Genomic DNA, 49,391 nt, shown 5'->3' with positions numbered 1-49,391 from the left:
CGCCTCAGCGTCAGTAATGAGCCAGTATGTCGCCTTCGCCACTGGTGTTCTTCCGAATATCTACGAATTTCACCTCTACACTCGGAGTTCCACATACCTCTCTCACACTCAAGACACCCAGTATCAAAGGCAGTTCCAGAGTTGAGCTCTGGGATTTCACCCCTGACTTAAATGTCCGCCTACGCGCCCTTTACGCCCAGTAATTCCGAGCAACGCTAGCCCCCTTCGTATTACCGCGGCTGCTGGCACGAAGTTAGCCGGGGCTTCTTCTCCGGGTACCGTCATTATCGTCCCCGGTGAAAGAATTTTACAATCCTAAGACCTTCATCATTCACGCGGCATGGCTGCGTCAGGCTTTCGCCCATTGCGCAAGATTCCCCACTGCTGCCTCCCGTAGGAGTTTGGGCCGTGTCTCAGTCCCAATGTGGCTGGTCATCCTCTCAGACCAGCTACTGATCGTAGCCTTGGTAGTCCATTACACTACCAACTAGCTAATCAGACGCGGGCCGCTCTAAAGGCGATAAATCTTTCCCCCGAAGGGCACATTCGGTATTAGACCCAGTTTCCCGGGCTTATTCCGAACCTAAAGGCACGTTCCCACGTGTTACTCACCCGTCCGCCACTAACTCCGAAGAGTCCGTTCGACTTGCATGTGTTAGGCCTGCCGCCAGCGTTCGCTCTGAGCCAGGATCAAACTCTCAGGTTGAGTTGACTTCTGACCTAAGCATTTCGGACCGAAATCCGATTTGGCTTTAGTTCTACGTATTCTTGACGAGATCCCACGTTCACCGATCCGAAGATCGGTTACATGGTATGTCTTTTCAAAAAGACCGCAGATGTCAGTGTCGACAATCGATTCCGAAGAACCGATCTTAGAACACCGCCGCCTGCGTTTCTCTTTCCAGATCAACGATTTCAAAGACCGTGAGCCACCGGAGTGGCCCGACCGTTTAGCGCCCGGCTGCGGCGGAGGCGGCGATGTAGTCGCCTCGGTGGTTGGTGTCAAGCGCCCCGAAGAGAACTTTTTCACCGGCCCGCCGTCAGAACCTCGAGAGGCCCGTGGGCGGCGGGAGCGGCGTCTCTAGAGAGGAGCCATTCCCGTGTCAACCGAACTTTCGGAGCTTTTTTCCGACCGTTTCAACCCTTTCGAGGTGATCCGGCCGCAAAGCGCCAGAGGGAGATGCAAACACCTCCCCGAGGCAGTCCGACGATTCGATCGAAGGCGCGGAACCTAACCGAAGACATTGAAGGAAGCAAGAACCAGAAGCTCTTTATTTCCACCTGGATCACTGTGCGCCGTGGCGCCCCGCGTTCCGTCGTCGGCCCGTTTCCGAGCGAGGCGGCGATATACGAGGCGCCCTTTCAGACCGCAACCCCGAAACCGCCTTTCATGACGATTTTCTGAAAGAGTCCGGATCGCCGAATTCCGGCATGTTTCGGGCCGACCCCGGCTCAGCCCGCCGCTATATAGGTTCTGAGGCTTTCGGCCTCGCGCGTGGCTTCCTCGATCTGGCATTTCACGACGTCGCCGATCGAGATGACGCCGATCAGCCGCTTGTCCCGCAGCACCGGCAAATGCCGGATCCGGCGGTCGGTCATGCGACTCATGAGCATGGCGACCGTGTCGGTCGGCTCGGCGAACACCACATCGGGCGTCATATAGACGGAGACAGCCTCGGACAGGGCTTCCGGGCCTGATGCGGACACGGCGCGCACGACATCCCGTTCAGACAGCACGCCCACGACCCGGTCGGAATCACAGACCATCACGGCCCCGATCCGGCGGGTCTGCATTTCACGACAGGCGTCGACCAGGGTCTTGTCCGGTGCGACCGAGAAGACAGCGTCGCCCTTGTCCTTGAGAATCTCGGTGACAAGCATACGGCGTTCCTCCCTCATGAGACTGAACGGCCGCGGACCGGGCCGCTCGTGCCCGCAGGATCGCTCAGTCCCCGCCCTTAAGCAAATCGCGCCGAATCACAGCTGCGTCAGCCGAACGCCGGTACCCATCGGCGCGACCACCGGAACAGGGGCCCGATCGCCAGATATCCCGCCACCATACCGACCGCGTGAGCTTCCCAGGCGATACGGGCGCCCTCTGCCCCGGGGGCATAGCCGATCAGCCCGATCACGGCATTGATGGCCAGCAGCACGCCCACCATGGTCAGGGCGCTGCGATCCTTCAGGGGTTTGGGCCCCGCCCAGGACGGACGCCCCATCAGGCGGATGGCCGCCCCCAGCAATCCCGACACCGCACCGGACGCCCCCACCATCGGGTCAGTGCTGGCCAGATGCAGCAGGCCATATCCCAGGGAGGCAATGATCCCGCACCCTATATAGAAGAGCGCGAACACGCCCGCCCCCCGCCATCCGGGCAGCATCCGCGCCACGGGCGGGGCAAAACACAGCGCGGTCACCGCATTCAGCGCCGCGTGGGTCCAGCTGCCGTGCAGCAGCATGGCCGTCACAATCCCCGGCCATCCGAGCGTCCGCCCGAGGTCGATGGGATAGAAGGCCCAGGTCATGCCCATGTCGGGCAGGCGGACCTGCAACCAGAACAGCAGCGGCATCGACACTGCGAGCACCAGGGCCGCAGGAGGCACCTTTACAATCGGTTCGCGGGCGGGCGGCGGCGGCGGATAGGCCGGGCCGGTGCCCCAGGGTTGGCTGTTCATGCCTCTGAGATGCGCGCGGCCGTTGCCGATCTCAAGCGCTTCTTAATAACCCTGCTCCATTTTGGCACGGAGCTTGCTGTATCAGGCCCGGACAAGACAGCGCGGGAGCGCCCTCATGCGACTGAAACTGGCGGCTGCGGCCGCGGCAACATTACTGGCCCTTCCGGCTGTGGCCCAGGCCCAATCCGCCGGCGGCTCCAGCACGGCACCGTTCCAGGCGGGCTATGGCGCGGCGCGCTATACGACAGCCCGGCCCCAGACCGGCTCGACCCGAGATCAGAACGGCAACCGCCTGATCGTCAACGGCCTGATCCAGACCGGCGCCTCGGCCTATTCACAGACCAGCGGCGGCGTCTCCAGCTGGGGGAACTGGGCAAACGGCAACGGCGGCAACACCATCGGCGGCGCCACGGCCATCGGCAACAATCTGAATGTGGTGGTCCAGGGCAACTGGAACACGGTCATCGTCAACTCGACCCAGACCAATACGGGTGACATCAACGCCGGAACGGCGCTGAACGGGACCATCGACCTGCCATGAGCCCCTCCCCGATTCTTCGCTGGCTCAAACCGGCCGGCGCGGCCTGCGCCGCAGCGGCCCTGCTGGGCGGCTGCATCGCTCCGGTAGCCAGCAATGCCGGTCTGTATGCCACGCCGATCGGCAATGCGCCGGTGACCGCCAATCCGACCCCCTATTCCACCGCCCTGTTCTGCCTCGCGGACTATGCGCGGACCTATGGCCTGCCCTCGCCCCGAATCGCCGTGGGCCAGATCGCCGACTATACGGGCACCATCTCGCCGGACGGCGGGCGTCAGATCACCGGCGGTGCCTCGCTGATGGCCACCTCGGCCCTGGCCAAGTCAGGGGCCGTGATGGTCGAGCGGTTCGACACCTCGGTGTCCGAGCTGGAACTGCGCTATGCCAACAACAAGCTGATCGGTGACGAGGGCACGGGCGACCCGGCTGACCCCGGCTATCGCCGCATCATCGCCGGTCAGGTGCCGGGCTCTGACTTCTATATCGTCGGCGGCATCACCGAGGTGAACTACAACATCCGCTCGGCCGGCTGGGACTTCGGCGGCGGCGAGGCCGACAGCGACACGCCCCTGTCAGGCGTCTTCCAGGGCCGTATGTATGTGATGAACGTCGCGCTGGACCTGCGCCTCGTGCAGACGACCTCGCTCGAGATCGTCGATGTGGTTTCGTATCAGAAGCAGATCATCGGTCGCGAAATCTCGGCGGGGGTGTTCGACTTCATGAACGGCAATGTCTTCGACATTTCCGCAGGCGAAGGCGGGTTCGAGCCGGTTCAGCTGGCCGTCCGCTCGCTGGTGGAGCGCGCCGTCATCGAGTTCATGGCCAATCTGTATGGCGCCCCCGGCCCGGAAATCTGCCTCGACACGCAGAACGAGCTGCTGCGCGACACCTATGGCCCCACCGGCAACTACTACCCCGCCTATCCCAATACGGAGACGAACAATGGCCAGACTCGTGCCGATCCGTCTCGCTGGCATGATCGCCGCGACGGTGACGTGCGCCGCAGTCGCTACTGAGGCTGCCGCGCAGGATCAGGACCCGTCGATTGTCCTGAACGAACAGATTCAGTTCGGTGATGTGTTCGCCGAACAGACGCTGGACGTGGTCGATTCGTCGGAACAGGTGACCGTCAGCAATTCCGCCACCGGCAACAGCCTGGCCGGCGGGGTCCAGGGCGGCGACATGAGCGTCACCTCGATCCAGTCCATGCAGGGCGATGTGCGCGCCGAGACCACCTTTGTGCTGGGCGGCGATACCGAGGGGGTGGTCAGCGGCGTCACCCAGGCCAACGGCAACTATCTGGGCCTCAGTGCCTATGACGCCAATCTGACGGTCGATTCGGCCCAGACGGTCAGCGACGTCGAGATCGTCGCCACCTCGACCATGGCCGAGGGCGATGAGCGCCTGCTGGGCGGGGCCTATGTGGATGCCTCGGCCATCGGCAACACCGCGGCCCTGGGCGGCGAGCGCAGCTATTTCGACGGCACGCTGGTGCAATGGTCGGATGCCAATGTCCGCGCCTCCAACTATGCCGGGACCCAGTACATCCCGGCCGAGGCCGAGTTCACCGCCCAGGCCGTGGCCAATGTGGTGTCCGTCACCGGCACTTCGGTTACCGGTCAGAACATGACCATCGACCAGCGCTCGACCGGCGGCATCATCGATTCCGGCGTCAGTGCCAATGCGGGCAATTCCTGGGATCTGGCCGGGCGCGCCAATGCCGGGGCCAACCGCGCGGTCCTGTCGAACCAGGGCGGGTCCGTGGTCGCCACCACCCGTCAGGACAACACCAGCCAGATCCAGTCGCAGGCGATTGTCACCTCCTATGACTATGGGGCGGCCAACTCCTATGCGCGCGGCGTCGCCAATGAGGTCTCGGTCGGCAACAACGACATCTATGTCGAGATCGACAATACCCAGATCAATACGGGCGGCGTGGCGGTCAACGCCCAGTTCGCGGGCACCCAGGGCTATGACGCCTATGTCGGCGCCGATGCGGCCGGCAATGTGGTCACCGGCTTCGCCTGCGCCGATTGCGCGGGCTATATCGATGCCACGAACAACCAGGCCAACAGCGGCAATGTCAGTGCTACGGCACAGACCACGATCAACGGCGCCAACCGCGCCGTGGTCACCGGCACCAATGCCGTCGGCAACGCCGCGACCTTCTATGTTTCGCGCAGCGGAAATTAACTCGCGTTAATATTCGCGCCCCAGTCGTTCAAACATTGCGTAACCTTCGTTAAGGTGCTCCCGACGGCCCGCCACCGGGCCTGTGAATTCGTCATGTGCCCGCTTTTCCTGTGGAATTTGTTTGGGGCGCGACCAAAGGAGCCACCCCATGCGATCTCCCCGCCGCCTTCTGCTTGTTGCCGCCTCCAGTCTGGCGGTCCTCGCCGGCGCAGGCCTGCCGTCCCTGGTCCAGGCCCAAGACGCCGCCGCCGTATCGGCCAACGCCATGCGACCGTCCGACCCCTGGGCACACGAGATCAGCGATATTCCGGTCGACAGCGCCGTCCGCTTCGGCCAGCTGCCCAACGGCCTGCGCTATGCCATCGTGCGTAACGCCACCCCGCCGGGTCAGGCCTCACTGCGCGTCCGTATCGACGCCGGCTCGCTGATGGAGAATGACGACCAGCTGGGTCTGGCCCACTTCATCGAGCACATGGCCTTCAACGGCTCGACCAACATCCCCGAAGGCGAGCTGACCCGGACGCTCGAGCGCCTCGGCCTGGCGTTCGGCGCCGACACCAATGCCTCCACCGGTTTTGACGAGACCGTCTACAAGCTGGACCTGCCGCGGACCGACGAGGAAACCGTCGACACCTCGCTGATGATCCTGCGTGACATGCTGGGCAATGCCACCCTGTCGGCCGACGCCATCGACCGCGAGCGCGGCATCGTCCTGTCGGAAGAGCGCACCCGCGCCGGGCCGGGCCTGCGCTCGGTCATCGCCCAGCTCGACTTCTTCCTCAAGGACCAGCTGGTCCCCGACCGTCTGCCGATCGGCTCGACCTCGGTGCTGGCCAATGCCCCGCGCGAGCGTTTCGTCGAATTCTACAGTGCCTATTACCGCCCGTCGCGGGCGACCGTCATCGCCGTCGGTGATTTCGACGTCGACGTCATGGAAGCCAAGATCATCGCCACCTTCGGCGACTGGCAGAACCCTGCGGCCGACGGCGCCGAGCCGGTTCTGGGAGAGGTCCAGCCGCGCGGCCTTGAGGCCGGCTCCTATATCGAGGCCGGCGTCCAGCCCTCGATCCAGATCACCTGGATCAATCCGCCCGACACCCGCCCCGACACCATGGCCATCCAGCGCGAGGGTCTGGTCGAAGGTCTGGGCCTGCGCGTGCTGAACCGCCGTCTGCAGCGCCTTGCCCGGGGTGAGAACCCGCCCTTCATCGGTGCGTCCGGCAGCCGTTCGGACCTGTTCGGCTCGGCCGAGGTGGCCACGGTCTCGGCCGTCTATCAGGACGGCAACTGGGACGGCGCCCTTGCCGCGATCGAGCAGGAGCAGCGTCGGATCGTCGAGTTCGGCATCACCCAGGAAGAGCTGGACCGCGAGATCACCGAGATCCGCACCGCGCTCGAGGAAAACGTTGCCGGGGCCGCGACGCGCCGCACGCCCAACCTGGCCAACAGCCTCGCCGCCTCGGTCAACAATGATGAGGTCTTCACCGCCCCCGAGACCGACCTGGCCATGTTCGAGGCCATCGTCGCCGATCTGACGCTGGATGAAGTCAATGACGTCCTGAACGGCACCTTCACCGGCCAGGGTCCGTTGATCTTCGTCACCGGCCCCGATGCCATCGAGGGCGGCGATGACGCCATCCTCGCGGCCTATGAAGCCTCGCAGCAGACCGAGGTCGCAGCCCTTGAGGCCGAGGCCCGCGTCGACTGGCCCTATACCCAGTTCGGCACCCCCGGCACGGTCGCCTCGACCGACATGATCGAGGACATCGGCACCACCTTCGTCACCTTCGACAACGGTGTGCGCCTGACCATCAAGCCGACCGACTTCACCGACGATCAGGTGCTGGTCTCGATCCGCACCGGCACGGGCTTCCTGTCCCTGCCGACCGATGAGCCGACGGCGGCGCTGGCTCTGGGTGCGGCCTTCAGTGAGGGCGGCCTGGGCCAACTGACGGCCGAGCAGCTGGAAACCGTGCTGTCGGGCCGGGTCTATTCGGCCTCCCTTTCGGCGGATGAAGAGTCCTATCGCCTGTCGGGCACGACCCGCCCCGAGGACCTGGACCTGCAAATGCAGGTGCTGACCGCCTATCTGACCGATGCCGGCTGGCGTCCCGAGCCGTTCGAGCGGGCGCGCGGCCAGTTCCGTCTGATCCTGCCGCAGCTGGATGCCACCACCGGCGGCGTGTTCGCGCGCGACGGATCGGGCCTGCTGCGCTCGGGCGATGCCCGCTGGACCATCCCGACGCTGGAACAGATCGCCGCCTGGTCGATCGATGACCTACGCAATCTGGTCAGCAGCGACCTGTCGCAAGGCCCGATCGAGGTCATCATCGTCGGCGACGTCGATGTCGATGCGGCCATCCAGTCGGTTGCCGCAACGGTCGGCGCCCTGCCGGCGCGCGGCCCCGCGGCCACGCCCTCGGCCGAGGCTCGCACCTCCACCTTCCCGGATGGCGTCACCGAGCCCGTCGAGCTGAAGCACGGCGGCCGCCCGGATCAGGCGCTGGGCTTTGTCGCCTGGCCGACCGGCGACAACTTCACCAATCCGCGGGAGGCCCGCATGGTCCGCCTGCTGGCCGATGTGCTGCGCCTGCGCCTGCTGGATGAACTGCGCGAAGGCCAGGCGGTCACCTATTCGCCGCAGGTGAGCACCAGCGCCTCGAGCACCTTCGAGGGCTATGGCTATATGTCGGCGGCCATCGACGCCCCGCCTGAAAAGCTGGCCGGCTTCTTCGCCGACGTCGATGCGATCGCCGCCGAGCTCGTGGCCAATCCGGTTACCCAGGACGAACTGGACCGCGCGCGCAACCCGCGGATCGAATCGATGCGCCGCAACCAGAACACCAACGGCTTCTGGATGTCGGAACTTCAGGACGCCCAGACCGATCCGGAGCGTCTGCCGGCCCTGCGCTCGGCGATCAGCGACTTCGAATCGGCCACGCCGGCGGACCTCCAGGCGGTGGCACGGAAGTATCTGGTGCCGTCGGAGGCCTATCGCATCCAGGTGACCCCGCGCGCCGAGGCCCCGGTCGACAGCGAATAAGAAAAAAGGCCCCGGAAGCGATTCCGGGGCCAGTTTCTCTCAGGAGAACCGACGGAGACGCCGATCGCCTCTAACTTGCAATTCCGCAGGTGAAGGGGGGCTGAACCCCGGCGTCACCCTGGCGATCAGTAGCCGCGCGACCCGACCCCGCCGTCCAGCATCAGGAACGAGCCCGACACGGCCAGACCTTCGCGCTCGACGATCTCCTCGCGATATTCGGTGTAGGTTTCCTCGCGATAGAGCGTCAGGATCTTCACCCCGGCGCCGTAGCGACGCAGCAGCGAACGCTCGTTGCAGTCGCGCTCGGGGCGCTGCGGACGGCACTCCATCCGGCTTTCGCGCCCGCCGTACCATAGGGCTTCACCCTTGCGGCAGACCATGGTCTCGCCGTGATCGGACCGGGTCTCGCCCTCGTATTCGGACATGGTGATCTGCAGCCAGCTGCCGGCGAGGCAGCGGTACAGTTCGCCCTCGTAGTCCTCGAAGATCTCGCGGTCGCCACGCACCTGTGAGGCCGGGTGCGGGACATTGCGGTCGTCGATACAGACCGCCTGGATCACCACCCGCTTCCGGAAGCGGCGCACCTCGGTATAGGGCACGCGAATCGTCTCGCGGATCAGGCCGCCCTCGACATTCAGGCCCTGGATGGTGGTCGGATAGCGCGGCGTCGAGCTGAAATAGGCCCCGCCTCCCCCGCCGACGACCACGGTCGAGCTGCCACGGGCATTGATGCGCGCCGAGGCCGAGGCGTTGGCGTTGGCATTGACATTGATGTTCACATTGACGTTGCCGCCTCCGCCACAGCACGGCGGCGCGGGCGGCTGCTCGCAGCACGGATTGGGCGGCGGCGGGGGTGGCGGCGGAGGCGGAGGCGGCTCGCAGCACGGCGGCGGCGGCGGCTGACAGCCTGAGTTGCACTGCGCCTGGGCCGTATCGGCAGCGGCCATGACGGCAAAAAAGCCCGCCATCGCCACCAGTCCCTGGATGATCCGCACCCGCATGCGCAGGTCTCCTTCAGTGATCAGTCGCCACGATTCCAGCAAGAACCGGGCCGTTCACCCTCAAGGATGGCGGCAAAACCCTTTCGTTTCCGTTGCATTTTGCCGTGGCCCCCGCCTTGCGACACCGTCGTCAGGAGCGTTCGGGATGTTTCATACTGAGACAACACGGCTGATCGAGACCTGGAGCCAGCTTCCGGGCGCCTCGCGTATTCCCGACCGGCAGGACCTCGACGCCCTGTCCCTGGGGCCGCTGGTGACCCGGCTGTTTCTGCTGGAGTATCGCCCCCGCGCCAGCCGCATCCGTCTCGCCGGAGACTGGATCGAGGCCCTGCACGGTCGGCCGCTCAGCGGCCACGCCTGGCGCGACCTGTGGGACCATGCCTCCTTGCCGCTGGTCGAATCGGCCCTCGCCCAATGCCTGCGCGAGATTCGGCCCGTCATTCTGACCGGGGACTGCCCACGCCTGCCCGGCGGCATCGAAATGCCTCTGGTCCCGCTGAGGGGGCCCAGCGGTCGCGCCGACCGCATCGTTGGCCTGTACCGCCCGCGGGGCTTCGGCCAGCCCGTCAGCCGTTCGCCCACGCGCCTGTCAGCTCACGCCAGTCTGGCCGTCGGAGAACCGCCCCGCGCCCGGCCCCAGCTGATCGCCCTGCAGGGCCGCCGGGTCGCCTAGGCGTCCGACAGATCGGTCGCGTAGCGCTTCCAATTGGCGACATAGTGGGCGGCCGAGGCCTTCAGCGCCTCGATCTGACCGGGCTCCAGCGTGCGGATCACCTTGCCCGGCTGGCCCATGACCAGCGAATTGTCCGGGATCTCCTTGCCCTCGGTGATCAGCGCATTGGCCCCGATCAGACAGTTCCGGCCGATCCTTGCGCGGCCCAGCACCACCGCGCCGATGCCGATCAGGCTGTTGTCGCCGATCTCGCAGCTGTGCAGCATCACCATATGACCGACCGTCACCCCGTCGCCGATGGTCAGCGGTTCGCCGGGGTCGGAATGCAGCACGCTGCCGTCCTGGATGTTGGTGTCTCGCCCGATCGTGATCGGGTCATTGTCGCCTCGCACCACCGCCCCGAACCAGACACTGGCCCCCGGCTTGAGAATCACGTCACCAATGACGGTGGCGTTCGGCGCGATCCAGTATTCCCCCTCCGGAGGAAGCTGAGGTTTCTTGTCGCCCAAGGTGTGAACACTCATCCGAACCCGTCCCTATATTCAGCAGATAGTGGCTTTAACACTCCTTAAACCACGTTAGCATCAGGATGTTGAGGCGATTCGAGATCAGATCGGTCTTGGCCTCGCCGTCGAGTGTTTCGCCCGGCGCAGTCGCTTTCGGAGGTGGCGCATGGTGTGCCGGGCTCGACGGGGTCACCCGTTGAACGACATCCCTCTCAAAGACAGGGCCGCGTCCCGCGGCTTCCGTCCCGACCCCGGTCGTTGCGTCGCCACCGGCGATGAATTCCTCCCCCAAGCCCTGTCAGGCGGTGCCGTTCCGGTATCGCCTTTTTTCATGCCCTGGAGTCGTCCATGACCAAGCGCTCAGCCCTCAAGCGTCAGACCCGCGAAGCCGCCCGCGAGTTCGGTGTCCTCGATACGCCGGAGTTCATTCAGGAGGCCAAGGTCCGACGTCTTCCGCCGCATGTGGGGCAGGGACGACCGAGACGCGGGGAGCAGGGCAATGGCTGGTCGCCCTATCCGTCCAATGACGACCGGGACCAGGCCTATCTGAAGACGCTCAAGCCCAAGTCGGACGGTCAGGCCGCCCTGATGGAGGCCATCGACGATCACAATATGGTCCTGGCCCTCGGCCCGGCCGGCACCGGCAAGACCTATCTGGCCGTGGCCAAGGCGGTCGAGGCGCTGGAGGCCGGCAAGGTCGGTCGTATCGTCCTCAGTCGCCCGGCGGTCGAGGCCGGCGAATCGATCGGCTTCCTGCCCGGCGACATGGAGGACAAGCTGGCCCCCTATCTGCGGCCGCTCTACGATGCCCTGTCCGACCGGCTCAGCATGAAGCGGGTCAAGGCGCTGATGGCCGAGGGCCTGATCGAGATCGCCCCCATCGGCTATATGCGCGGCCGCACGCTGAACAACGCCTTTGTGGTCGTCGACGAGGCCCAGAACTGCACCTACGTCCAGCTCAAGATGCTGCTGACCCGGCTGGGCTGGCATTCCACCATGGTCGTCACCGGCGATCCGCAACAATCCGACCTGCTGCCCGGCATCTCGGGCCTGTCCGACGTCGCCGAGCGCCTGCAGGCGGTACCCAATATCGCGGTCGTGAAACTGGCCGAGCGCGACATCGTCCGTCACCCGCTGGTCGCCTCGATGATCGGGGTGCTGTGATCGACACGGGGCCGGACTGATTTCCGACGATTCGGAACCCTCTCCGGCCCCGTCCCTTCCCTGCAGATGACCGATCTGCCGGATTTCCGATGACAGACATCGCCGCCGCATGGGCCGACGCCCTCGAGCGATTCGACTGGCTGCCGCTATGGGGCCAGACGCTGGTGCTGCTGGGCGGCGCCATCGGCATCGCCCTGCTGGTCCATGCGCTCGCCACGGCGCTGGTTCGCCGGGCGGTAAAGCAGAGCGACGTCTTCTGGCGCTCGCTGGTCAGTCGGACGCGCCGCCCGGCCCGGCTGGCGCTGGTGCTGCTGGCGATCAATGTGGTCTCGCCGCTCCTGCCGCTTCAGGAGGGCATGGCTGCCCTGCTGCGGCAGGGCCTGCACATCGGCATGGTCATCACGGCCGGCTGGGCCAGTCTGGCCGCCCTCGACATCGCCGCCGCGATCCACCTGCGCAAATACCGGATCGACGTCGCCGACAATCTGATTGCGCGCAAACACCTGACCCAGGTGCGGATCCTGCGCCGGGCAGCCGCGACCCTGATCATCGTCTTCACCCTCGCCTTCGCCCTGATGACCATCAGCGGCTTTCGCCAGTGGGGCGTCAGCCTGCTGGCCGCAGGCGGCGCCGCCGGGATCATCGTCGGTCTGGCCCTCCAGCCCCTGCTGACCAATCTGATCGCCGGCATCCAGATCGCCCTGACCCAGCCGATCCGCATCGACGACGCCATCATCGTCGAGACGGAGTTCGGCCATATCGAGGAGATCACCGCCACCTATGTCGTGGTGCGGCTCTGGGACCTGCGCCGCATGGTGCTGCCGCTGACCTGGTTCATTCAGAACCCTTTCCAGAACTGGACCCGCGACTCGGCGACCCTGATCGGCAGCGCCTTCTTCTATCTGGACTATGCCGCCCCCATCGAGGCCATGCGCACCAGGCTGGACGAGATCGTCCGGTCATCCCCCCTCTGGGACGGCGACACGATCGTGCTTCAGGTCACCGATCTGCGCGAACGGGTGATCGAGGTCCGCTGTCTGGCCAGCGCCCGCAACGGCGGCGATGCCTTCGAGCTGCGTTGCGCCATCCGCGAACAGATGATCGCCTGGCTGAAGGCCGAACACCCCGAGGCCCTGCCCCGGGATCGCATCACGGTCGCGGCGCCGTCGGCTCAGACGCCGTCACCGGACGCCCCCCGATCCGGTCGATCAGGGCAAAGACAAACGGGTTGAGCGTGATCGACAGCAGGGCCGCGGCCAGGATCAGGTCGTGGGTCTCACGGCTCATGGCGCCCAGATACATCGACAACGCCGCCAGGATGAAGCTGAACTCGCCGATCTGGGCGAGGCTGGCGGCGACCGTCAGACTGGTGGCCCGATCCAGCTTGAACGCCGTGGTGATCGCCAGCGCCGCCAGCGTCTTGCCGACGACGACAATCCCCAGCACCGCCAGGACCGCGAACGGCTTTTCGATCAGGATGGTCGGGTCGAACAGCATGCCGACCGAGACAAAGAACAGCACGGCAAAGGCGTCGCGCAGCGGCAGGGCCCGCTCGGCCGCATTATGGCCCAGCGGCGTCCCGTTCAGCACCAGTCCGGCGACAAAGGCCCCCAGCGCAAAACTGGCGCCGAAGACGGCATAGGCCAGCCAGGCGATCCCCAGCGCGATCGACAGCACCCCGAGCGTAAACAGCTCGCGCGACCGGGTATGGGCGATTCGTACCAGCAACCACGGCAGCACCCGACCACCGACCACCAGCATCAGGCCGACGAAGGCGATCACCTTGCCCAGCGTCCACACCAGATCGGCCCCCAGCGCCGCCGCATCCAGCACCTGACCGGCGGGCACCACCAGCAGCGGCACCATCACCAGCGCCAGCACGATCACCAGATCCTCGACGATCAGCCAGCCGACGGCGATGCGGCCCACATCCGACTTGACCTGTTTGCGCTCTTCCAGCGCCCGGAGCAGCACCACGGTCGAGGCCACCGACAGGGCAAAGCCCATCAGCACCGCTTCCAGATCGCCCATGCCCAGCGCGAACCGCCCCAGCAGCCAGCCCAGCCCCGAGGCCGAGGCGATCTGGAACAGCGCGCCCGGCACGGCGACCTTGCGCACCTTCATCAGGTCCCGGGGCGAGAAATGCAGCCCCACCCCGAACATCAGCAGGATGACGCCGATCTCGGCCAGCTGCGGCGCCAGCTCGGTATCGGCCACCCAGCCCGGCGTGAACGGCCCGACCGCGACGCCCGCCACCAGATAGCCGACCAGCGGCGACAGCTTCAGCCTGTGGGCGATCATGCCGAACACAAACGCCAGCACGAATCCCCCGACGAGGGTCAGAATCAGGCTGTCGGCGTGCGGCATCGGGCCTCCGTCGGTAGGTCAGGTCAGATTGTAGCGGTCCCGCACAGATGGGCAGGAAACGCGCGACGTGCAAGCCAGTGGTGCCGCCTTAGCGGTCCTTCTCGCGCTCGGTGCCGGAGCGGGCATCCAGCGCGGCTTGCGCGGCGGCAAGGCGGGCGATCGGCACGCGGTAGGGCGAGCAGCTGACGTAATCCAGCCCGGCGCCCTCGCAGAAGGCGATGGACGACGGGTCGCCACCGTGCTCGCCGCAGATGCCCAGCTTGACGTCCGCGCGCACGGCCCGGCCGCGCTCGGCCGCGATGCGGATCAGGTCGCCGACCCCTTCCTGATCCAGCCGGACGAAGGGATCGGTCTCGAAGATGCCCTTGTCCATATAGGCCTGCAGGAAGCGGCCCGAGTCGTCGCGCGAAATACCAAACGTGGTCTGCGTCAGATCGTTGGTCCCGAAGCTGAAGAACTGCGCATGTTCGGCCAGATCCCCGGCGCGCAGGGCGGCGCGGGGCAGCTCGATCATGGTGCCGACCAGATAGGCGATCGACTGGCCGGTCTCCTCAAACACCGCCTTTGCCGTCCGGTCGGTCAGCTCGCGCAGATATTTCATCTCCAGACCGAGGGCGACCAGCGGGTGCATGATCTCGGGCAGGGGCGCTTCGCCCGACGTGGCCTGCACCTCCAGCGCCGCCTCGAGGATGGCGCGCACCTGCATCTCGTAGATTTCGGGATAGGCGACGCCCAGCCGGCACCCGCGGTGGCCCAGCATGGGGTTGGTCTCGTGCAGCTCTTTCGCCCGCCGCTTCAGCTTGGCAGCGTCCAGCCCCTGGGTCTCGGCGAGGGCATCGATCTCGGCCTCGCTGTGCGGGATGAACTCGTGCAGCGGCGGGTCCAGCAGGCGGATGGTGACCGGCAGGCCCGCCATGATCTGGAACAGCTCGACGAAGTCCGACTTCTGGAACGGCGCGATCTTGGCGAGGGCCGCGCGACGGCCCGCCTCGTCATCGGCCAGGATCATCTCGCGCACGGCCGCGATCCGGGCATCGTCAAAGAACATATGCTCGGTCCGACACAGGCCGATGCCCTCGGCGCCAAAGCCGCGCGCGGTCTTGGCATCCAGCGGCGTCTCGGCATTGGCCCGCACCCGCAGGCGGCGCACCTTGTCGGCCCAGGCCATCAGCGTCTGGAAGTCGCCGGTCAGCTCGGGCTCGATCATCGGGACGGCGCCGTCCAGAACCTCGCCCTTGGAACCGTCGATGGTGATGATCTCGCCGGTCTTGAAGGTCCGGCCCCGGGCGGTGAAGGTCCCGGCCTTTTCATCGATATGGATTTCCCCGGCGCCCGAGACGCAAGGGCGCCCCATGCCGCGCGCCACCACCGCCGCGTGGCTGGTCATGCCGCCACGGGCCGTGACGATGCCGCGCGCCGCATGCATGCCGTGGATGTCCTCGGGCGAGGTCTCCTCGCGCACCAGAATGACGGCATCGCCCAGCTGGTTCATCCGCTCGGCCTCATCGGCGTCAAAGACGATCTTGCCGGTGGCCGCCCCGGGCGAGGCCGGCAGGCCCGCCGCCACCACATGGCGCTCGGCCTTGGGGTCCAGGGTCGGGTGCAGCAGTTGGTCCAGCGCCGAGGGCTCGACGCGGCTGACCGCCTCCTCCTCCGAGATCACGCCTTCAGAGGCCAGATCGACCGCGATCTTCAGCGCCGACTTGGCCGTGCGCTTGCCGTTGCGGGTCTGCAGCATCCACAACCGGCCCTGCTCGACCGTGAACTCGATGTCCTGCATGTCGCGGTAATGCGTCTCCAGACGCCCGACGACCTCGACAAACTGCCCGAACACTTCGGGCATGGCCTCTTCCATCGACGGCGCCGTCTCGCCCATCTCCTCGCGGCCGGCCCGGGTCAGCGACTGCGGCGTCCGGATGCCGGCGACGACGTCCTCGCCCTGGGCATTGATCAGGAACTCGCCGTACAGCTTCGCTTCGCCGGTCGAGGGGTTGCGCGTAAACGCCACCCCGGTCGCCGAGGTCTGGCCCATATTGCCGAACACCATCGACTGGATGTTGACCGCCGTGCCCCAGCTTTCGGGAATGTCGTGCATACGGCGATAGAATTTCGCCCGGTCGTTCATCCAGCTGTCGAACACGGCGCCGATCGCGCCCCACAACTGGGCGTGCGGGTCCTGCGGGAAGGGCTGGCCCAGCCGGTCCTCGACCACCGCCAGATAGTCGGCGATCACCGCCTGCCAGTGGTCGGCCTCAAGGTCCGTATCGATGGTGACGCCCAGACGGTCCTTGTGGTCGTCCAGCACCTCCTCGAAATCGTCGTGGCTCAGGCCGAGGACGACGTTGGAATACATGGTGATGAAGCGGCGATAGCTGTCCAGGGCGAACCGCCGGTCCCCCGACAGCGCCGCCAGCCCCTCGACCGTCTGGTCATTCAGGCCCAGGTTCAGCACCGTATCCATCATGCCGGGCATCGACGCCCGCGCGCCCGACCGCACCGACACCAGCAGCGGATTCTTCACATCGCCAAAGGTCTTGCCGGTGATCGCCTCGACCTTGGCCAGACCGGCCTTCACCTGATCGGCCAGGGCGTCGGGATAGGACTGCCCGTTCGAGAAATAGTGGACGCAGGCCTCGGTGGTGATGGTGAAGCCCGGCGGCACCGGCAGGCCCAGCGACGACATCTCGGCCAGATTGGCGCCCTTGCCGCCCAGCAGGTTCTTCATCGACGACTCACCGTCCGCCGATCCCCCGCCAAAGCCATACACCCACTGCGTCATCGTGCCTGTCCTCGCCTCACTGCTCCGGTTCTGACTAGCGCGCCGCACCCGCGAAGGCGAGGCCGCAGCCGTAACAATCCGTGAGTGCGTGTGACGTTGCGAATACCCTTCTCCCCTCGGGGGAGGAGGTGTCAGGCAAGGCCTGACGGATGAGGGGGCCGTTTCCCCATCTGCTCCGCCCGTCGCCGGATCGCTGCGATCAGCGTGTTCGGATTGCTCAGAAAGGCCTCATTGCCGACGCGGATTACATCAAAGCCCGCCGCCCGCAGCCGCTCGTCGCGCGCGGCGTCTTCGGCCTCCCGCAATGGGTGTATGCCGCCATCCAGTTCGATGACCAGCTTGAGCTCGGCGCAATAGAAATCGACCGTCAGTCCAGCGAGTGGCGCCTGTCGCCGGAACTTCAGCCCCTCCAGCTTGCGATCCCGCACCATCTGCCAGAAGCGCGTCTCGGCCAGCGACATGTCGGATCGCAGACGCCGCGCCCGGCGGGTTTTGTCCGGTGACTGATGCATCGCCCCTCCCCTTCTCCCCTCGGGGGAGAAGGTGTCGGCTGGAAGCCGACGGATGAGGGGGACGGTAGCGAAAAATCGACGACCGGACGAGTCGGGTCCGACCGCCCCCTCATCCGTCTCGCTCCGCGAGCCACCTTCTCCCCCGAGGGGAGAAGGATCTACCCCCCGACCTTTCCGAAGTCGGCCACGCGGCCCATGACGGTGCGGACTTGGCCCAGCAGCTTCAGGCGGTTGTCTCGCTCGGCGGGGACGTCGGCGTTGACCATCACGGCGGTGAAGAAGGCATCGACCGGCGCGCGCAGGGCGGCAAGCGCCGTCATGGCGGCGGCGAAGTCCTCGGTGGCGAGCGCGGCCTCGACCTCGGTCCCGGACTTCGCCACGGCGGCGATCAGGGCGGTTTCCTCAGGCGGCGCGCCGTCCAGCGCGACGGGGTCGCCCTCGGGCAGATCGCCCTTCTTGGCCTCGGCCCGCAGGATGTTCGACGCGCGCTTGTAGCCCGCCAGCAGGTTCTCGCCGTCCTCGGTCTCGAGGAAGGTCCCCAGCGCCTCCACCCGCCGCACGATGCGCACCAGATCGTCGTCGCCCAGCGCAAACACCGCATCCACCAGATCGTGCCGTTGGCCTTGGTCGCGGAGCAGGACCTTCAGCCGGTCGGCGAAGAAGGCGAGGAGGTCGGCGACGTTTCGAACATCATCCTCAACCGTGTGCCCTGAAGGATCGTTGCTTCGGATGTCAGCGGCCCTCAGCGAAGCAAGCTCGCTCGCGTCCGCCTGCGAAATCTGACCGTCCTCTTCATCCATCTCCAGGTCGACAAGCCGGGCGATACCGCGACCCCACACCTTGGTCGAAAGCAGCGCAAAGGCAGAGCCCAGGATATCTCGTAGCTGGAGACGTTTTTCATTCTCCAGCACCAGCCGGATCACACCCAGCGCGGCGCGGCGCAGCGCGAACGGGTCCTTCGAGCCCGTCGGCTTTTCGTCGATGGCGAAGAAGCCGACCAGGGTGTCGAGCTTGTCGGCCAGGGCGACGGCGACCGTCAGCGGCGCGGTGGGCACCGCATCGTTCGGCCCCTGCGGCTTGTAGTGGTCGCGGACGGCGTCGGCGATGGCATCGCCCCACCCGTCCGCTTCGCGGCCACCCTCCCCATCAGGGGGAGGGAGATTGGCGCCGTCTCCCTCCCCCGTGTGGGGAGGGTCCGCCCGGCGGGCGGGGGTGGGGGCAAGCCGCGCATAATATCCCCCCATGATCCCCTGCAGTTCGGGGAACTCCCCGACCATGCCAGAGGCCAGATCGCCCTTGGCGAGACGAGCGGCCTGTTCGGCCTGATCGGCTTCAGCGCCGACCAGCGGGGCGATCTCACGCGCCAGCGCGGCGATGCGGTCGACCCGCTCGGCCAGGGTGCCCAGCTTCGCGTGGAAGGTCACACCGTCCAGCTTCTTCGCCCAGACGTCGAAGCCGACCTTGCGGTCCTCGTCCCAGAAGAAGCGGGCGTCGTTCAGACGGGCGGACAGCACCCGGGCATTGCCGGCGGCCAGCGCCGTGCCGCCGTCGCTGGCCTCGACATTGGCCACCACGACGAAGTTCGGGGCGAGGCCGCCGGTCTTCGGGTCGCGCACGGCGAAATACTTCTGGTGCACCTTCATCGACAGGCGCACCACCTCGGGCGGCAGGTCGAGGAAGGCGGGGTCCATCTGACCCAGGATCGGCGTCGGCCATTCGGCCAGGCCGGACACCTCGTCCAGCAGGCCGTCGTCGTCGACCAGCTCCAGCCCGCGCGCCTGACACACGGCCCGCGCCGCCTCCAGAATCTTCAGCCGCCGGTCGGCGGCGTCCAGCAGCACATGCTCGCGCTCCAGCCGGGCGCGATAGTCGGCGAAATCCTTGACCGCGAACGGTCTGCCCGAGCCCATGAAGCGGTGGCCCTCGGTCGTATCGCCGCTCTCGATGCCGTCGATGGCGAACGGCACCACCGCCCCGTCGAACAGGCAGACGATCCGCTTCAGCGGCCGCACCCAGCGCAGGCTGCCGGTGCCCCAGCGCATCGACTTGGGCCAGGGGAAGTCGCGCACGATCCGCTCGACCAATTCGGGGATCAGGGTCGCGGTCGCCCGCCCCTTTTCCGAGATCACGGCAAACAGCACGCCGTCCCGCTCGACCAGCTGCTCGCGGGTCAGGCCGGTCTTGCGCAGAAAGCCCTCCAGCGCCTGTTCGGGCGCGCTGGTCTTCGGCCCCTTAATCTCTTCCTCGCGGTCGGGCGTCGCCGCCGGCAAGCCCTCGACCACCAGCGTCAGCCGCCGCGGCCCGGCAAAGGTCGTCAGCGCCTCCCACGTCAGGCCCGCAGCCTTCAGCCGGTCGGTCGCCATCCGCTCCAGATCACGCGCCGCCCCGGCCTGCATCCGGGCCGGGATCTCTTCGGAAAACAGTTCGATCAGAAGCTGGGGCATTACGCACGTCCCCTTTCCTGCTCGACCCATTCGGTGGCGCAGGCCTTACACAGATCCCGGATACGGCCGATGTAGCTCTGTCGTTCGGCGACCGCGATCGCCCCGCGCGCATCCATCAGGTTGAACAGGTGCGAGGCCTTCAGCACCTGATCATAGGCAGGCAGGACCAGGGCCTGACCCTGCGGGCCGGTCATCGCCAGGAAGCGTTCGACCTCGGCCACCATATCCTCGAACCGGCGCTTCAGCCCGTCGACGTCATAGCCGCGGAAATTCGCCTCGGACTGCTGCTTCTCGTTCTCGAGGAACACCTCGCCATAGGTCAGGCCGTCCTTGTTGAAGCGAAGGTCGTAAACATTATCAACGCCCTGGACGTACATGGCCAGACGCTCCAGCCCATAGGTCAGCTCGCCCGAGACGACATCGACCTCGATCCCGCCGACGCCCTGGAAATAGGTGAACTGCGTCACCTCCATGCCGTCGCACCAGACCTCCCAGCCCAGCCCCCAGGCCCCGACCGTCGGGTTCTCCCAGTCGTCCTCGACGAAGCGGATGTCGTGCAGTTTCGGATCGATGCCGATCGCCTCCAGCGACCCCAGATAGAGGGCCTGCAGGTCCTCCGGGTTCGGCTTCAGGATCACTTGATACTGATAATAGTGCTGTAATCTATTGGGATTTTCGCCATAGCGGCCATCGCCGGGGCGGCGGCTGGGCTGGACATAGGCGGCCTTCCACGGGCGCGGGCCGAGCGCGCGCAGCACGGTGGCCGGGTGCAGGGTGCCGGCCCCGACCTCGATGTCATAGGGCTGCAGGATCGCACACCCCTGATCGCCCCAGTATTTGTGGAGGGTCAGGATCAGGTCCTGAAACGAGAGAGGTTCGGTGGTCACGTCAGGCATTTCGTCCGGGGAAGAAGGCGGCGGACCCTAGACGCGCCGGGCCGTGGCGACAAGGCGACTGCACCGTTCCTTAAACGTCGCCGGGCAGGATGGCGCCATGAGACAGCTGGACCAATTCCGCAGGCGCGCCGCCCGCTATCTGGAGATCGAGCCGACGAACGTCGCGCCCGCGCGCGGCCTGTTCAGCCTCAGCTTCGACGACTTCCCGGAGAACGCCTGGAGCGTCGCCGGTCCGATCCTGGCCGACCACGGGGTTCTGGCTACCTATTACGTCTGCGGCGGGCTGGAGCGCGGCACCAATCTGGACCTGCCCCAGTTCACCACCGAACAGCTGCAGGCCCTGCATGCGGCGGGGCACGAGGTGGGCTGTCATACCTTTGGCCACGACAGCGTGCTCAGGCTGGACGGCCCGGCGCTGGCCGACAGTCTGGACCGCAACGCCCGCTGGGTGGCCGAACGGCTGGACGGCTATCGCATGCAGACCTTCGCCTACCCGTTCGGCGATGCTTCCCTTGGCGCCAAGCGCGCCCTGCGGCGCCGCTTCGATCTGGCGCGCGGCGTGCGCGAAGGTCTGAATGTCGGCCGCGAGGACCGCATGCTGATCAAGAGCTTCGGCATGGAGAGCCGCCGCCTGCCCGGCTATCACCTCGAGGCCATGATGGCCGAGGCGGCGGACAAGGCCGGCTGGCTGACCGCCTACGCCCATGATGTCTCGGACCACCCGACGCCCTATGGCTGCACGCCCGCCGACCTCGACCACGTGCTGACGCTGGCGAAACAGTCGGGCCTGACGATCCTGCCCGTCGGTCAGGCGTGGGGGGCGTCTGTGGGTGGGGCCCGCACGTTGAAGGCGGCGTAAGAAAGATCGTCTTTTCTGTTTCCTTCTCCCGATGGGAGAAGGTGGCGCGCGAGCGCCGGATGAGGGTCGGCGGTGTGTGTCGGCGACCGCCGTGGCAGGGCCGGTGCGACGGCTCACGCCGAAGGATGCGGAGAGCCCCTCACCCCCTGCCCCCTCTCAGGCTCCGCGCTGCCCTTCGGGTCCCACGGGAGAGGGGAAAGGTGAATCACGCCGCCTCGGCGACTCCCGCCGCCTTGCGCGCATCGGCCCAGCGGATCAGGGCGGCGCGCGGCCAGGCGACGATCCATGAGCGGGCCGTGTATTTGCCCTCCTCGATCAGGGCCTTGCGGGTCGGCGAGCTGGTGGCCGCGCGTTCGGTATGGATGTCGCCCGGGCCCTGGTGGATCATGAAGGCGCCGTGCTTCAGCGGATTGAGCCGCAGATAGGCCAGCCGCGGGCTGATCGTCTCCAGCGGCGGATCATAGAACCAGCTGGAGCCCAGCATCCCCGCCATATCCGGCCGGGTCTTGAGGATTTCGGCGGCCGTGGCCCAGGCCCGGTCCCAGCCGGCCTCGTTGAAATCGGACAGCTCGCGGCTTTCGGTATGGACCTCCAGCCACGGCTTCCACGACTGGGCGGCGGCATAGGCCGGGATCACTGACCAGCCCCAGCCCTCGCGCGCATGGCGCAGCACCTGTCCGGGACCCATGGGCGAGCTGAGGTCGAGCATCTGGGTGCGCGCCCCCGGCACGCTCAGCGCCAGCGACAGCCGCACATCCTTGGCCCAGAAGTCGCGGTCATAGGGGTCGGCGGCCGCGGTCAGGAAGTCCGCCATCCGACCGATCCACTCGGGATAGAGCTCCAGACTGGCCTGCGGCAGTCGCTCGGCCGCAATCCGCCCCGGCAGGTCCAGCGCATAGTGGGCGATCAGGGCGCGGCGGTGGTCATCCGTCAGTTTCGTCCCGAAGGCTGCACAGAGCGCCTCTTCCACCCGATGTCCCGGCTGGTCGAAATCCCAGTGCGGGGCCGATGCGGCGGCAGAAGCAGCCGCGTCATCGGCAAGGGCGGCCAGAAGGGCACGGTCCGCCTCCGGCACACGGGCACGGACGGCATCGAAGCGGGCGATCAGGTCGGGGCTGAGCGTTTTCATGGCCCCATCCTACGGGATCACCGGTTTGCGGGCCGTTAAGCGGCGCATAGACAAATGGCCCCGGCGCATGTCCGGGGCCATTCATCGATCCGACGGCGGGGCTTATTCCGGAGTCGTCGGCAGGGGGTCGTTCGGCCCCATCGCGTCCTCGGTCGGCTCTTCCGGCAAGGTCGGCGGCGTGGATTCGACGGCTACGGCCGCCTCCTCATCGCCCATGGCCGCCTGCGACGCCGCCGGGCTCAGCACGGTATCGATGGCGAAGACGGCGCCATTGGCGGTCTCGATGTCGGCCTCGACCACCGTCGCGGCATCGACGCGGATGGCGTCACCGGTGCCGTCGAACTGCACCTGGGCACCAGCCGCAGTCGGCACGCCACCGCGCAACCCCATGATCTGGTCAGAGGCCACATCGGCAGCGATCACATGGTACAGCAGCAGCGCGCGCAACTCGCCGAGATTGGCCGGATCCATCAGCCGGGTGCGCTCTTCCTCGGGCAGGGCCGCAAAGGCCTCATCGGTCGGGGCGAAGATCGACACGGCGGCCTGGTTCTCCAGCACGCTCGTCAGCTCCGCCTGCTCCAGTGCGGCCAGCAGGGTGGTGAAACGTCCATCGGCACGCAGTACTTCGGTCACCGAAGGGGCCTGAGAGGCCTCCTGCGGCGAGGCCGGCATGGTCTGCACGGGCGGGGTCGTGGGCGGGGTGGTTTCCTGGGCCAGGGCGGGCCCGGCGGCGATCAGGGCGACGGTGGCAACCGCCGACAACATGGCTGTCTTCAACATCGTAAACTCCATGGTTCGGTGACGCCGGGTCGGGGAAGGACCGGCGTGAGGTTCACAGGAGTGATCTCTCCAACATGACAATCCATTCATGTTCGGTGAAGTTTCAGCTTGACCGCAAATGCCCTGAAATGACCCCGGACGGGGCCAGGATGCGGCGAAAATCAGCCGAGGCGGGCTGGCCGCACCCACCAGTCGGGATGGGCACCCCCCAGCGCCTCGGCCGCTTGGGCCGCCGCGACCGCATCCTCGTAAAGGCCGAACACGGTGGCGCCCGAGCCGGACATCCGCACCAGCCACGCCTGCCCCTCGGCCCGCACCGCCTCCAGCGCCGTGCCGATGACCGGAGTATTCAACAGCGCCGGGGCTTCCAGATCATTCCTCTGGTCCGCCAGCCAGTCGATGACGGTCCCGACCTCCCAATCGGTCGGATCCGCCGGCCGCTCGGCCTGCCCCACGCCCAGCCGGTCATAGGCCCCATAGACCGCCCCCGTCGGCGACGGCACGCCCGGATTGACCAGCACGGCATGCAAGGTGGGTAGCCGTGGCTCGGGCGTCAGCACCTCGCCCCGCCCCTCGGCCCAGGCGGGCGTAGATGCCAGGCACATGGGACCGTCCGCTCCGAGCGCCCGGGCCACCTCGACCAGCACCGCATCGTCGAGGTCCGGCGCCAGATAGCGGGCGGCCAGCCTCAGCGCCGCCCCGGCATCCGCCGAGCCTCCGCCCAGGCCGGCGGCGACCGGCAACCGTTTGTCCAGCGTCAGCGACAGGGCGGAGGTCTCCAGACCGGTGGCCTCGTCCAGCGCCGCCAGCGCCCGCAGCACCAGATTGTCGGCTTGCGCAGCCGGCCCCCCTGTCAGCGCCTCGCCGAACGGCCCGACCACCGACAGGCCCGGTGGCCCGTCCGGGTCCAGCGCCAGCATGTCCCCGACGTCGGCGAACGCCACCAGACTGCACAGGGGGTGATAGCCGTCAGCCGCGACCGGCCCGACATGCAGGAAAAGATTGATCTTGGCCGGAGCCGCCTCGACCCATTGCATGGGGTGTCAGGACGCCCCGTTGGCCGAAACGGTCGGGGGCACGGGCAGGCCCGCGTCCAGCTTCTGCTCCACAGCGGTCCGAAGATCCGCGTCCGGCTCGAGCGTCAGCACGCGGTTCCACTGGAACACCGCCTCGCGCCGCCGCCCGACCTGCCAATAGGCGTCGCCCAGATGGTCATTGATCACGGCATTGGCCGGTTCGCCGTCGACCGCGCCCTCCAGAATGCCGACCGCCTGCTCATAGCGGCCCTGCTGGTAGCGGGCCCAGCCCAGCGAGTCCTGGATATTGGCATTGCCCGGATCGATCTCGGCCGCCCGGGCGATCAGCTCGGCGCCTTGGTCGATACGCCGCCCGCTGTCCACCCAGATATAGCCCAGATAGTTCAGAATGTTGGGATCATCGGGCCGCGCCTGCATGGCCGCCCAAAGCTCGGCTTCCGCCTCATCCAGTCGACCCAGGGCGTCATACAGCCCTGCCCTGAGGAAACGCACCGAGAAGTCCTGATCCGCCGTGTTCAGCAACGGCCCCTCGGCCAGCGCCAGCGCCTCCTCATAGCGTTCCAGATCGGCCAGCTGCCCGGCCAGCAGATAGGCGATCCGCGGATCCTTCGGAGCGGCGGCGAAGGCCCGGTTCAGCTCGGCGAGGGCGTCGTCCGGTCGGTCCTCCTGCTGATAGCTCAGCGCCGACTGGATCCGGGCCTCGACATAATAGCGACCGGCGTCCGGCCCAATGCGCGCAAACGTATTGCGGGCCGCCACCTCAAGATCGGCCTCGGCCAGGCTGACGCCGACGTTGAGCAGGGTTTCCGGGTCGGGCACCAGCGCATAGGCCAGCCGCAGATAGACGGCGGAAAACTCGTGCCCGCCCTCGATACTGGCCTGCAGGGCGGCATTCTCCAGTGCCAGGGCCGCGCCTTCGCGGAGCGTCAGCAGGGCCGGTGGCCGTCCCCGTCCCGCGGCGCGCGCCCGCGCGGCCTGAAGCGACGGATCGTCTCCGCCCTCTGCCCGGGTCGCGTCATAAAGAGCCACTGCATCGGCCCGGCGGCCCCGCCGCTCCAAAAACTCGCCATAGGCCAGGGTGAACAGCTGGCGCCCGCCCCGGCTGGCGATCAGCCGCTGATACTCGGCCTCCGCCTCGACGTGATCCCCGCGGAGTTCAAGCAGGTGCGCCCGGTGCGATCGCTGGAACAGGCTGTTGATGTCATTGGCCCGGGTCTGAACCGGTGCCAGGGCCCGCTCCCAATCGCCGGCAGACGCCGCGATAAAGGGGGTGACATAGGTCCCCGGTCGCGCATGCGGACGTCCGATCGGCTGGGTGGCGACCACCGCATAGGCGGCCGCCGCGTCCCCGCGCAGCAGATGCTGCACCGCCTCGACCAGTCGCCCGGCCTCGGACAGCACCGGCGGCACCGTCTCCCCCTCGGGGGACAGTCGCCCCGCATAGGCCAGATCGCCGCCGATCAGCGACGAGGTAAAGGCCTGCAGCTGAAGGGTCTCGACGTCCGGCGCCAGAACCTGGGCCCGGCGCAGATAGTCGGCTCCGATGCCCGCCTCGCCCTCGGTCGCCGCCAGCCGTCCGACCAGGAACAGGCCATAGACCGACCGCCCCTCATCATCGACCGGCACCGGCGCCCAGACCTCGGGCATGGGCGTGGGCGGTGGGACCTCGGCCTCGCCTGTCGGCAGAGGCGGGACCTCTTGCGCCAGGGCGGGCGCGGACATCACCCCCAGCCCGAGAGCAAGGACAGAACAGGCGGCGAGGGAGGAGAGACGCTTCATGCGATCAAGCCTTCACGGTTTGCGGACCGTCCGCAAGAGCCCCCGCCCCACACGCGAACCTACATATTGGGATAGTTCGGCCCCCCGCCCCCCTGCGGCGTCGTCCAGACGATGTTCTGCGACGGGTCCTTGATGTCGCAGGTTTTGCAGTGGACGCAGTTCTGGGCGTTGATCTGGAAGCGCGGATTGGATTTTCCGTCCTCGTCGTACAGCACCTCATAGACCCCGGCCGGGCAATACAGCCGCGCCGGTTCGCCGTACTTCGGCAGGTTGACCTGGATCGGCACCGAGGGGTCCAGCAACTTCAGGTGCGCCGGCTGGTCCTCGTCGTGGTTGGTGTTCGACACGAACACCGAGCTCAGTTTGTCAAAACTCAGCTTCCCGTCCGGCTTGGGATACGTGATCGGCTTGTGCATGGATGCCGGCTCGGTCGAGGCCGCATCCGTCTTGCCGTGGCCGAGCGTCCCGAACGGCGACCAGCCGCGGAACAGGCTGGTGATCTGCATGTCGATCCCGCCCAGCAGGGTGCCGAAGAAGGCGCCGTATTTGGACAGCAGCGGCTTGACGTTCCGCACCAGCTTCAGCTCGCGGGCGATGTCGGACGCCTCATAGGCCGTCTGGTATTCGACCAGCTCGTCGCCTGAACGTCCGGCCTTCAGCGCGTCGAAAGCCGCGTCGGCGGCGAGGATGCCCGAGCGCACGGCATTGTGGCTGCCCTTGATGCGCGGCACGTTCACAAAGCCCGCCGAACAGCCGATCAGCACACCCCCGGGGAAGGCCAGCTTCGGCACCGACTGATAGCCGCCCTCCGTGATGGCGCGCGCGCCATAGGAAATGCGCTCGCCGCCCTCCAGATGCTCGGCGATGGCCGGGTGATGCTTGAAGCGCTGGAACTCGTCGAACGGCGACAGGAACGGGTTCTTGTAGTTCAGGTGCACCACGAACCCGACCGACACATAGCGGTCGCCGAAGTGGTACAGGAACGAGCCGCCGCCGGTCTTGTCGTCCAGCGGCCAGCCCAGGGTGTGCTGCACCAGGCCCGGCTGATGCCTGTCAGCCGGCACCTGCCACAGCTCCTTGATGCCGATGCCGTATTTCTGCGGCTCGGCCGTGTCGCACAGGTTGTGGCGGGCCATGATGGTCTTGGCCAGCGAGCCGCGCACGCCTTCACCGATGAAGACATATTTGCCGCGCACCTCGATGCCGGGCTCGAAGTCGTCAGTCGGCTTGCCTTCGCGGTCCAGACCGAACACGCCGGCGATCACGCCCGCGACGCGGCCTGACGGCTCGTCCCACACCACATGGCTGGCGGCCATGCCGGGATAGACCTCGACGCCCAGCGCCTCGGCCTGTTCGGCCATCCAGCGGGTCAGATTGGCCAGCGAACCGACATAACAGCCGTGGTTCTTCATATAGGCTGGCTGCGGCAGCAGGGTGATGTCCAGCTGCCCCTGCGGGCCCAGCACCAGGAATTTGTCCTTCGTGACGGCGGTCTCGAGCGGGGCGCCCTTCTCCTTCCAGTCGGGGAAAAGCTCGCTCAGACCCGTCGGGTCGATCACGGCGCCCGACAGGATGTGCGCCCCGACTTCCGAGCCCTTTTCCAGCACGGCGACCGAGACCTCATGGCCTTCGGCGGCGGCCTTCTGCTTCAGGCGGATGGCGGCGGCCAGACCGGCCGGGCCGGCGCCGACGATGACGACATCATATTCCATGGCCTCGCGCTCGGCCCCGGTCAGGGCCTCCACCGCAGGCAGGCGGTCGATAACGGCTTCCTGCCAGGCGTTCTTGGCTCCGCCTTCGGTGGCATCCTTGGCCATGTGGTTGGCTCCCCTTGCAAACTTTGTCCGAACCCGGTTCGGTCCGCTGTTGATCCCTTATCAGAAGGTGACGTGGGGGTGGTCAAGGCTTACACCCCCATCATCAACCCTGTGACCCGGCCTGCATGAACGCTTCACCCGCCGCTTCGGATGCCCTGACCGCGCTTCTGGCCTTCTGGCACGATGCGGGCGTCGAGGACTGTTTCGGCGATGCGCCGGTCGACCGTACCCGCGAGGCGCCACCACCGCCGCCCGCAAAGACGGCCCGCACGCCTGCCCCCGACCAGCCCGGCACGGTCACGCCGCTCCGGGCTCCTGTGGCTTCGGCCAAGGTCCCGACCGACACGGTCGCCGAAGCGGTGGCCCTCGCGCGAACCGCAGCGAAGGCGGCGGATTCGCTCGAATCCCTGGCCGAGGCGATTCGCGGCTTCGAGGCCTGCCCCCTCAGCGGTATGGGTGCGCGCCAGGCGGTGGTCTGGCGCGGCGAGGCCACCGCCCCCGTGATGATCGTCGGCGAAGGCCCCGGCGCCGAGGAAGATGCCCAGGGCCTGCCCTTCGTCGGCAAGGCCGGGCGCCTGCTGGACCGCATGCTCAAGGCTGCGCAGCTTGAGGGAAAGGTGATCATCACCAACACCGTCTTCTGGCGTCCGCCCGGCAACCGCACCCCCTCGCCCGAGGAACAGGCGATTTGCGCCCCCTTCGTCGCGCGCGCCTTCGAACTGGTGAAGCCGAAACTGGTGCTGACCGTCGGCGCCGCCGCCGCCCGCGCCATCCTGCACAGCAACGAGGGCATCACCCGCCTGCGCGGCAACTGGGGCGACTGGCATCTGGCCGAGGGCGGCACCTCTGCCCCCGTCATGCCGACGCTCCATCCAGCCTTCCTGCTGCGCCAGCCCCAGGCCAAGGCCATGGTCTGGTCCGATCTGCTGGCGCTCGCAGCCCGTCTCGACACCCCGTCTCAGGCGCCTGACTCAAAATCGCCCCATTGAGGCGACAGCTATCGACCCCCGTCCAAGGGGGCAATGCAGGCTGGCATCGCCCTTGCCCCTTTTTCGAAATCCGGCAGTCACCTGACCGGATACGGGACACGGGGAGTAAGAACGATCCAAAGGGGCGGCATGATCACGGGCACAGTCACACGGCCATGGCACACGGTTCTGGCAGGGTTGCTGCTGGCGCTGGCGGTGGCCCTGCCGGGCCTGGCCATGGCCCAGCCGCGCGTGCTCAGCAACTCGGACCGGCTCAGCTACACCACCGCCTATGATGCCCTGCGACGCGGCGACCTCGAGACCGCCCGCGCCTCGGCCCGTCAGGCCGACGACCGCGTCCTTCTGGGCCAGGTCGAATTCGAACGCCTGTTCCACCCCGACTATGTGTCCAGCTTCGAGGAACTCAGCGCCTGGCTTGAGGACTATGCCGACCTGCCCGAGGCCCCGCGCGTCTATGCCCTCGCGCTCCGGCGCCGCCCGGATGGCGCCCCGGAACCGCGCCGCCCCCGGCGGGTCGATGGCCGCACCTGGGAAAGCCTGACCGAGGCCGAGGGCGCCAAGGCCGCCCGCATCGCCCTCAATGCCGACAACCTCGCCGACGCCCGCGCCACCGGTATGGCCATCGGCGACTGGTGGGTGGTGGGCCTGGCCGCCTGGCGGATGGGCGACTTCCCCGCCTCCTTCACCGCCTTCGAGCGCGTGGCCTGGGACCCGACCGAGGACGCCTGGGTCCGCGCCGGCGCCGCCTTCTGGGCCGCGCGCGCCGCCGCCCAGTCCGGCCAGCTGGAGCAGATCGAACCCCTGCTGCGCCTGTCGGCCTCCTGGCCCGCGACCTTCTACGGCCAGATCGCCCTCTATCAGCTCGACATCGAACCCACCCTCATCAACTGGGGCCCCCAGGCCTATTCGGCGACCCAGGACGAGGGCCTGCGCGCCATCGCCTTCACCCCCGACATCCGCATCGACGACGAGAGCCTGATCGCCTTCATCGAGCGCGATCCGCAGGCCCGACGCGTGGTCGCCTGGATCGAGGTCGGCCGGCTGGACGACGCCCGCGAGCAGTTCCGCCTCGGGCTCCGTTCGGCCACGACCGAGGAGGACCGCAAGCTGTGGTCGGCGCTCGGCCGGGCCTTCTCGCGCCAGCTGACGCCCCGCGCCCGCGATGCCGAGGTTATCGACGCCGCCCGCTATCCGATGCCGCTGCTCGAGCCCGAGGGTGGCTTCGTCATCGAGCGGTCGCTGGTCTACGCCATCGCGCGCAAGGAGACCGACTTCAATCCGCGTGTCCGCTCGGGCGCCGGCGCCTATGGCCTGATGCAGGTGATGCCGACCACCGCCGCAGAACTCAGCGGTGACCGCAGTTTCGTCTCGGATCCCGAACGCCTCTATCAACCGGGCGTGAACATGCGGCTGGGCCAGGCCTATGTGATCAAGATGCTGGGCCTGTCCGCGTTCAACGGCGACGTCCTGCGCACCGTGGCCTCTTACAACGCCGGACCCGGCCCGATGCTGGGCGCGCTGCGCAAGCTGGGGCCCGATCCCGATCCCCTGCTGCTGATCGAGACCATCGATGTGCCCCAGGCCCGCGACTATGTCGAAAAGGTCATGGCTGCCTATTGGATCTACCAGCGCCTGCAGGGCCGGCCGTTGAACACGCTCAAGGCCCTGGCCACGGGCCAGTCCGGCATTTCCATCTATCTGGATTTCGTGCCGCCGCCGCCGCCCGCCCCTGAGGGTCAGGCTCCGGAGGCCGCACCGTCAGATCAGGCTACTGAGCAGTAGGGCGCACAGGCTGCAGGCCACCACAATACTCACCACCACGCTGACCCAGCCGGGCTGGGCGGCGTTGACGGGTCCGGGGGCGACAGGCGAGGGCATCGGGAACTCGGGGGTTCGAGGGCGCGTTCTTCGTCGAACGTGCCTGACCCTGCCACTGTTCCCCTAAAAAGCGGTGTTGGGTGACGGTTAACCGCCCCCTATCAGGCCCGTTCCTTCAGACCGGCCTCGCTCCACTCCAGAAAATCGGCCTGGGACAGCAGGGTCCGGCAATATTCGGCCGCCGTCCCGTCATCGCCATGGGCATCCAGGTCGATGCGGAAATGGCGGAACCGCGCCGCCACCGGCGTGAAGAACGCGTCGGCGATCGACCAGTCCCCGAACAGATATGGCCCGCCCTCGCCGAAGCGCCCCTTGGCGTCCTTCCACATCGCGACCATGCGGCGGATGTCGGCGGACAGGGCCTCGGACGGCACATGCGCCTCACCCGGCTCACCCACCATCGGATGGTCCGGCCCCATGCCCAGATCATTGCGCAGGGTGCCGAACGCCGAATGCATCTCGCACACCACCGACCGCGCCACCCACCGCGCGGGCGGGTCGACCGGCCACAGCCGCGCATGGGGATAGTGTTCCTCGGCCCACAGGGCGATGGCCAGACTGTCCCAGATGGTCACCCCCTCCACCTCCAGCGCCGGCACCTTGCCGGCCGGTGCATGACGGGCGATCTGGTCGGCCGTATCGGGCCGGTTCAGGGCGACCATCACCTCGTCAAACTCGGCCCCGCACCGCTTCAGGATCAGCCACGGCCTCAGCGACCATGTGGAATAGGCCTTGTCTCCGAGGATCAGCTTCATCGTGGGGCTCCCTTGCTGTCAGCGACTGCATGGACCCGGCCCGGATTCGCCGCAACCTTGACTCACCCGCCGTGCCGACCCAAACGCCAGCCCATGATCACGCGCTATTCCCGCCCCGCCGCCACAGACATCTGGTCGCAAGAGACCAAATACCGGATCTGGTTCGAGATCGAGGCCCATGCCGCCACGAAGATGGCCGAGCTGGGCACCATCCCGGCCAGCGCCGCCGAGGCCATCTGGGCCAAGGGCAAGGACGTGACCTTCGATGCCGACCGCATCGACGAGATCGAGCGCACGACGAAGCATGACGTCATCGCCTTCCTGACCCATGTGGCCGAGATCGTCGGTGAGGAAGCCCGCTTCCTGCACCAGGGCATGACCTCGTCCGACGTGCTGGACACCTGTTTCTCGGTCCAGCTGGCGCGGGCCTCGGACCTGCTGATCGAGGGCGTCGACCGGGTCCTCGCCGCGCTGGAAACCCGGGCGAAGGAGCACAAATTCACGCCCTGCGTCGGCCGCAGCCACGGCATCCATGCCGAGCCGGTGACCTTCGGCCTCAAGCTGGCCGGCTATCATGCCGAGTTCCAGCGCGCCCGCCGCCGTCTGGTCACGGCGCGCGAAGAGATCGCCACCTGCGCCATTTCGGGCGCGGTCGGCACCTTTGCCAACGTCGATCCGGCGGTCGAAGCCTATGTCGCCGACAAGATGGGCCTGTCCGTCGAGCCGGTCTCGACCCAGGTGATCCCGCGCGACCGTCACGCGGCCTTCTTCGCCGCGCTGGGCGTGGTGGCCTCCTCCGTCGAGCGTCTGGCCGTCGAGATCCGCCACCTGCAGCGCACCGAGGTGCTCGAGGCCGAGGAATTCTTCGACAAGGGGCAGAAGGGCTCGTCGGCCATGCCGCACAAGCGCAATCCGATCCTGACCGAGAACTTGACCGGCCTGGCCCGTCTGGTCCGCTCGGCCGTCACCCCCGCCATGGAAAACGTCGCCCTCTGGCACGAGCGCGACATCAGCCATTCCTCGGTCGAGCGCGGCATCGGCCCGGACGCCACCATCCACCTCGACTTTGCCCTGCACCGGCTGGCCGGCGTGGTCGAGCGACTGAACGTCTATCCGGCCAATATGGAAAAGAACCTCAACCTGCTGGGCGGCCTCGTCCATTCGCAGCGGGTCATGCTGGCCCTCACCCAGGCCGGCGTGTCGCGCGAGGACGCCTATGCCGCGGTTCAGGAGAACGCCATGAAGGTCTGGCGCGGCGAGGGCCGCTTCCTCGACTTCCTGAAGGCCGACGACCGGGTCATCCTGTCGCAGGCAGAGCTCGAGGCCCTGTTCGACATCGGCTACCACACCAAGCACGTGGACACTGTTTTCGCACGTGTTTTCGGGAACAGCTAAGGCCGGTCGCGGACATGTGATCCGGTCACCCCATTTCTGACCGACGCATCCTTTTCGGGTCTCAACAGTATCTCCCTGACTGCCGCCCTGTGCGGTTCGTCTCAGGAGAAGCAAAAATGAAATTTACCCGCATCCGCGTCATGACTGCCGTATCGGCCGTCGCCATCCTCGGCCTGGCCGCCTGCAACAGCGAGCCGGAAGCCCCCGCCACCGACGCCATGGAACCGGCCGCGACCGACACCATGGCCCCTGCTGCTGACGGCACCGTTGTCGCCGTCGCCCAGGGAACCCCGACTTCTCGACCCTGGTCAGCGCCGTCCAGTCGGCCGAGCTGGTGGATACCCTGAACGGTGCAGGCCCCTTCACCGTCTTCGCCCCGACCAACGCCGCCTTCGAGAAAATCCCGGCCGAGACGCGTAACGGCCTGATGCAGCCCGACCAGCGTGACGCCCTTACCGGCATCCTGACCTATCACGTGGTTCCGGGCCGGGTGGATGCTGCGGCCCTGACCCAGCAGATCGACGCGGGCGGCGGTTCGGCTACCCTGACGACCGTGCAGGGCGGCACCCTGACCGCCACCGTCGTTGACGGCACCGTCACCCTGACGGACGAAGCCGGCAACACCTCGAAAGTGGTGATGGCCGACGTCGCCGCCTCGAACGGCATCATCCACGCCATCGACACCGTGGTCATGCCGAACTGATCGAGCGACCTTCGTTCCCGCGCGGCCTCATCCTTCGTCGCGCGGGACCGAACCGGGTGATCCATGAAGTCACCCAAAACGAAATGGCCGCGTCCTCACGGGCGCGGCCATTGTCGTATCTGAATCTGGAATGCGACGACGATCAGACGTCGTTTCGGACCTGGTCGCGGGCGATGGAGGACAGTTCGTCCATCTTGCTGCGGATCTCGCCTTCCGAGGCGGTCAGGCCAGCGCCCTTGAAGTCACCGGCGATCTTGCGGAACACGTCCTCCTCGCCCGGCTGTTCGAAGTCGGCGCGGACCACGGCGGCGGCATACTGTTCGGCGCTTTCGGCGGACAGGCCCATCTTTTCAGCGGCCCAGAGACCCAGCAGCTTGTTGCGCCGGGCCATGACCTTGAACTCCTGCTCCTGATCGAGGGCGTATTTGGACTCGAACCCTTTTTCCCGATCGTCGAAGGTGGTCATGGGCGTCAAATGCTCCTGTCGCGGGCCCCGTGTTGGCGCGCAGGGCGGTCTATACCCCGCCCGTGACCGAACGCAACAAAAGTCGTTGTCGCAGGAGGCAGGATTGGCACCCGCCCAAGGTTTGTCACCCGGCCCGGCTTCCGCTAAGGAGGGCCACCATCCCTTCCCCCTCAACGGCCTGGCCTTGCCCTCAGTCTTTCGCCCCGGATATTCCCGGCCCGAACGGCGATTCCAGCCCGCGAGTTCCTTCGTCCCGCCGGTGATCCGGCCTTCGGAATGCACATGAACGCCAAGCGCAAGAAGCTCTATGAAGGCAAGGCCAAGATCCTCTACGAGGGGCCCGAGCCCGGCACCCTGATCCAGTATTTCAAGGACGACGCCACCGCCTTCAACGGCGAGAAAAAGGCCCAGCTTGAGGGCAAGGGCGTCCTCAACAACCGCATCAGCGAATTCGTCATGTCGCGCCTGAACGGCATCGGCGTGACCAACCACTTCATCAAGCGGCTGAACCTGCGCGAGCAGCTGATCCGCGAGGTCGAGATCATCCCGCTCGAGGTCGTGTGCCGCAACGTCGTGGCCGGCTCGATGAGCCAGCGCCTCGGCATCGAGGAGGGCACCCCCCTGCCCCGCTCGATCATCGAATTCTACTACAAGAAGGATGAGCTCAACGACCCCATGGTCACCGAAGAGCACATCACCGCCTTCAACTGGGCCACCACCCAGGAGCTGGACGACATCCTGGCCATGACCGTGCGGGTCAACGACTATCTGTCGGGCATGTTCGGCGCGGTCGGCATCACCTTGATCGACTTCAAGATCGAGTTCGGCCGTGTCTGGGAAAACGACTTCAGCCGCGTCATCCTCGCGGACGAGATCAGCCCCGACAGCTGCCGCCTGTGGGATTCCACCACCGGCGAAAAGCTGGACAAGGACCGCTTCCGCCGCGACCTGGGAAATGTCATCGAAAGCTATACCGAGGTGGCCCGCCGCCTCGGCATCATGAAGGATATGCCGACCGTGATTCAGGGGGGACTGCACTGATGGCCAAGGTCAAGGTTCACATCTTCCTCAAACCCGGCGTGCTGGACGTGCAGGGCAAGGCCGTCGAGGGCGCCCTCAATGGTCTGGGCTGGACCGGCGTCAGCGAGGCCCGCGTCGGCAAGCTGATCCAGTTCGACTACGCCGGTGACGACGTCGAGGCCGAGGTCAAGAAGATGTGCGACACCCTGCTCGCCAACACGGTCATCGAGAGCTACCGTATCGAGGTCGATTAGGGAGGTCGGGTCATGCACATCGAAGACGAGGCGACGTCGCCGACCCTTGCGCCGGTCGATCCTGCGCACAGTCCCGATCTGCTGCTGTATGACCTGTCCAAATATCTGCTGACCTTGTGTCTGCTGGTCCTCGGGGGCGTGCTGACCGTTACCGGGACGGCTGACGAGGCCCCTCCGCCGGCCACCCTGCTGGTGATCATCGCATCGCTGGCCATCAGCGGCTTTCTGTCGATCAGCTGCATCAGCACGATCGTGAAGGCGCGCTACGCCCTCCAGCCCGCGCCGCGCTACGTCCGGGCCGTCAACGGGCTCGCCCTCGCGTTTCTGGGGGCGGGCGTCGGTGCCTTTCTCGTCATCTGGGTCAATCGGCTGATCTGAGCCGTCGCGAACCCCGGGTCGAGAACATCCGCGCGCGCCACGCATTCCTCAGGGACAGACGCAAGAGGAACAGGAGCAACGCCATGACCTTCACCCTTACCTCCACGGACATCACCGACGGCGGAATCCTGCCCGACGCCCAGGTCCAGGCGAAGGGCAACACCTCGCCGCATCTGAAGTGGTCCGGCGCGCCGGAGGGCACAAAGTCCTACGCCATCACCGTCTTCGATCCCGATGCCCCGACCGGCTCGGGCTTCTGGCACTGGACGGTCGCCAACATCCCCGCCGATGTGACCGAGATCGCCGCCGGCGGTCCCCTGCCCTCCGGGGCGGTCGAGGGCCGCACCGATTTCGGTGAGCCGGGCTATGGTGGCGCTGCCCCGCCCCCCGGCCACGGCCCGCACCGCTATATCTTCACCGTCTTCGCCGTCGACACGGACCGTCTGGAGGTCACGCCCGAGGACTCCGGCGCCAAATACGGCTTCAACCTGCATTTCCACACGCTCGCCAAGGCGTCGATCACGGCGACCTACGAGAACGTTGGCTGAGGTTCATGCCCGCGCCCGCGCCGGCAGGAAGCGGCTGTTGCGCAGCAGGATGGCGCTGACGATCGACACCAGCAGTCCGACCGGAAATATCTCCGCAAAAGTCATCGGCAGGCGATAGAGGGGGGACTGGTAGGCCACGGCCATCTCGCGATAGCTGGCCTCCAGCTGGCGATAGGCCTCCCCTGACAGCCCCTCGGCGCGGCGCGCTTCCAGGGTGGCGGTGATGTACTGGTCCATGAAGGCATAGTCGGTCGCCGCCAGATAGATCTCCCAGACCAGCACATAGGCCAGCGAGGCCAGCAGGGCGATCGCCAGACCCACGCCCAGCGCCGGCAGGAAGCGGATCACTCCGCCGCGCTCATGGTCGCGGTAGCGCTTCACCCCCATGAACACCGCCGACATGCCCAGCAGCATGATCAGATAGCCCAGCCAGACATTGCCATGCGGCTGGTCGCCCGCAAGCGCGACCGTGCCGATGATCCCGGCGATGATGATCAGGCCGGCAACCAGCCCGTAGATGAAGATGATGCGCGCCATGACGGCCTCCCCGCTGATGTCAGCCCAACCCTGCGCCGGGATCGGGCCGGCGCCTATCACCCGAACGGGTGAATTCGACCGTTTCACCCGCTCAGGGGATCAGGCTGAGGTCGCGCGCCCGCCCCACCGCCTCGGTCCGCGTGCCCGCCTCCAGCTTGGCGAACAGATGGGCCAGATGAGTCTTCACCGTATTGGGCGACAGGCCGAGCGCGCGGGCGATGTCCTTGTTCGCACGTCCGGACGCCAGCTCCGCCAGCACCCGCATCTCCTGCCCGGTCAGACCCAGTGATCGAACGGCCGCCTCGTTGCGGATGAAATCGGGCCCGTGCCGACGCGTCGCAGTCTTCCACCCCAGCCAGATCCCGCCGACGGCGAACAGCGCCGCAACGATGGCGACGTAGACATCGGGCGCGATCACGCGCGTGGCCTTCTGCACCTCCAGCCAGGTGAGGACAAAGGCGCCGCCGGCCAGAACCAGCGCTGCAGTGGCGATCGTACGGATCATGGCGCCATGATGCGCGCGCCGCCCCGGCGGTCAATCCATCGGCCCTGCCACACACCCAATGTCAGATACCGTACACTGGAATTTCGATGGGCGGCTGCTACGCTTCCTTCATCAGGAAAAGGGGACCGACATGGAGCGATCGCGCCACAAGGGCACAACTGTATTCATCGTGGGGACCCTGCTGGCCCTCGGTGCCTGCGGGCGCGAGCCCCCTGAACCGGTCGATCCCAACACGAAGGCGGCGGTCAACTTTGCCAGCCAGTTCGCCCTGCTGTGCCCGAACGAGGGGTTCACCTGGGAGGCGTTCGACACGGCCGCGAAGGCGCTCGGCGCCACCCCGGACGACGGCGAACCCCGCCGCCCGCATGGCGTCCGCGACGCAGAGGTCGTCCGCGAGCAGTGGGTGGCCCTCGACCATCTGGGCCGCCGCACGACCGCCTGGATCGGCGAGCTGGGACCCGGCACGCGCTACGTCTATGGCGTCGCCGGGGTCGATCACACATCCGGACTGGTCTGCGCGGTGCACGATCCCGGCGTGACGCGTCAGGAAGCCCTCGCCATGACCCGCGGCTGGGAAGGTGGCACGACCACCGGGGCCGAGAAAACCGGCCCGAACCCCGAGGATTTCATCGTGCGCGCCAGGACCTGGGTGAACACGACACGGGGCAGCCCCTTCTACCAGGACGTCGAGATGTACACCTATGCGGAACAGGACGATGACGGCGCCATTCTGATCCGGCATCGCTACAACTACGGCGATGCGTCGCCAGCGTCCTGACAAACCCCGCGAACCCTGCTAGAGGCCCGCGCCATGAGCGCAGCCGTCATCGTCTTCCCCGGGTCCAACTGTGATCGTGACTGCAAGGTCGCCGTCGAGCGATCGACCGGCGCGCACGTCGACATGGTCTGGCATCAGGACACCACCCTGCCCGAAGGCCTCGACCTGATCGTCCTGCCCGGCGGATTCTCCTACGGCGACTATCTGCGCTGCGGGGCCATGGCGGCCCAGTCCCCGATCATGCAGGCGGTGAAGAAGGCCGCCGACGACGGCGTGGCCGTGGTCGGCATCTGCAACGGCTTCCAGATTCTGTGCGAGGCCGGCATGCTGCCCGGCGCCCTGTTGAAGAACGCCGGGCTGAAATACGTCTGCAAGCCGATCTCGCTCGAGATCGCCAACCCCAAAACCCGCTTCACGGCCGGCTATCAGGACCAGTCCGAGGTCATCATGACCCAGGGCAATGGCGACGGAAACTTCTTCGCCGACGCCGAGACCCTGGCGCGCATCGAGGGCGAGGGCCAGGTCGTCTTCCGCTATGTCGACAACCCGAACGGCTCTGTGAATTCGATCGCGGGCATCCAGAACGCCCGCGGCAATGTGCTGGGCATGATGCCCCACCCCGACCGCGCCTTCGAGGCCGAACTGGGCTCCGCCGACGGCGCCACCCTGTTCCGCAGCGTTCTGGACGCGGCCTGAGGGCTCGTCTCCCCCCGACGGATCATCGCCTCCCGGGCGTCATCCGCATCGGGCGCTCAGACCGACCCCCAGCTGGAAGCGCAAATCCTGCGGCAAGGCCGGTGCGCGACACGCCACCCAATAGACCATGTCCCCCGAAATGAGCGCGACCTGGCGCTGGCCTGCACCGATCAGATCCACGGCAGGCCTGCGTGTCTGGCAGTCATTCACCCGGCTGCTGTTCCCCGGCGTCGGATGGAGAACGCAGTAGGCGATGCGGACCCCATAACCGCAGCTGTTCGTGAAGTAGGGTGCCGCCCCTCCCTGCGGATAGACAGGCTGGACGCACTGGTTGTGGCTACTGGTGTCGATTTCAGACGCACCCGAGGCCTGACCAAACCCCGGCGGATTCGACGATCCGACACGGTTGGCTGTCCCGCCGTACGGGGAAGGGCCGGTTCCAGCGTCCACGCTGGCCGTTGTCTCGCGCCGGCGGGGCGTGCAGTCATCGCCCCAGCCCGCCTCACACCCCATCGTGTAGCGATGCGTCCGGCGGGCCACGCCAGAAGGCCGTCGACCTCCCGCCGCCCAATAGTCCTCGTACTCAACGGGCCCGTTGAAATAGCCGTCGACCATCTCTCCGGTGGAGCGGCTGGCGCCATAGGAACCGTCGCTTTCGGTCGCTGATCGCTGTTCCAGGGTGCCCCGGCCCTGCGCCCGCCCTCCCTGGCAGGCTCCGCTCCAGATCGCCACGGGCGGTGCAGCCGAGTTGCGGAACTCGGAAACCCCACACCCCGAAGTCGTGGTGATGTCGTTCCAGCGACCGGTCTGGGCCATGGCAGGATCGACGCAGACCAAGACCCCTGTCGCGACGGCTGCTGCGAGAATTATTCTGGGCATTTCATGCTCCGCTCATGGATTCGCTGAGTTGCGAAATCACCCAACCGGAAAGGCGTCGGTTCTCTGTCCGCCTCCCCGGACCCACCATTCGGAAAAGCCGAGGCACGCATTGCGCTCGCCCTCCTCGATGCAGGTGATTCGAACGACCGTCGCTTCCGACGGCGCCGGGTCTATTCCATTGCCGCTGATGCCATCGGGGTCGTTCGTCTGCTCACCCAGCGCGATGCGGCGTGCGGAGATGGAAAAGGTCGCGTCGCAGATGTTCTGGAAGTGCAGGACATGCACGACCCGGTGCCGGCGCTCATTGCTTTCGTTGCGCGCCTCGACCCTGGTCAGGGTCACACACGGCCGTCCCGTGTGCGGGTGCAGGAAGGCCACCGGCATGCCAGACTCCGGCGGATTCGCGGATTCAATTCCATCGGGACCGGGCTCGGAATCATTGGTGAGCCGGTTCGGCACGGGGCCGTTGTCGGACGCTATCTCTTCTGCATCCGCCGCGGCCATGACCACGCCGGGAGTGCAGGCCTGCATCGTGACCGGACATCCCATATTGTATTGCGACTGACGTTCGCCCGCTGGCCAGGACTCGCCTCCCAAGGACTCAAAACGGCTGATCGACACGGGTCCGTGCCAATATCCCCCCTGCATGGTTCCACGCTCTCGTTCCAGAATGAAGAACCCGTCAGCATCCGGCGCAGTTCGGCTTTCCAGAACGCCAGCGCCGGAAATCGGTGCGCCCGGAGCACAGGAACCACTCCATGCGAACGTCTGCCCCGGCACCAGGTAGTCGCGGTAGAACAGGCAGTCATTGGCGGTTCTGATCTCGAACCATTGGGTCTCTTGGGCCAGCACCGGCGTGGCCAGCGTGAGCATCGCGCCAAAGCTCGTCATGAGGAGTGTCGACGGTCTCATGAGCTTTTCCCCATCGTGTTGACTGTCGCTACAGCAGCACCGGGAGCCCGGCTGCGCATCATCCAAATGCATGACGGGAGTGGCCGCCCTGCCCAACCAGCGGTATATGAGACTTGAAGGAGGCCTGCGCGCGTGTCCGATCCAGTACGTCCGACGGTGGTGGCCGGGGCGCTCCTTCTGGAGGCCGCACTCGGAGACTGCGACTGGGATCGGGCCTTGCAGGCGGTCGCTGATGCCTGCGGGGGCCGCTCCGGACAACTCATCGCCCTGAATGCGGACGGCGAGATCGCCGTCCACCGGCTGACCAATGCGCCGGAAACCTTCATCGGGGACATCGAGGCCTTCGGGCTGGCCAATCCCGTGGTCAATCCCCGCGTCCGGATCGGGCGGCGCGCGGCGACAGGCGCCCTGATTGCCGATCAGGACTATGTCGATGCCGAAACCCGCGCCCGGCATCCGATCTACGCCGAAATGTTCGAGCCGAACGACTTTCCGTTCAACTGTCAGACCGTTCTGGGCCGCCGCGACGGGAGGCTGGTCCGCGCCTCGGTCACCCGCAGCCGCAAGCAGGGCCCGTTCGACGCCGCGGCCTTCCGGGCGATGGCCGAGCTTGTTCCGTCCCTTCAGACGGCGGTCCGGCTGGCGGCCGTCCTCGCCGAGGCACGGATGGCGGCAACCCTGCAGGCGTTCGAAACCGTGAAGGCCGCAGCCTTTCTTCTGGATGGCGAGGGACGGATTGTCGGCCTGTCTGCGGCCGGGCAGGCCCTGATCGCGGACGGGTCCCTGCTGACCGCCCGGTACGGACGCCTCAAGGCCGCCTGCAAGATCGACCAGCCCGTGCTCGATCATCGCCTGGCCACGGCGCTTTCCGCCGCGAAGCAGGGCTTGCCTTCACCGGCACCTCCAATCTGCCTGCGCGCGATCGACGGTCGGGCCGCGCGCGAGTTCGATGTCCAGTCGCTCCCTCTGGAACGGAGCGCACTCGGTCAGGGGCCTGCGGTTCTCGTCATCGCCCTGCCCACCCGGGCCGCGGCGGATCCCCTGCAGATGATGCAGACGCGGTATGGGCTGACCGGCGCCGAAAGCGCCATCGCCGCCGGCCTGGTCAATGGACTTTCCCTCACTGGCATCGCCGCCGACCGGGGCGTCAGCCGCGCGACGGTCCGGTCCCAGATGCAGGCGATCTACGCCAAGACCGGCACCCATCGACAGGGCGAGTTGGTCGCCCTTTTGCTCGCACCCGACGCCGCCCCGGGCCCGGGACGGACCCCTCGTCATTGAACCTTTGCCATTCCGGTGCGTAATGCCGTCATGCAAACGCCCGACGCCCTCTCGACCGCACTCATCCGCCGCCTGATCCTGCTTTCGGCGGTGATCTTCGCCATCGCCATCGGCTATTCCCAGACGGCCATCGGCTGGGGCCAGAGCCCGGCCGAGTTCTCGGCCGACAGCGACGAGACGCTGAAGGTCGCCAGCTACGCCTTCGCCATCTGGGGTCTCATCTATCTGGGCCTGTTCGCCCATGCGGTGTTCCAGCTGCTGCCGCAGGGGCGCGACCGCCCGTTGACCGAGGCGCTGGGCTGGCCCGCGGTCGGCGCGCTGCTGGGCATCGGCTGGTGGGTCGTGGCCGCCGCCCTGGATGCCGAGATCACCACCATTATCCTGATCTTCGGCTCCCTGCTGGTGATCCTGATCCCCCTGCTGCTCAAGGCGCGCCAGATCCGCGCGCTCGGGCGCAAGGATGCCGAACTGTGGCTGACCGCCTGGCCGCTGATGCTGCTGGCCGGCTGGCTGACGATTGCCGCCCCGGTCAATCTGCTGACCGTGGTCACAGGCAACGACGCCCTGCCCGACATCCTGCCGCCGACCTCCTGGGCCATTCTGGCGGTCGGACTGGTGGCTCTGGCGGGGCTGGTCGTCACCGCCCGCCTGCGCCAGATCGCCTACGCCCTGCCCATCGCCTGGGGCCTGCTGGCCGTGTTCGTGGCCGAGCAACCGCGCAATGCCCTGCTGGCCTATGTGGCCCTGACCGCAGCCGTCGCCGTGCTGGTGGGGGCCATCATCCTCAGCTTCCGCCTCCAGCCCGTCAGAAATACGCAGCCGACCGATCCGCAAGGCTGACTCCGGCAGCGAACCTCGCTAGAAGCGCCAGCCATGAGCGCACCGAAATCCATGGCCGAACTGGCCGCCGAATACGGCCTGTCCCCCGCCGAGTATCAGGTCGTCCTCGACCGTCTGGGACGAGAGCCCAATGACGTCGAACTGGGCGTCTTCTCGGTCATGTGGTCCGAGCACTGCTCGTACAAGTCGTCGAAGATCCACCTCGGCAAATTCCCGACCAAGGGCCCGCGGGTCATCTGCGGCCCGGGCGAGAACGCGGGCGTCATCGACATCGACGACGGCGACGCCTGCATCTTCAAGATGGAGAGCCATAACCACCCCAGCTTCATCGAGCCCTATCAGGGCGCGGCGACGGGCGTGGGCGGCATCATGCGCGACGTCTTCACCATGGGCGCCCGGCCCGTGGCCCTGCTGAACGCCCTGCGCTTCGGCGACCCGGAGCATGAAAAGACCCGCCGTCTGGTGTCGGGCGTCGTCTCGGGTATCGGCGGCTATGGCAACTGCGTCGGCGTGCCGACCGTGGCCGGCGAGACCAATTTCCACCGGGGCTACAACGGCAACATCCTGGTCAACGCCATGTGCGTGGGCCTGGCGAAGGCCGACAGCATCTTCTACTCCGCCGCCCCCGGACCCGGCCTGTCGGTCGTCTATTTCGGCTCAAAGACCGGTCGCGACGGCATCCATGGCGCCACCATGTCCTCGGCCGAGTTCGACGACGAGTCGGAATCGAAGCGCCCCACCGTCCAGGTCGGCGACCCCTTTGCCGAAAAACTGCTGATCGAGGCGACGCTCGAGCTGATGGCCTCGGGCGCGGTCGCCGCCATCCAGGACATGGGCGCGGCCGGCCTGACCTCCTCCTCGGTCGAGATGGCCGGCAAGGGGGGCGTCGGCATCGAGCTGGACATGGACGCCGTGCCCCAGCGCGAAACGGGCATGACCGCCTATGAGATGATGCTGTCCGAAAGCCAGGAACGCATGCTGGCCGTGCTCAAGCCGGGCCGCGAGGAAGACGGCTATCGCATCTTCAAGAAGTGGGGCCTGGATGCCGCCGTCATCGGCCGCACGACCGACACCGGCCGTCTGGTTCTGAACCATCACGGCAAGGTCGTCTGCGATGTGCCGCTGGCGCCCCTGTTCGACGACGCCCCCCTCTATGACCGGCCCTGGGTCCAGCCCGAACTGCACCCCCGGATCGATCCCAAGGATGTGCCCGCGCCCGACAGCTGGCCCGACGCCGTGCTGAATGTGGTCTGCTGCCCCGACATGGCGTCCAAGCGCTGGCTGTGGGAGCAGTACGACCGCCACGTCATGGCCGACACCCTGCACGACTCGGCCACCGGCGCCGACGCCGGCGTGGTCCGCGTGCACGGCACGGACAAGGGGCTGGCGGTGACCAGCGACTGCACCCCCCGCTATGTCCAGAACGACCCCTATGAGGGCGGCAAGCAGTGCGTGGCCGAGGCCTGGCGCAACCTGACCGCCGTGGGCTCGCGCCCCATCGCCATCACCGACAACCTCAATTTCGGCAATCCGCAGCGGCCCGAGATCATGGGCCAGATCGTGCGCGCCATCGACGGCATGGCCGAGGCCTGCCGCGTGCTCGACTTCCCGGTCGTGAGCGGCAATGTCAGCCTCTATAACGAGACCAATGGCGTCGCCATTCCGCCGACCCCGACCGTCGGCGCGGTCGGCCTGCTGCCCAACTACGACGTCACCGTCGGCTTTGGCGGCATGACCGAGGGCGAGACCCTGGTCCTGATCGGCGAGACCCGTGGCGAGCTGGGCGCCTCCCTCTATCTCCGCGAAGTGCTGGGCCGCGAGGACGGCGCCCCGCCGCCCGTCGATCTGGCACTGGAGAAGAAGACCGGCGACTTCGTGCGCGAGCGGATCGAGGCCGGGGCCCTGACCTGCGTCCACGACCTCAGCGATGGTGGCCTGATCGGCGCGGCCGCCGACATCGCCCTGGCCTCCGACTGCGGCATCGAGCTGGATGCCACCTCGCCCGAACACGCCCATGTCCTGCTGTTTGCCGAGGATCAGGCCCGCTATCTGGTCGCCGTCGCCGATCCCTCGACCCTGATCGCCGACGCCCAGGCCGCCGGCCTGCACGCCTCGGTCGTCGGCCGCGCCAAAGGCCGCGACTTCATGTCCGGCGACCTGTTCCGCATTCCGCTCGACCACCTGCGTGAAATGCACGAAGGCTGGATGCCCAACTGGATCCAAGGATAGTCCGATGCGGATACTGGCCCTGGCAATGCTGCTGGCGGCCTGCAGCTCCGCTCCCATGAATGCGCTTGATAGCCATGGCCGATGCACGCTCGTGGTTCGCTTCGCCAGCAAATGCTGTGGCATCGACCAGCAGACCCGCAGTCGCGTTGCCGATTTTCTGGGGTCCGATCCGCGGGTAGTTTCGGTCACCGAGCACGCCTGGGGCCGCGAGGGCGAAGTTGACGTCTGTGTGCAGATGCGTCCCGAGCTCGACTATCCGGAGTTCTCCGCCTTCTACGCGGCACTGGGCGATCTACTGCCCGAACACGCGGAGGGCACCACTGGTCCGGTTTCATTGGTCATATTCGGAGAGGATAGCGAATGAGCGTGTCCCCCTGTCGCCGCCGCCCCGTGATGTCCCGGATGGTCGCCGTTTCGGTCCTTGCCCTTGCCCTCGCCGCCTGCGACGGCGGCGGCGACCCGGTCCAGCAGGCCCTGCGCGACGCCTCAGCCGAACGACACGCGGCGGCCCTCAAGACCACCGAGGAGCAGCAGCGCCAGGCCCCGGCCCCGGCCCCCGTCGCGCCCTCTGCCGAACCGGCCCTCGCCTCGGCCCTGATCGCCGACCACGAAGCGGCCATTGCCACCGCCCGCCAGGTGTTGGACCAGTCGCAGGACCCGGACCTCCGCCGCATCGCTCAAGCCACCCTCGACACCCACACCACCAAGCTCGCCGAGCTCCGCGAATGGCAGGCGGGGCAGTAACGCGCTCGACCCGTCTCCTCCCCATTTTATGGGGAGGGGGACCGCGGAGCGGTGGAGGGGTTCTTCACTGCGCACTCGCCCTCAAGAGCCCCTCCGTCACGTCGGCTTTGCCGCCGCGCCACCTCCCCATCTTCGATAGGGAGGAGACAGCAATTGCGACACCCACACCCCATTTCCCCAGCCCCTTCAACGCCCCCTGCGTGTTCCGCACCGTTTTGCCCGCCCCGGTCCCCGCCGCGTCCATACTGTCCGGTTGCCGAAGCCACGCCGCAGGAGATTGAGACCATTCAGACTATTCAGACGGTGTGTATTCCTCCCCCTCGGGGGAGGACTCATTCCAGACCATTCAGACGGTTCAGACGGTCTTTTCCCCATATCCGACCGTCTGAATTCCCGCCTTGCCCCTCCCCTTGCCCCGCATCAGCCGTCACAATCGGGCTCTAGCCTGACCGCCCTGCCCTTCCGGAGCCCTTCTCATGCGCCTGCCCTCGCTGTCCCGTCGTCAGATGATGCTGTCCCTCGGCATGGGAGGCGTGGCGCTGTCGGGGGCGCGGGCGGTCGTCGCCGACCCCGTCTTCATCGACTATCCGTTCCAGCTGGGCGTGGCCTCGGGCGATCCGCTGCCCGACGGCTTCGTCATCTGGACGCGGCTGGCGCCCGATCCGCTCGAGATCGGACACGGCATGCCCTCGGCCGCCGTGCCGGTGAAGTGGGAGGTCGCCACCGACACCGGCTTTTCCAGCCCGGTCCGCTCGGGCGAGGCCCTCGCCCACCCCGAACTGGGCCACGCGGTCCATGTCGAGGTCGAGGGTCTGGAGCCCGGCCGCCGCTATTTCTACCGCTTCGTCGCCGGGCGTGAGCGCAGCGCCATCGGCCGCGCCGTGACCGCGCCCGCAGCGGGCGCCGCCGTCGACCGCGCCCGTTTCGGCGTGCTGGGCTGTCAGGCCTATGAGCAGGGCTTCTATACCGCCCACCGCAAGGCCGCCGACGAGCGGTTCGACTTCATCTACTGCTACGGCGACTACATCTATGAGGGCCGGGCCAGCCGCCTCTACAACGGCTCGGGCGGCACCTTCGAGAACCCCCGCCAGCATCTGGGCGGCGAGGTCTACAGCCTCGACGACTACCGCCGCCGCTACGCCCAGTACAAGATGGACGCCGACCTGCAGGCCAGCCACGCCTCGACCGCCTGGTTCTGCACCTGGGACGACCACGAGATCGACAACAACTGGGTCGCGGCCATCGACCAGGACGGCACCCCGCCCGAGGTCTTCATGCTGCGCCAGCAGGCCGCCATGCAGGCCTGGTACGAGAATATGCCCGTCCGCCGCTCAGCCTTCCCGAAAGGCTCGGCGCTGCAGCTTTACCGCCAGGCCGGCTGGGGCAATCTGCTCGACCTGAACCTGCTCGACACCCGCCAGTACCGCTCGGACCAGCCCTGCGACGACCGCTGGGCCACCACCTGCGCGGGGGTTTCCGACCGCCAGGCCCAGGTGCTGGGAGAGGCCCAGGAGCAATGGCTGTACCGCAACCTCGACCGTTCACAGGCCCGCTGGAAGGTGCTGGCCCAGCAGATCATGGTCATGGATCTGGACCGCAAGGAAGGGCCCGAGCTCGGCTACAACCTCGACACCTGGGCGGGCTATGCCATTCCGCGCCGGCGCCTGCTGGAGCGGGTGCGCGACCGGCGCATCGACAACCTCGTGGTCCTGACCGGCGACGAGCATCAGAACTATGCCGGCGACCTGCACATCGACGGCCGCGATCCGTCCGGGGCGCCCGTGGCCAGCGAGTTCGTCACCACCTCGATCAGCTCCTCGGGCGACGGGACCGACCAGCGCGCCGACGGCGGCCGCTATCTGGAGGACAACCCCTTCCTCAAGTTCAACAACGCCCAGCGGGGCTATGCCGTCTGCGACGTGACGGCCGAGCGCTGGCAGACCGAGTTCAAGGTGCTGGACAAGGTCTCGGACCGGTCGGGCACGCTGTCGACCCGGGCCACCTTCGCCGTCGAAGCGGGCCGGCCGGGCGTGGTTCCGGCCTGACGGTTCAGGCCTTGGCAGCTCCGGCGCGCAGGCCGCGCTCGGCCAGCGCCACGACCGCCACCCCGCCCATGGTCAGGGCCGCGCCGATCAGGATCTGCGGGGTCAGCACATCGCCCATCAGGCCCCAGCCGATCAGGATCGACACCACCGGCGTCGCCAGCAGATAGGGCGTCACCCGCCCCGCCTCGCGCCGCTGGACCAGCCAAAAGACGAGCGTGGTGGCCACGACGGACGAGGCCAGACCGCCCCACAGCACGGCGGCCCAGGCGATCGGCGGGGCGCTCATCGCGGCGGCGATCTGGTCCCGCTCAAAGGCCAGCGAGGCCAGGCCCAGCACCGGCATGGTCACCATGGCCAGCAGGCCCTGCATCTTGAGCGGCGGGATCGAGGTGGTGCGCCGGGCGATCACCGTGGTTAGGGCCCACGCCGAGGCGGCGCCGATGCCGACCAGGATAGCGTCCCAGTCCTGCAGCACATGCGGGTCGGCCGACATCCACACCACGCCGACGAAGGCCACCGCCAGCCCCGCAAGCGCCGGCCGCTTCAGCCGCTCGCCCAGCAACAGGAAGGCGAACAGGGCGGTGAACGGGATCCACAGCTGTGCCGCCACCGACACCGGGCTGACGTCATCCGCCAGCCAGAAGGCCACATAGATCAGCCCGTAGTGCAGCGGCCCGCCCACGCCCACGATCACCAGCAGGCTCTTCCAGTTCGGGAACGGCGGGCGGATGAAGGCGGTCAGGCACAGGGCCGTCAGGGCGAACCGCACCGAGCCGGTCATCAGCGGCGGCAGCGAGTCGGTCGCCACCTTGGCGGCGGCGTTGTTCACGCCCCAGATGACGATCACGGCGACGATGGCCGCGATCTCCAGCAGGCTCAGATTGTGGGGAATCAGGGGGCGGGTCTGGGTCACGCGCCGCTCTTGGCACAGTTCCGCCCCGTCCGCCCGTCAACAGCGGTGACGGACGGTTTCAGGGCCTGTGACCTAGAAGGGGATGTCGTCGTTGAGGTCGTAGTTCTCCTTCGGACCCGACGGCCGCGACTGACCACCCGAGGAGAAGCCCGAGCCATAGTCATCGTCCGACCCGCGGCCCCCGCCGCCCCCACCCGACCCGCCGCCGTCACCGCGACCGCCCAGCATGGTCAGATTGCCGTTGAAGCGCTGGATCACGACCTCGGTCGTGTATTTCTCGACGCCGTTCTGCTCATACTTCCGCGTCGACAGCGAGCCCTCGATGTACACGGTCGAGCCCTTCTTCAGGTAGTTCTCGCAGACCTTGACGATGTTCTCGTTGAAGATGACCACCTGGTGCCATTCGGTCTTCTCCTTGCGCTCGCCGGAGGTCTTGTCGCGCCAGGACTCGGAC

47 protein-coding genes and 1 rRNA gene (1 of these 48 running past the window's edge) are annotated in these 49,391 nt (G+C 67.1%); 25 read left to right on the top strand and 23 right to left on the bottom strand.

What is annotated here, in order from left to right; translation table 11 throughout:
• The 3 genes from V7672_RS14615 to V7672_RS14605 all read right to left on the bottom strand — a co-directional run.
• Positions 1-706 (bottom strand): 16S ribosomal RNA (locus tag V7672_RS14615); the annotation flags it as partial.
• A gap of 746 nt (positions 707-1,452) precedes the next feature.
• On the bottom strand, positions 1,453-1,881 hold the full coding sequence (locus tag V7672_RS14610; RefSeq protein ID WP_335625299.1) for a CBS domain-containing protein: 429 nt from the start codon (positions 1,879-1,881) through the stop codon (positions 1,453-1,455).
• A gap of 107 nt (positions 1,882-1,988) precedes the next feature.
• Positions 1,989-2,675: a rhomboid family intramembrane serine protease gene (locus V7672_RS14605; RefSeq protein WP_335625298.1), complete on the bottom strand. Its 687-nt coding sequence runs from the start codon at positions 2,673-2,675 to the stop codon at positions 1,989-1,991.
• Positions 2,676-2,790: 115 nt separating this feature from the next.
• Between V7672_RS14605 and hfaA the strand changes: the two genes are divergently transcribed.
• From hfaA to V7672_RS14585, 4 genes are all read left to right on the top strand, one after another.
• Complete coding sequence (gene hfaA / locus V7672_RS14600; RefSeq protein ID WP_335625297.1) at positions 2,791-3,216, top strand: holdfast anchoring protein HfaA; 426 nt, start codon at positions 2,791-2,793, stop codon at positions 3,214-3,216.
• Complete coding sequence (gene hfaB, locus V7672_RS14595; RefSeq protein ID WP_335625296.1) at positions 3,213-4,229, top strand: holdfast anchoring protein HfaB; 1,017 nt, start codon at positions 3,213-3,215, stop codon at positions 4,227-4,229. The genes hfaA and hfaB overlap by 4 nt, the downstream gene beginning before the upstream one ends.
• Positions 4,156-5,406, top strand: coding sequence for a holdfast anchor protein HfaD (gene hfaD / locus V7672_RS14590; protein WP_335625295.1), 1,251 nt, complete (start codon positions 4,156-4,158; stop codon positions 5,404-5,406). Before hfaB ends, hfaD begins: the two co-directional genes overlap by 74 nt.
• A gap of 148 nt (positions 5,407-5,554) precedes the next feature.
• Positions 5,555-8,449 carry a M16 family metallopeptidase gene (locus V7672_RS14585; protein WP_335625294.1) on the top strand — a complete coding sequence of 965 codons (2,895 nt, stop codon included), beginning with the start codon at positions 5,555-5,557 and terminating at the stop codon, positions 8,447-8,449.
• Positions 8,450-8,574: 125 nt separating this feature from the next.
• Here V7672_RS14585 and V7672_RS14580 read toward each other — a convergent pair whose 3' ends face one another.
• Positions 8,575-9,450 (bottom strand): hypothetical protein, encoded by an 876-nt coding sequence (locus V7672_RS14580; RefSeq protein WP_335625293.1) that lies wholly within the window; start codon positions 9,448-9,450, stop codon positions 8,575-8,577.
• Between the two features lie 145 nt (positions 9,451-9,595).
• Between V7672_RS14580 and V7672_RS14575 the strand changes: the two genes are divergently transcribed.
• Positions 9,596-10,123, top strand: a complete 528-nt coding sequence (locus V7672_RS14575) for a PAS domain-containing protein (RefSeq protein ID WP_335625292.1) — start codon at positions 9,596-9,598, stop codon at positions 10,121-10,123.
• On the opposite strand, the gene V7672_RS14570 is transcribed toward V7672_RS14575, so the two are convergent.
• A complete protein-coding gene (locus tag V7672_RS14570) occupies positions 10,120-10,647 on the bottom strand; it encodes a gamma carbonic anhydrase family protein (RefSeq protein WP_335625291.1) in 528 nt (175 codons plus the stop codon). The two genes, V7672_RS14575 and V7672_RS14570, sit on opposite strands and share 4 nt — an antisense overlap.
• Positions 10,648-10,965: 318 nt before the next feature.
• Between V7672_RS14570 and V7672_RS14565 the strand changes: the two genes are divergently transcribed.
• Together V7672_RS14565 and V7672_RS14560 are read left to right on the top strand one after the other, a co-directional pair.
• On the top strand, positions 10,966-11,793 hold the full coding sequence (locus V7672_RS14565) for a PhoH family protein (protein WP_335625302.1): 828 nt from the start codon (positions 10,966-10,968) through the stop codon (positions 11,791-11,793).
• An 89-nt stretch (positions 11,794-11,882) separates the two neighbouring features.
• Positions 11,883-13,025: a mechanosensitive ion channel family protein gene (locus V7672_RS14560; protein WP_335625290.1), complete on the top strand. Its 1,143-nt coding sequence runs from the start codon at positions 11,883-11,885 to the stop codon at positions 13,023-13,025.
• Here V7672_RS14560 and V7672_RS14555 read toward each other — a convergent pair.
• The 5 genes from V7672_RS14555 to V7672_RS14535 all read right to left on the bottom strand — a co-directional run bounded on the left by V7672_RS14555 (position 12,943) and on the right by V7672_RS14535 (position 20,791).
• Positions 12,943-14,160, bottom strand: a complete 1,218-nt coding sequence (locus V7672_RS14555) for a cation:proton antiporter domain-containing protein (RefSeq protein ID WP_335625289.1) — start codon at positions 14,158-14,160, stop codon at positions 12,943-12,945. The genes V7672_RS14560 and V7672_RS14555 overlap by 83 nt on opposite strands.
• Before the next feature lie 88 nt (positions 14,161-14,248).
• A complete protein-coding gene (gene ppdK / locus V7672_RS14550) occupies positions 14,249-16,939 on the bottom strand; it encodes a pyruvate, phosphate dikinase (protein WP_335625288.1) in 2,691 nt (896 codons plus the stop codon).
• Between the two features lie 131 nt (positions 16,940-17,070).
• The gene (locus V7672_RS14545; RefSeq protein ID WP_335625287.1) at positions 17,071-17,451 is read right to left on the bottom strand and encodes an endonuclease domain-containing protein; all 381 of its coding nucleotides are present in this window, start codon (positions 17,449-17,451) and stop codon (positions 17,071-17,073) included.
• Between the two features lie 158 nt (positions 17,452-17,609).
• Positions 17,610-19,895 (bottom strand): glycine--tRNA ligase subunit beta, encoded by a 2,286-nt coding sequence (glyS, locus tag V7672_RS14540; protein ID WP_335625286.1) that lies wholly within the window; start codon positions 19,893-19,895, stop codon positions 17,610-17,612.
• On the bottom strand, positions 19,895-20,791 hold the full coding sequence (locus V7672_RS14535; RefSeq protein ID WP_442889548.1) for a glycine--tRNA ligase subunit alpha: 897 nt from the start codon (positions 20,789-20,791) through the stop codon (positions 19,895-19,897). Before V7672_RS14535 ends, glyS begins: the two co-directional genes overlap by 1 nt.
• A 97-nt stretch (positions 20,792-20,888) precedes the next feature.
• Between V7672_RS14535 and V7672_RS14530 the strand changes: the two genes are divergently transcribed.
• Entirely contained in the window at positions 20,889-21,650 is a 762-nt protein-coding gene (locus V7672_RS14530; RefSeq protein WP_335625285.1) for a polysaccharide deacetylase family protein, read from the top strand.
• Positions 21,651-21,855: 205 nt separating this feature from the next.
• On the opposite strand, the gene V7672_RS14525 is transcribed toward V7672_RS14530, so the two are convergent.
• From V7672_RS14525 to V7672_RS14505, 5 genes are all read right to left on the bottom strand, one after another.
• Positions 21,856-22,779, bottom strand: a complete 924-nt coding sequence (locus V7672_RS14525; RefSeq protein WP_335625284.1) for a hypothetical protein — start codon at positions 22,777-22,779, stop codon at positions 21,856-21,858.
• A gap of 102 nt (positions 22,780-22,881) precedes the next feature.
• Positions 22,882-23,559, bottom strand: coding sequence for a fasciclin domain-containing protein (locus V7672_RS14520; protein ID WP_335625283.1), 678 nt, complete (start codon positions 23,557-23,559; stop codon positions 22,882-22,884).
• 161 nt (positions 23,560-23,720) lie between these two features.
• On the bottom strand, positions 23,721-24,596 hold the full coding sequence (locus V7672_RS14515) for a 4-(cytidine 5'-diphospho)-2-C-methyl-D-erythritol kinase (RefSeq protein ID WP_335625282.1): 876 nt from the start codon (positions 24,594-24,596) through the stop codon (positions 23,721-23,723).
• Between the two features lie 6 nt (positions 24,597-24,602).
• Entirely contained in the window at positions 24,603-26,375 is a 1,773-nt protein-coding gene (locus V7672_RS14510) for a tetratricopeptide repeat protein (protein WP_335625281.1), read from the bottom strand.
• A gap of 59 nt (positions 26,376-26,434) precedes the next feature.
• The gene (locus V7672_RS14505; RefSeq protein WP_335625280.1) at positions 26,435-28,192 is read right to left on the bottom strand and encodes an electron transfer flavoprotein-ubiquinone oxidoreductase; all 1,758 of its coding nucleotides are present in this window, start codon (positions 28,190-28,192) and stop codon (positions 26,435-26,437) included.
• Between the two features lie 125 nt (positions 28,193-28,317).
• On the opposite strand from V7672_RS14505, the gene V7672_RS14500 reads away from it, so the two are divergent.
• Positions 28,318-29,181 (top strand): uracil-DNA glycosylase, encoded by an 864-nt coding sequence (locus V7672_RS14500; RefSeq protein ID WP_335625279.1) that lies wholly within the window; start codon positions 28,318-28,320, stop codon positions 29,179-29,181.
• A 129-nt stretch (positions 29,182-29,310) separates the two neighbouring features.
• Complete coding sequence (locus V7672_RS14495) at positions 29,311-30,963, top strand: lytic transglycosylase domain-containing protein (RefSeq protein ID WP_335625278.1); 1,653 nt, start codon at positions 29,311-29,313, stop codon at positions 30,961-30,963.
• 197 nt (positions 30,964-31,160) lie between these two features.
• On the opposite strand, the gene V7672_RS14490 is transcribed toward V7672_RS14495, so the two are convergent.
• The gene (locus V7672_RS14490) at positions 31,161-31,814 is read right to left on the bottom strand and encodes a glutathione S-transferase family protein (RefSeq protein WP_335625277.1); all 654 of its coding nucleotides are present in this window, start codon (positions 31,812-31,814) and stop codon (positions 31,161-31,163) included.
• A 93-nt stretch (positions 31,815-31,907) separates the two neighbouring features.
• On the opposite strand from V7672_RS14490, the gene purB reads away from it, so the two are divergent.
• The 3 genes from purB (at position 31,908) to V7672_RS14475 (ending at position 33,912) form a co-directional block, all read left to right on the top strand.
• On the top strand, positions 31,908-33,209 hold the full coding sequence (gene purB / locus V7672_RS14485) for an adenylosuccinate lyase (protein WP_335625276.1): 1,302 nt from the start codon (positions 31,908-31,910) through the stop codon (positions 33,207-33,209).
• A gap of 116 nt (positions 33,210-33,325) precedes the next feature.
• Positions 33,326-33,556, top strand: a complete 231-nt coding sequence (locus V7672_RS14480) for a hypothetical protein (protein WP_335625275.1) — start codon at positions 33,326-33,328, stop codon at positions 33,554-33,556.
• Positions 33,544-33,912 carry a fasciclin domain-containing protein gene (locus V7672_RS14475; protein ID WP_335625274.1) on the top strand — a complete coding sequence of 123 codons (369 nt, stop codon included), beginning with the start codon at positions 33,544-33,546 and terminating at the stop codon, positions 33,910-33,912. Before V7672_RS14480 ends, V7672_RS14475 begins: the two co-directional genes overlap by 13 nt.
• 142 nt (positions 33,913-34,054) lie before the next feature.
• Here the strand turns inward: V7672_RS14475 and V7672_RS14470 are convergent, their stop codons facing one another.
• Positions 34,055-34,378 carry a DUF1476 domain-containing protein gene (locus V7672_RS14470; protein WP_335625273.1) on the bottom strand — a complete coding sequence of 108 codons (324 nt, stop codon included), beginning with the start codon at positions 34,376-34,378 and terminating at the stop codon, positions 34,055-34,057.
• Between the two features lie 282 nt (positions 34,379-34,660).
• On the opposite strand from V7672_RS14470, the gene purC reads away from it, so the two are divergent.
• From purC to V7672_RS14450, 4 genes are all read left to right on the top strand, one after another.
• The gene (gene purC, locus V7672_RS14465) at positions 34,661-35,419 is read left to right on the top strand and encodes a phosphoribosylaminoimidazolesuccinocarboxamide synthase (protein ID WP_305489884.1); all 759 of its coding nucleotides are present in this window, start codon (positions 34,661-34,663) and stop codon (positions 35,417-35,419) included.
• Positions 35,419-35,652, top strand: a complete 234-nt coding sequence (gene purS / locus V7672_RS14460; RefSeq protein WP_335625272.1) for a phosphoribosylformylglycinamidine synthase subunit PurS — start codon at positions 35,419-35,421, stop codon at positions 35,650-35,652. Before purC ends, purS begins: the two co-directional genes overlap by 1 nt.
• Positions 35,653-35,664: 12 nt before the next feature.
• Positions 35,665-36,030: a hypothetical protein gene (locus V7672_RS14455; RefSeq protein WP_335625271.1), complete on the top strand. Its 366-nt coding sequence runs from the start codon at positions 35,665-35,667 to the stop codon at positions 36,028-36,030.
• 83 nt (positions 36,031-36,113) lie between these two features.
• Entirely contained in the window at positions 36,114-36,578 is a 465-nt protein-coding gene (locus tag V7672_RS14450) for a YbhB/YbcL family Raf kinase inhibitor-like protein (RefSeq protein ID WP_335625270.1), read from the top strand.
• A 3-nt stretch (positions 36,579-36,581) separates the two neighbouring features.
• Here the strand turns inward: V7672_RS14450 and V7672_RS14445 are convergent, their stop codons facing one another.
• Both V7672_RS14445 and V7672_RS14440 read right to left on the bottom strand, forming a co-directional pair.
• Positions 36,582-37,115, bottom strand: coding sequence for a DUF4199 domain-containing protein (locus V7672_RS14445; protein WP_335625269.1), 534 nt, complete (start codon positions 37,113-37,115; stop codon positions 36,582-36,584).
• Between the two features lie 91 nt (positions 37,116-37,206).
• Positions 37,207-37,620, bottom strand: a complete 414-nt coding sequence (locus tag V7672_RS14440) for a helix-turn-helix transcriptional regulator (protein ID WP_335625268.1) — start codon at positions 37,618-37,620, stop codon at positions 37,207-37,209.
• Positions 37,621-37,678: 58 nt separating this feature from the next.
• Between V7672_RS14440 and V7672_RS14435 the strand changes: the two genes are divergently transcribed.
• Entirely contained in the window at positions 37,679-38,398 is a 720-nt protein-coding gene (locus V7672_RS14435) for a hypothetical protein (RefSeq protein ID WP_335625267.1), read from the top strand.
• 33 nt (positions 38,399-38,431) lie between these two features.
• Positions 38,432-39,094 (top strand): phosphoribosylformylglycinamidine synthase subunit PurQ, encoded by a 663-nt coding sequence (gene purQ, locus V7672_RS14430; protein ID WP_335625266.1) that lies wholly within the window; start codon positions 38,432-38,434, stop codon positions 39,092-39,094.
• A 39-nt stretch (positions 39,095-39,133) separates the two neighbouring features.
• On the opposite strand, the gene V7672_RS14425 is transcribed toward purQ, so the two are convergent.
• A complete protein-coding gene (locus V7672_RS14425) occupies positions 39,134-39,910 on the bottom strand; it encodes a hypothetical protein (protein ID WP_335625265.1) in 777 nt (258 codons plus the stop codon).
• A 99-nt stretch (positions 39,911-40,009) separates the two neighbouring features.
• The gene (locus V7672_RS14420) at positions 40,010-40,885 is read right to left on the bottom strand and encodes a hypothetical protein (protein ID WP_335625264.1); all 876 of its coding nucleotides are present in this window, start codon (positions 40,883-40,885) and stop codon (positions 40,010-40,012) included.
• Between the two features lie 132 nt (positions 40,886-41,017).
• Here V7672_RS14420 and V7672_RS14415 point away from each other — a divergent pair, with 132 nt between their 5' ends.
• The 6 genes from V7672_RS14415 (at position 41,018) to V7672_RS14390 (ending at position 48,024) form a co-directional block, all read left to right on the top strand.
• Positions 41,018-42,166 carry a helix-turn-helix transcriptional regulator gene (locus V7672_RS14415; protein ID WP_335625263.1) on the top strand — a complete coding sequence of 383 codons (1,149 nt, stop codon included), beginning with the start codon at positions 41,018-41,020 and terminating at the stop codon, positions 42,164-42,166.
• Between the two features lie 30 nt (positions 42,167-42,196).
• Positions 42,197-43,006 carry a hypothetical protein gene (locus V7672_RS14410; RefSeq protein WP_335625262.1) on the top strand — a complete coding sequence of 270 codons (810 nt, stop codon included), beginning with the start codon at positions 42,197-42,199 and terminating at the stop codon, positions 43,004-43,006.
• A gap of 33 nt (positions 43,007-43,039) precedes the next feature.
• Entirely contained in the window at positions 43,040-45,235 is a 2,196-nt protein-coding gene (gene purL / locus V7672_RS14405) for a phosphoribosylformylglycinamidine synthase subunit PurL (protein ID WP_335625261.1), read from the top strand.
• 4 nt (positions 45,236-45,239) lie between these two features.
• Positions 45,240-45,599, top strand: coding sequence for a hypothetical protein (locus tag V7672_RS14400; protein WP_335625260.1), 360 nt, complete (start codon positions 45,240-45,242; stop codon positions 45,597-45,599).
• On the top strand, positions 45,596-45,979 hold the full coding sequence (locus V7672_RS14395; protein WP_335625259.1) for a DUF305 domain-containing protein: 384 nt from the start codon (positions 45,596-45,598) through the stop codon (positions 45,977-45,979). The genes V7672_RS14400 and V7672_RS14395 overlap by 4 nt, the downstream gene beginning before the upstream one ends.
• A gap of 476 nt (positions 45,980-46,455) precedes the next feature.
• A complete protein-coding gene (locus V7672_RS14390; RefSeq protein WP_335625258.1) occupies positions 46,456-48,024 on the top strand; it encodes an alkaline phosphatase D family protein in 1,569 nt (522 codons plus the stop codon).
• A 4-nt stretch (positions 48,025-48,028) separates the two neighbouring features.
• Here the strand turns inward: V7672_RS14390 and V7672_RS14385 are convergent, their stop codons facing one another.
• Positions 48,029-48,937, bottom strand: a complete 909-nt coding sequence (locus tag V7672_RS14385) for a DMT family transporter (protein WP_335625257.1) — start codon at positions 48,935-48,937, stop codon at positions 48,029-48,031.
• A 72-nt stretch (positions 48,938-49,009) separates the two neighbouring features.
• Positions 49,010-49,391: the 3' portion of a single-stranded DNA-binding protein gene (ssb, locus tag V7672_RS14380; RefSeq protein WP_335625256.1), read on the bottom strand. 107 nt of this gene lie beyond the right edge of the window; 382 of the gene's 489 nt are visible here — the last part of the coding sequence; its start codon lies off the right edge, out of view — the gene reads right to left on this strand; its stop codon occupies positions 49,010-49,012.

It is taken from the genome of Brevundimonas sp. (assembly GCF_036963785.1).
Classification (GTDB): Bacteria; Pseudomonadota; Alphaproteobacteria; order Caulobacterales; family Caulobacteraceae; genus Brevundimonas.
This window is presented reverse-complemented; position numbering and strand designations above follow the sequence as displayed.

Coding starts and splice junctions, on each gene's coding strand:
- V7672_RS14400 (WP_335625260.1), top strand. CDS start 45,240: ATGCGGATACTGGCCCTGGCAATGCTGCTGGCGGCCTGCAGCTCCGCT.
- V7672_RS14435 (WP_335625267.1), top strand. CDS start 37,679: ATGTCAGATACCGTACACTGGAATTTCGATGGGCGGCTGCTACGCTTC.
- V7672_RS14570 (WP_335625291.1), bottom strand. CDS start 10,647: ATGAGTGTTCACACCTTGGGCGACAAGAAACCTCAGCTTCCTCCGGAG.
- V7672_RS14575 (WP_335625292.1), top strand. CDS start 9,596: ATGTTTCATACTGAGACAACACGGCTGATCGAGACCTGGAGCCAGCTT.
- V7672_RS14450 (WP_335625270.1), top strand. CDS start 36,114: ATGACCTTCACCCTTACCTCCACGGACATCACCGACGGCGGAATCCTG.
- purQ (WP_335625266.1), top strand. CDS start 38,432: ATGAGCGCAGCCGTCATCGTCTTCCCCGGGTCCAACTGTGATCGTGAC.
- V7672_RS14515 (WP_335625282.1), bottom strand. CDS start 24,596: ATGCAATGGGTCGAGGCGGCTCCGGCCAAGATCAATCTTTTCCTGCAT.
- V7672_RS14455 (WP_335625271.1), top strand. CDS start 35,665: ATGCACATCGAAGACGAGGCGACGTCGCCGACCCTTGCGCCGGTCGAT.
- V7672_RS14585 (WP_335625294.1), top strand. CDS start 5,555: ATGCGATCTCCCCGCCGCCTTCTGCTTGTTGCCGCCTCCAGTCTGGCG.
- purL (WP_335625261.1), top strand. CDS start 43,040: ATGAGCGCACCGAAATCCATGGCCGAACTGGCCGCCGAATACGGCCTG.
- V7672_RS14420 (WP_335625264.1), bottom strand. CDS start 40,885: ATGAGACCGTCGACACTCCTCATGACGAGCTTTGGCGCGATGCTCACG.
- purC (WP_305489884.1), top strand. CDS start 34,661: ATGAACGCCAAGCGCAAGAAGCTCTATGAAGGCAAGGCCAAGATCCTC.
- V7672_RS14555 (WP_335625289.1), bottom strand. CDS start 14,160: ATGCCGCACGCCGACAGCCTGATTCTGACCCTCGTCGGGGGATTCGTG.
- V7672_RS14490 (WP_335625277.1), bottom strand. CDS start 31,814: ATGAAGCTGATCCTCGGAGACAAGGCCTATTCCACATGGTCGCTGAGG.
- V7672_RS14535 (WP_442889548.1), bottom strand. CDS start 20,791: ATGCCTGACGTGACCACCGAACCTCTCTCGTTTCAGGACCTGATCCTG.
- V7672_RS14525 (WP_335625284.1), bottom strand. CDS start 22,779: ATGAAAACGCTCAGCCCCGACCTGATCGCCCGCTTCGATGCCGTCCGT.
- V7672_RS14410 (WP_335625262.1), top strand. CDS start 42,197: ATGCAAACGCCCGACGCCCTCTCGACCGCACTCATCCGCCGCCTGATC.
- V7672_RS14510 (WP_335625281.1), bottom strand. CDS start 26,375: ATGAAGCGTCTCTCCTCCCTCGCCGCCTGTTCTGTCCTTGCTCTCGGG.
- glyS (WP_335625286.1), bottom strand. CDS start 19,895: ATGCCCCAGCTTCTGATCGAACTGTTTTCCGAAGAGATCCCGGCCCGG.
- V7672_RS14425 (WP_335625265.1), bottom strand. CDS start 39,910: ATGGCCCAGACCGGTCGCTGGAACGACATCACCACGACTTCGGGGTGT.
- V7672_RS14390 (WP_335625258.1), top strand. CDS start 46,456: ATGCGCCTGCCCTCGCTGTCCCGTCGTCAGATGATGCTGTCCCTCGGC.
- V7672_RS14440 (WP_335625268.1), bottom strand. CDS start 37,620: ATGATCCGTACGATCGCCACTGCAGCGCTGGTTCTGGCCGGCGGCGCC.
- V7672_RS14560 (WP_335625290.1), top strand. CDS start 11,883: ATGACAGACATCGCCGCCGCATGGGCCGACGCCCTCGAGCGATTCGAC.
- ppdK (WP_335625288.1), bottom strand. CDS start 16,939: ATGACGCAGTGGGTGTATGGCTTTGGCGGGGGATCGGCGGACGGTGAG.
- V7672_RS14530 (WP_335625285.1), top strand. CDS start 20,889: ATGAGACAGCTGGACCAATTCCGCAGGCGCGCCGCCCGCTATCTGGAG.
- hfaB (WP_335625296.1), top strand. CDS start 3,213: ATGAGCCCCTCCCCGATTCTTCGCTGGCTCAAACCGGCCGGCGCGGCC.
- V7672_RS14480 (WP_335625275.1), top strand. CDS start 33,326: ATGAAATTTACCCGCATCCGCGTCATGACTGCCGTATCGGCCGTCGCC.
- hfaA (WP_335625297.1), top strand. CDS start 2,791: ATGCGACTGAAACTGGCGGCTGCGGCCGCGGCAACATTACTGGCCCTT.
- V7672_RS14610 (WP_335625299.1), bottom strand. CDS start 1,881: ATGCTTGTCACCGAGATTCTCAAGGACAAGGGCGACGCTGTCTTCTCG.
- purS (WP_335625272.1), top strand. CDS start 35,419: ATGGCCAAGGTCAAGGTTCACATCTTCCTCAAACCCGGCGTGCTGGAC.
- V7672_RS14605 (WP_335625298.1), bottom strand. CDS start 2,675: ATGAACAGCCAACCCTGGGGCACCGGCCCGGCCTATCCGCCGCCGCCG.
- V7672_RS14445 (WP_335625269.1), bottom strand. CDS start 37,115: ATGGCGCGCATCATCTTCATCTACGGGCTGGTTGCCGGCCTGATCATC.
- V7672_RS14505 (WP_335625280.1), bottom strand. CDS start 28,192: ATGGCCAAGGATGCCACCGAAGGCGGAGCCAAGAACGCCTGGCAGGAA.
- V7672_RS14545 (WP_335625287.1), bottom strand. CDS start 17,451: ATGCATCAGTCACCGGACAAAACCCGCCGGGCGCGGCGTCTGCGATCC.
- purB (WP_335625276.1), top strand. CDS start 31,908: ATGATCACGCGCTATTCCCGCCCCGCCGCCACAGACATCTGGTCGCAA.
- V7672_RS14470 (WP_335625273.1), bottom strand. CDS start 34,378: ATGACCACCTTCGACGATCGGGAAAAAGGGTTCGAGTCCAAATACGCC.
- V7672_RS14500 (WP_335625279.1), top strand. CDS start 28,318: ATGAACGCTTCACCCGCCGCTTCGGATGCCCTGACCGCGCTTCTGGCC.
- hfaD (WP_335625295.1), top strand. CDS start 4,156: ATGGCCAGACTCGTGCCGATCCGTCTCGCTGGCATGATCGCCGCGACG.
- V7672_RS14495 (WP_335625278.1), top strand. CDS start 29,311: ATGATCACGGGCACAGTCACACGGCCATGGCACACGGTTCTGGCAGGG.
- V7672_RS14580 (WP_335625293.1), bottom strand. CDS start 9,450: ATGCGGGTGCGGATCATCCAGGGACTGGTGGCGATGGCGGGCTTTTTT.
- V7672_RS14520 (WP_335625283.1), bottom strand. CDS start 23,559: ATGTTGAAGACAGCCATGTTGTCGGCGGTTGCCACCGTCGCCCTGATC.
- V7672_RS14395 (WP_335625259.1), top strand. CDS start 45,596: ATGAGCGTGTCCCCCTGTCGCCGCCGCCCCGTGATGTCCCGGATGGTC.